Annotated in this window: 63 protein-coding genes, 2 tRNA genes and 4 pseudogenes (2 of these 69 only partly in view); 48 read left to right on the forward strand and 21 right to left on the reverse strand. The window is 67.3% G+C overall.

From position 1 onward, the window contains the following. The 13 genes from GCG21_RS08740 to GCG21_RS08795 all read right to left on the reverse strand — a co-directional run. Positions 1–962, reverse strand: partial view of a hypothetical protein gene (locus GCG21_RS08740; RefSeq protein ID WP_152819137.1) — the 5' portion only. The gene continues 7 nt to the left of window position 1, outside the view; the window shows 962 of its 969 coding nt (coding positions 1–962); it begins with the start codon at positions 960–962; its stop codon lies off the left edge, out of view. Between the two features lie 212 nt (positions 963–1,174). Next, on the reverse strand, positions 1,175–1,684 hold the full coding sequence (locus GCG21_RS08745; protein ID WP_152819139.1) for a hypothetical protein: 510 nt from the start codon (positions 1,682–1,684) through the stop codon (positions 1,175–1,177). A gap of 302 nt (positions 1,685–1,986) precedes the next feature. Next, a complete protein-coding gene (locus tag GCG21_RS08750) occupies positions 1,987–2,451 on the reverse strand; it encodes a hypothetical protein (protein ID WP_152819141.1) in 465 nt (154 codons plus the stop codon). Between the two features lie 131 nt (positions 2,452–2,582). Beyond that, entirely contained in the window at positions 2,583–3,002 is a 420-nt protein-coding gene (locus GCG21_RS08755; RefSeq protein WP_152819143.1) for a hypothetical protein, read from the reverse strand. Positions 3,003–3,072: 70 nt separating this feature from the next. Next, complete coding sequence (locus GCG21_RS08760; RefSeq protein ID WP_152819145.1) at positions 3,073–3,273, reverse strand: hypothetical protein; 201 nt, start codon at positions 3,271–3,273, stop codon at positions 3,073–3,075. Next, positions 3,270–3,713, reverse strand: coding sequence for a hypothetical protein (locus GCG21_RS08765; RefSeq protein WP_152819146.1), 444 nt, complete (start codon positions 3,711–3,713; stop codon positions 3,270–3,272). The genes GCG21_RS08760 and GCG21_RS08765 overlap by 4 nt, the downstream gene beginning before the upstream one ends. 109 nt (positions 3,714–3,822) lie before the next feature. After that, the gene (locus GCG21_RS08770) at positions 3,823–4,149 is read right to left on the reverse strand and encodes a hypothetical protein (RefSeq protein ID WP_152819148.1); all 327 of its coding nucleotides are present in this window, start codon (positions 4,147–4,149) and stop codon (positions 3,823–3,825) included. A 96-nt stretch (positions 4,150–4,245) separates the two neighbouring features. After that, complete coding sequence (locus GCG21_RS08775) at positions 4,246–5,082, reverse strand: hypothetical protein (protein ID WP_152819150.1); 837 nt, start codon at positions 5,080–5,082, stop codon at positions 4,246–4,248. Continuing rightward, positions 5,079–5,684 carry a hypothetical protein gene (locus GCG21_RS08780; RefSeq protein WP_152819152.1) on the reverse strand — a complete coding sequence of 202 codons (606 nt, stop codon included), beginning with the start codon at positions 5,682–5,684 and terminating at the stop codon, positions 5,079–5,081. The genes GCG21_RS08775 and GCG21_RS08780 overlap by 4 nt, the downstream gene beginning before the upstream one ends. Further along, the gene (locus GCG21_RS08785; RefSeq protein ID WP_152819154.1) at positions 5,681–5,905 is read right to left on the reverse strand and encodes a hypothetical protein; all 225 of its coding nucleotides are present in this window, start codon (positions 5,903–5,905) and stop codon (positions 5,681–5,683) included. The genes GCG21_RS08780 and GCG21_RS08785 overlap by 4 nt, the downstream gene beginning before the upstream one ends. 184 nt (positions 5,906–6,089) lie before the next feature. After that, positions 6,090–6,230 (reverse strand): hypothetical protein, encoded by a 141-nt coding sequence (locus GCG21_RS16225; RefSeq protein WP_194165015.1) that lies wholly within the window; start codon positions 6,228–6,230, stop codon positions 6,090–6,092. Continuing rightward, positions 6,227–6,691: a hypothetical protein gene (locus GCG21_RS08790; RefSeq protein ID WP_152819156.1), complete on the reverse strand. Its 465-nt coding sequence runs from the start codon at positions 6,689–6,691 to the stop codon at positions 6,227–6,229. The genes GCG21_RS16225 and GCG21_RS08790 overlap by 4 nt, the downstream gene beginning before the upstream one ends. Continuing rightward, a complete protein-coding gene (locus GCG21_RS08795) occupies positions 6,688–7,053 on the reverse strand; it encodes a hypothetical protein (RefSeq protein ID WP_152819157.1) in 366 nt (121 codons plus the stop codon). Before GCG21_RS08795 ends, GCG21_RS08790 begins: the two co-directional genes overlap by 4 nt. A gap of 272 nt (positions 7,054–7,325) precedes the next feature. On the opposite strand from GCG21_RS08795, the gene GCG21_RS08800 reads away from it, so the two are divergent. Both GCG21_RS08800 and GCG21_RS08805 read left to right on the forward strand, forming a co-directional pair. Then, positions 7,326–8,279 carry a hypothetical protein gene (locus GCG21_RS08800; RefSeq protein ID WP_152819159.1) on the forward strand — a complete coding sequence of 318 codons (954 nt, stop codon included), beginning with the start codon at positions 7,326–7,328 and terminating at the stop codon, positions 8,277–8,279. Next, positions 8,276–9,061: a hypothetical protein gene (locus GCG21_RS08805; protein ID WP_152819161.1), complete on the forward strand. Its 786-nt coding sequence runs from the start codon at positions 8,276–8,278 to the stop codon at positions 9,059–9,061. The genes GCG21_RS08800 and GCG21_RS08805 overlap by 4 nt, the downstream gene beginning before the upstream one ends. Positions 9,062–9,122: 61 nt before the next feature. Here GCG21_RS08805 and GCG21_RS08810 read toward each other — a convergent pair whose 3' ends face one another. Further along, entirely contained in the window at positions 9,123–9,851 is a 729-nt protein-coding gene (locus GCG21_RS08810) for a hypothetical protein (protein WP_152819163.1), read from the reverse strand. 125 nt (positions 9,852–9,976) lie between these two features. On the opposite strand from GCG21_RS08810, the gene GCG21_RS08815 reads away from it, so the two are divergent. The 30 genes and pseudogenes from GCG21_RS08815 to GCG21_RS08955 all read left to right on the forward strand — a co-directional run bounded on the left by GCG21_RS08815 (position 9,977) and on the right by GCG21_RS08955 (position 37,360). Next, a complete protein-coding gene (locus GCG21_RS08815) occupies positions 9,977–10,732 on the forward strand; it encodes a hypothetical protein (protein WP_152819164.1) in 756 nt (251 codons plus the stop codon). Between the two features lie 288 nt (positions 10,733–11,020). Continuing rightward, positions 11,021–11,242 (forward strand): hypothetical protein, encoded by a 222-nt coding sequence (locus GCG21_RS08820; RefSeq protein WP_194165016.1) that lies wholly within the window; start codon positions 11,021–11,023, stop codon positions 11,240–11,242. A 51-nt stretch (positions 11,243–11,293) separates the two neighbouring features. Continuing rightward, on the forward strand, positions 11,294–12,094 hold the full coding sequence (locus tag GCG21_RS08825; RefSeq protein ID WP_152819166.1) for a MucR family transcriptional regulator: 801 nt from the start codon (positions 11,294–11,296) through the stop codon (positions 12,092–12,094). Between the two features lie 155 nt (positions 12,095–12,249). Then, positions 12,250–12,678: a DUF4326 domain-containing protein gene (locus GCG21_RS08830; RefSeq protein ID WP_194165017.1), complete on the forward strand. Its 429-nt coding sequence runs from the start codon at positions 12,250–12,252 to the stop codon at positions 12,676–12,678. 1,143 nt (positions 12,679–13,821) lie between these two features. After that, positions 13,822–14,352 carry a hypothetical protein gene (locus GCG21_RS08835; protein WP_152819168.1) on the forward strand — a complete coding sequence of 177 codons (531 nt, stop codon included), beginning with the start codon at positions 13,822–13,824 and terminating at the stop codon, positions 14,350–14,352. Then, on the forward strand, positions 14,349–14,606 hold the full coding sequence (locus GCG21_RS08840) for a hypothetical protein (protein ID WP_152819169.1): 258 nt from the start codon (positions 14,349–14,351) through the stop codon (positions 14,604–14,606). Before GCG21_RS08835 ends, GCG21_RS08840 begins: the two co-directional genes overlap by 4 nt. Positions 14,607–14,846: 240 nt before the next feature. Continuing rightward, complete coding sequence (gene nrdH, locus GCG21_RS08845; RefSeq protein WP_370517414.1) at positions 14,847–15,179, forward strand: glutaredoxin-like protein NrdH; 333 nt, start codon at positions 14,847–14,849, stop codon at positions 15,177–15,179. 48 nt (positions 15,180–15,227) lie between these two features. Beyond that, positions 15,228–15,626, forward strand: a pseudogene (gene nrdI, locus GCG21_RS08850) (class Ib ribonucleoside-diphosphate reductase assembly flavoprotein NrdI); the annotation flags it as partial. Positions 15,627–15,901: 275 nt separating this feature from the next. Then, positions 15,902–16,444: pseudogene (locus GCG21_RS17240) on the forward strand (ribonucleotide reductase N-terminal alpha domain-containing protein); the annotation flags it as partial. 861 nt (positions 16,445–17,305) lie between these two features. Beyond that, positions 17,306–17,629 (forward strand): annotated as a pseudogene (locus GCG21_RS17245) (hypothetical protein); the annotation flags it as partial. Positions 17,630–17,653: 24 nt separating this feature from the next. Further along, positions 17,654–20,443: pseudogene (locus GCG21_RS17250) on the forward strand (LAGLIDADG family homing endonuclease); the annotation flags it as partial. Positions 20,444–20,677: 234 nt separating this feature from the next. Further along, positions 20,678–21,664 (forward strand): class 1b ribonucleoside-diphosphate reductase subunit beta, encoded by a 987-nt coding sequence (gene nrdF, locus GCG21_RS08865; protein ID WP_152819173.1) that lies wholly within the window; start codon positions 20,678–20,680, stop codon positions 21,662–21,664. Positions 21,665–21,868: 204 nt separating this feature from the next. Then, the gene (locus GCG21_RS08870) at positions 21,869–22,819 is read left to right on the forward strand and encodes a hypothetical protein (RefSeq protein WP_152819175.1); all 951 of its coding nucleotides are present in this window, start codon (positions 21,869–21,871) and stop codon (positions 22,817–22,819) included. A gap of 41 nt (positions 22,820–22,860) precedes the next feature. Next, entirely contained in the window at positions 22,861–24,366 is a 1,506-nt protein-coding gene (locus tag GCG21_RS08875; protein WP_194165019.1) for a hypothetical protein, read from the forward strand. Positions 24,367–24,814: 448 nt separating this feature from the next. Then, on the forward strand, positions 24,815–25,201 hold the full coding sequence (locus GCG21_RS16230; protein WP_194165020.1) for a M23 family metallopeptidase: 387 nt from the start codon (positions 24,815–24,817) through the stop codon (positions 25,199–25,201). Between the two features lie 54 nt (positions 25,202–25,255). Further along, positions 25,256–25,759, forward strand: a complete 504-nt coding sequence (locus GCG21_RS08885; RefSeq protein ID WP_152819181.1) for a hypothetical protein — start codon at positions 25,256–25,258, stop codon at positions 25,757–25,759. Positions 25,760–26,072: 313 nt separating this feature from the next. Next, positions 26,073–26,465 carry a DUF3846 domain-containing protein gene (locus tag GCG21_RS08890; RefSeq protein ID WP_152819183.1) on the forward strand — a complete coding sequence of 131 codons (393 nt, stop codon included), beginning with the start codon at positions 26,073–26,075 and terminating at the stop codon, positions 26,463–26,465. A gap of 158 nt (positions 26,466–26,623) precedes the next feature. Further along, positions 26,624–27,346: a hypothetical protein gene (locus GCG21_RS08895; protein ID WP_152819185.1), complete on the forward strand. Its 723-nt coding sequence runs from the start codon at positions 26,624–26,626 to the stop codon at positions 27,344–27,346. A 191-nt stretch (positions 27,347–27,537) separates the two neighbouring features. After that, positions 27,538–27,849: a hypothetical protein gene (locus GCG21_RS08900; protein ID WP_152819187.1), complete on the forward strand. Its 312-nt coding sequence runs from the start codon at positions 27,538–27,540 to the stop codon at positions 27,847–27,849. Positions 27,850–27,939: 90 nt separating this feature from the next. Further along, a complete protein-coding gene (locus GCG21_RS08905; protein ID WP_152819189.1) occupies positions 27,940–29,697 on the forward strand; it encodes a hypothetical protein in 1,758 nt (585 codons plus the stop codon). A 16-nt stretch (positions 29,698–29,713) separates the two neighbouring features. Continuing rightward, the gene (locus tag GCG21_RS08910; RefSeq protein WP_152819191.1) at positions 29,714–29,965 is read left to right on the forward strand and encodes a hypothetical protein; all 252 of its coding nucleotides are present in this window, start codon (positions 29,714–29,716) and stop codon (positions 29,963–29,965) included. A gap of 194 nt (positions 29,966–30,159) precedes the next feature. Then, on the forward strand, positions 30,160–30,768 hold the full coding sequence (locus GCG21_RS08915) for a hypothetical protein (RefSeq protein ID WP_152819193.1): 609 nt from the start codon (positions 30,160–30,162) through the stop codon (positions 30,766–30,768). 74 nt (positions 30,769–30,842) lie between these two features. Further along, the gene (locus GCG21_RS16235; RefSeq protein WP_194165021.1) at positions 30,843–32,087 is read left to right on the forward strand and encodes a tyrosine-type recombinase/integrase; all 1,245 of its coding nucleotides are present in this window, start codon (positions 30,843–30,845) and stop codon (positions 32,085–32,087) included. 1,096 nt (positions 32,088–33,183) lie between these two features. Beyond that, on the forward strand, positions 33,184–33,909 hold the full coding sequence (locus GCG21_RS08930; protein ID WP_152819198.1) for a ParA family protein: 726 nt from the start codon (positions 33,184–33,186) through the stop codon (positions 33,907–33,909). A gap of 185 nt (positions 33,910–34,094) precedes the next feature. After that, positions 34,095–34,268 (forward strand): hypothetical protein, encoded by a 174-nt coding sequence (locus GCG21_RS16240; RefSeq protein WP_194165022.1) that lies wholly within the window; start codon positions 34,095–34,097, stop codon positions 34,266–34,268. Between the two features lie 111 nt (positions 34,269–34,379). Further along, the gene (locus GCG21_RS08935) at positions 34,380–34,829 is read left to right on the forward strand and encodes a ParB/RepB/Spo0J family partition protein (protein WP_152819200.1); all 450 of its coding nucleotides are present in this window, start codon (positions 34,380–34,382) and stop codon (positions 34,827–34,829) included. A 355-nt stretch (positions 34,830–35,184) separates the two neighbouring features. Further along, a tRNA-Pro gene (locus GCG21_RS08940) sits at positions 35,185–35,248 on the forward strand. A 133-nt stretch (positions 35,249–35,381) separates the two neighbouring features. Continuing rightward, positions 35,382–35,468 (forward strand) — tRNA-Leu (locus GCG21_RS08945). 37 nt (positions 35,469–35,505) lie between these two features. Next, positions 35,506–36,756, forward strand: a complete 1,251-nt coding sequence (locus GCG21_RS08950; RefSeq protein ID WP_152819202.1) for an RtcB family protein — start codon at positions 35,506–35,508, stop codon at positions 36,754–36,756. A gap of 103 nt (positions 36,757–36,859) precedes the next feature. Beyond that, entirely contained in the window at positions 36,860–37,360 is a 501-nt protein-coding gene (locus GCG21_RS08955; protein WP_152819204.1) for a hypothetical protein, read from the forward strand. Between the two features lie 182 nt (positions 37,361–37,542). Here GCG21_RS08955 and GCG21_RS08960 read toward each other — a convergent pair whose 3' ends face one another. The 3 genes from GCG21_RS08960 to GCG21_RS08970 form a co-directional block, all read right to left on the reverse strand. Continuing rightward, positions 37,543–37,920 carry a hypothetical protein gene (locus tag GCG21_RS08960; RefSeq protein ID WP_152819206.1) on the reverse strand — a complete coding sequence of 126 codons (378 nt, stop codon included), beginning with the start codon at positions 37,918–37,920 and terminating at the stop codon, positions 37,543–37,545. An 82-nt stretch (positions 37,921–38,002) separates the two neighbouring features. After that, positions 38,003–38,644 carry an HIRAN domain-containing protein gene (locus GCG21_RS08965; protein ID WP_152819208.1) on the reverse strand — a complete coding sequence of 214 codons (642 nt, stop codon included), beginning with the start codon at positions 38,642–38,644 and terminating at the stop codon, positions 38,003–38,005. A gap of 85 nt (positions 38,645–38,729) precedes the next feature. After that, positions 38,730–38,996, reverse strand: coding sequence for a hypothetical protein (locus GCG21_RS08970; protein WP_152819210.1), 267 nt, complete (start codon positions 38,994–38,996; stop codon positions 38,730–38,732). A 48-nt stretch (positions 38,997–39,044) separates the two neighbouring features. On the opposite strand from GCG21_RS08970, the gene GCG21_RS08975 reads away from it, so the two are divergent. Next, entirely contained in the window at positions 39,045–39,758 is a 714-nt protein-coding gene (locus tag GCG21_RS08975; RefSeq protein WP_152819212.1) for a hypothetical protein, read from the forward strand. Positions 39,759–39,917: 159 nt separating this feature from the next. Here the strand turns inward: GCG21_RS08975 and GCG21_RS08980 are convergent, their stop codons facing one another. After that, positions 39,918–41,582, reverse strand: coding sequence for a hypothetical protein (locus GCG21_RS08980; protein WP_152819214.1), 1,665 nt, complete (start codon positions 41,580–41,582; stop codon positions 39,918–39,920). A gap of 208 nt (positions 41,583–41,790) precedes the next feature. Here GCG21_RS08980 and GCG21_RS08985 point away from each other — a divergent pair, with 208 nt between their 5' ends. From GCG21_RS08985 to GCG21_RS09020, 8 genes are all read left to right on the forward strand, one after another. Continuing rightward, on the forward strand, positions 41,791–42,174 hold the full coding sequence (locus GCG21_RS08985; RefSeq protein ID WP_152819215.1) for a hypothetical protein: 384 nt from the start codon (positions 41,791–41,793) through the stop codon (positions 42,172–42,174). A gap of 2 nt (positions 42,175–42,176) precedes the next feature. Further along, a complete protein-coding gene (locus GCG21_RS08990; RefSeq protein WP_152819217.1) occupies positions 42,177–42,623 on the forward strand; it encodes a hypothetical protein in 447 nt (148 codons plus the stop codon). A gap of 7 nt (positions 42,624–42,630) precedes the next feature. Next, complete coding sequence (locus tag GCG21_RS08995) at positions 42,631–43,260, forward strand: hypothetical protein (protein WP_152819219.1); 630 nt, start codon at positions 42,631–42,633, stop codon at positions 43,258–43,260. A gap of 48 nt (positions 43,261–43,308) precedes the next feature. Continuing rightward, a complete protein-coding gene (locus tag GCG21_RS09000) occupies positions 43,309–43,707 on the forward strand; it encodes a hypothetical protein (protein WP_152819221.1) in 399 nt (132 codons plus the stop codon). After that, a complete protein-coding gene (locus tag GCG21_RS09005; RefSeq protein WP_152819223.1) occupies positions 43,704–44,300 on the forward strand; it encodes a hypothetical protein in 597 nt (198 codons plus the stop codon). The genes GCG21_RS09000 and GCG21_RS09005 overlap by 4 nt, the downstream gene beginning before the upstream one ends. 18 nt (positions 44,301–44,318) lie before the next feature. Further along, entirely contained in the window at positions 44,319–45,116 is a 798-nt protein-coding gene (locus GCG21_RS09010; protein WP_152819225.1) for a thymidylate synthase, read from the forward strand. A 196-nt stretch (positions 45,117–45,312) separates the two neighbouring features. After that, the gene (locus tag GCG21_RS09015; protein ID WP_152819227.1) at positions 45,313–46,941 is read left to right on the forward strand and encodes a hypothetical protein; all 1,629 of its coding nucleotides are present in this window, start codon (positions 45,313–45,315) and stop codon (positions 46,939–46,941) included. Positions 46,942–47,069: 128 nt separating this feature from the next. Continuing rightward, positions 47,070–47,387, forward strand: a complete 318-nt coding sequence (locus tag GCG21_RS09020; RefSeq protein WP_152819229.1) for a hypothetical protein — start codon at positions 47,070–47,072, stop codon at positions 47,385–47,387. 141 nt (positions 47,388–47,528) lie between these two features. Here the strand turns inward: GCG21_RS09020 and GCG21_RS09025 are convergent, their stop codons facing one another. Next, entirely contained in the window at positions 47,529–47,792 is a 264-nt protein-coding gene (locus GCG21_RS09025; RefSeq protein ID WP_152819231.1) for a hypothetical protein, read from the reverse strand. Between the two features lie 826 nt (positions 47,793–48,618). On the opposite strand from GCG21_RS09025, the gene GCG21_RS09035 reads away from it, so the two are divergent. The 7 genes from GCG21_RS09035 (at position 48,619) to GCG21_RS09065 (ending at position 53,689) form a co-directional block, all read left to right on the forward strand. After that, positions 48,619–49,620, forward strand: a complete 1,002-nt coding sequence (locus tag GCG21_RS09035; protein ID WP_194165023.1) for a ParA family protein — start codon at positions 48,619–48,621, stop codon at positions 49,618–49,620. Next, positions 49,620–49,970: a WhiB family transcriptional regulator gene (locus GCG21_RS16715; RefSeq protein ID WP_227993564.1), complete on the forward strand. Its 351-nt coding sequence runs from the start codon at positions 49,620–49,622 to the stop codon at positions 49,968–49,970. The genes GCG21_RS09035 and GCG21_RS16715 overlap by 1 nt, the downstream gene beginning before the upstream one ends. Next, positions 49,967–51,010, forward strand: a complete 1,044-nt coding sequence (locus tag GCG21_RS09045; protein WP_152819234.1) for a hypothetical protein — start codon at positions 49,967–49,969, stop codon at positions 51,008–51,010. Before GCG21_RS16715 ends, GCG21_RS09045 begins: the two co-directional genes overlap by 4 nt. An 82-nt stretch (positions 51,011–51,092) precedes the next feature. After that, positions 51,093–51,542 carry a hypothetical protein gene (locus GCG21_RS09050; RefSeq protein WP_152819236.1) on the forward strand — a complete coding sequence of 150 codons (450 nt, stop codon included), beginning with the start codon at positions 51,093–51,095 and terminating at the stop codon, positions 51,540–51,542. Further along, positions 51,539–52,435: a hypothetical protein gene (locus tag GCG21_RS09055; RefSeq protein WP_152819238.1), complete on the forward strand. Its 897-nt coding sequence runs from the start codon at positions 51,539–51,541 to the stop codon at positions 52,433–52,435. The genes GCG21_RS09050 and GCG21_RS09055 overlap by 4 nt, the downstream gene beginning before the upstream one ends. A 161-nt stretch (positions 52,436–52,596) precedes the next feature. Next, positions 52,597–52,827, forward strand: a complete 231-nt coding sequence (locus GCG21_RS09060; protein WP_152819240.1) for a hypothetical protein — start codon at positions 52,597–52,599, stop codon at positions 52,825–52,827. A gap of 88 nt (positions 52,828–52,915) precedes the next feature. Further along, positions 52,916–53,689, forward strand: coding sequence for a hypothetical protein (locus GCG21_RS09065; RefSeq protein WP_152819242.1), 774 nt, complete (start codon positions 52,916–52,918; stop codon positions 53,687–53,689). 15 nt (positions 53,690–53,704) lie between these two features. Here GCG21_RS09065 and GCG21_RS09070 read toward each other — a convergent pair whose 3' ends face one another. After that, on the reverse strand, positions 53,705–54,109 hold the full coding sequence (locus tag GCG21_RS09070) for a hypothetical protein (protein WP_152819243.1): 405 nt from the start codon (positions 54,107–54,109) through the stop codon (positions 53,705–53,707). Between the two features lie 475 nt (positions 54,110–54,584). Then, positions 54,585–55,246: the 3' end of an RNA-guided endonuclease TnpB family protein gene (locus GCG21_RS09075; RefSeq protein ID WP_194165024.1), read on the reverse strand. 1,078 nt of this gene lie beyond the right edge of the window; only the last 662 of its 1,740 coding nucleotides appear in the window; its start codon lies off the right edge, out of view; it ends in the stop codon at positions 54,585–54,587.

A 55,246-nucleotide genomic window follows, 5' to 3' on the forward strand; every position in this document is an offset into this window, starting at 1 on the left:
GTGACTCTGCGCCGGTTCGCCTCCCACCAAGTGGACACGGCCTGGGCGACGGCGGCGTGCTGGTCGTCGCTCATGAGCCGGTGCAGGTCGGCCAGTGGACGGGCGAGGAAGTCGGCGTCGAGCTCGGGCAGGACCGCTTCGATGGCGGCGGCAACCGTGCCCGGGTTGAGCTTGAAGAGCATCGAGAACTCGAACTCCAGCTGGTTGGCTCGCAGGTAGCTTGTCAGGCGGGCCATGGCGATCTTCTGGGCGAGTCGGCGTGCGCGAAGCTTGATGTTGGGGAGGCCGGCCAGGACGAGCGGATGGACGGGGTCAGATGCGCCGAGGTCGAAGTCGGCACCCGGGTCGCTTCGGAGCGTGAAGGAGAGCATGCGCTGGGCCGGGGTGTCATCCCCGAGCACCCGGTGCCAGGCGTCCCGGCGGGCATCCCATTCTTCGGCGGTGACGTCGTCGGGCTCGTCGGCGTTGTTCCAGTAGCTGTACTCGGACACGCCGTCGAGGGCTCGGAACGCTGCGGTGAGTTCGTCCCGTTCGCAGTAGGTGATGGCGAGCAGGTCCCCAGTTTCTGAATCGCTGGTTTGGCGGTCCCCGGTTTCAGGAAGACGGCCAATGGTGAGCTCGAAGCGGTTGGGGTCGTAGTCGATGCCTCCGGTCTTGCCTTCGTGGCGGAGCTTGGACTGGTCGAACATGTGGCCCATGAGCGCGGCCTGGGCTTCGACGGCGACGGGGATGCGCCGGTGGTGGGCGATGATCGCGGCCTCGCTGGCGCGGCTGGCTGCGTTGTCGCTGTCCTCAGCGGGGAGCCCGAACAGTTGGTTGTCGATGGCGGTGGTCATCTTGTCGGCGATGAGGCGAGCATCCAGCCGGTCCCGAACGGGATCGAGGACGGCGCGGAGCCGGTCGGTGAAGGCGAAGATGTCGTCGGTGGCGATCCGGTGGCCGTTGTAGATCTTGGTGCTCATGTCCCTGCTCTCCCTGCTGGATGTGGTCACCCATGGGGTGTGCGGGCCCGGCCCACCTGTGCCACCTGCCTACCTGTTCCAACGACAGCCTGATCGCGGCAACGGCCTGCCTTTGCCAACGCTGGCCTGATCGTGCCAACAACAGGGGCCTACCACTGGGGAGGCGGTTGGCATGGTCACCGGCGGGGAGCCCAAGGGGTGACCGCGAGCCCCTACACCTGCTTCGAGGCGACGGTGAAAGCGTGGCCGTCCCCGTGGGCCCAGTCCGACATGATCCGTAGGCCGTGTTCCCGTATCAGCGCGCGCATCGCCTCCACCTCCTCGCCGGTGAAGTTCCAGACTCGATGGGTGGCGGCGTACCCGTACGGTGACAAGGCGTAGACGTTGATCCGCCGCATTGCCGAGGAGAACCGCACACCCTTGGGCAGGGCCCGACCGGCCGCCTTATCGACCTCAGTGGGGTAGCCCAGGTGGTTGCCGTAGGCGACGTCGTCGTGCACCCATGTGGCGATACGGGCGAGGCCTTCGATGTGCTCGGGGGTGGGGTACGCGGGGCGCTGGGCAAGCATCAGTTCACCGTACCGAGCGCGCAGTTCCAGGTCGCGCCGGCGGGACAGCAGTAGCTGCTCTCGATGCGCATCGTGATGGGCCCTGATCTCCTGGCGGAGTGCCACGATCTCGTCGGTGTCGTAGGGGGTGTCAGCGCTGGCGATGGGGCTCATGGGGTTCTCCTTGCTGGGTCGGAACTTGTCAGGGTGGCCGTGCGTCACCGACGCGGGTGTGCGGCGGCAGGTCGTACGTGCCACCGCGCGAACCGCAGAGGCCGCGTGCAAGGAAGCGGGTGCAACGGTTGCTGGAACTCAGGGTTGCCGGCTATCAGGGGTTGCCGGAACCCCAGGGGAACGATCGCTCAGGTTCTCGGCTCATTCGGTGACTGGCCAATCCAGTGACTGGGCCAGTTGAGCAGCCGGGCTCGTCGGTGACTGGGCTCGTCGGTAGCTGGGCGAGTCAGCGACTGGGCTCGTCAGCGAATAGGCAGGGGCCCGTGGAGGCTGTGGGAGCAGTGCCGGGACTGCGTCCACTCGTCGTCCAGCTGTCGCAGCATGGAGACCGTCTCGCCGCAGCGCACGCACACGCCCTCACGGATCGGGTCCCGGCGGAGAGAGGCGATGAAGTCGCTCAGGACCCCGATCACCTGAGTGCTGACCACTTGGCTGCTGGCCACCTGGCTGCTGTCCACATGGTTACTGTCTACGGGGTCGTTGGACGGGGGCGGGTTGATGATCGTGGCGAGGTCGCCCAAGTGCTGTCCCAGTTCGTCGGCGATGCTCGCCCGGATTTCGCTGGCGGCCTGCGCGCGCCAGGCGTCGAACTCGGTGACGTACATCTGGTCGTCGCCGGGCTCGTAGCGGTTGCGGGCCTTGTCTCGCGCCGCCTCGCTGCGCACGTAGGCGTCACGGACCTGTCGGGTGCTCGGGGTGTGGGTCACGGTTCGGCTCCTTGCTGTGCTGGTCGGGCCAGAGGGTGTGCGGCCCCATCCTTCCGATGCCACGATGCGGCGTCTACGGCCTATCGTCTGCGGCTTGCGGGGCAGGGTTTGCGGGGCAGGGGTACTCGTGGTCAGGCGTACTCGGAGAAGTCGACGCCCACGGCGGCCTCGACCGCCCGCTGAAGTGGTTCCGGCAGGTCGGTGACGAGCAGGTTGTCGATGACCGGGTTCTCGCCCGACCCGCGGGTCATTCCGTGGGGCAGCCCGAACGTGTAACGCTGCTGGACGCCGTAACTGTTGGGGCCGTCCAGCAAGAGGGCGATCGACGGTCGGGCCATACCTGCCAGGGGAGTCCTGACGCGGATCTGCCCGTGGTTCGGTGTCCACGCGCCGGTGCCGGTGTTGATCGGCGGGGCATCTTCCAGGTCGAAGTCGGCCCACGTGTGCACCTCCTGCAGGCTGTTGGTCACGCGCACGGTCAGGCCATCAGGTTCGGGGCTGGGTGTCTCAGGGCTGGCCATCTCGGGGTGGGGCAGGTCGACGTTCCTCATGCCGTCACGGTGTGCGGACGCGGTGAACCGTCGACACGAGCTCGGGGATGCGGCAGTCGATAGGCACGGTTCATGGCCTGCCGGCAGAGCCGTCGTCATCTTGTGCCTTCACGCACCAGTGGCAGTGGTCGTTGTCGTCTTTCGTCTGGCCGGTGCGCCAACCGGATCGGCGGGCGTTCAACTTCACGATGCCGAGGGAGTAGGGGCTTCCGTCGTCCCATATCTGTCCGCAGCCGTCGCAGGTGAGGGTCCACAGTCGGTAGGCGCTCATCGGGTCTCCTTCGGTGCGGGCTGGGCGGCGCGCATCTCTCGCTGCTCGACCAAGATCGCGGCGAGGACGGCCTTGGTTGAGGGCCCGAGCAGGTCGATCTTCGCGGCCAGGTCGTCGCGTTCGATCCGAAGGTCCACGTTCTCGGCGACCAGTTGACGGTTCAGCTCCAGGGCGCGCTCCCAGGCAGTCTGCATACCCTCCGACATGCGGGTGAGCCGGTCCACCTCCTCATCTAGGCCCACCATCCTGTCGAGCAAGCGGGCGCAGTTCGTGCATGTCGTCTCGAAGCAGATCGCGGTTCGGTAGAGTTCGGCCTCCTCTCGCATCCGTTCCACTTCGGCAAGGAGCGCAAGAGTGTCCTCGGCCAGCTCTTGCAGGTCGCCGCCGGAGGAGGTTGCAGCTTCGGCACGGGCGCGGATCGCCGCGAGGTCGGTGGTCATGAGTCCTCCCGGTCGCAGCATCGGGGATCGCAGAGGCACTCGTCAGCCACGCAGAGGCCGGCGCAGCACGTCTCACCAACCACCTCCGGCGCTTGCAGGTCATCAGTGTTCACCAGTCACCCCTCTCAATCTCTTCGGCACGCTTACGGAGCCAACGTTGCATCTCGTCCATGCCGATGAACGGCCACTCGACTTCGTCCTCGCCCCCCATGGCTGCTGCCGCCTCGCGGAGAGCTTCGGCTTGCGCGGTGCGTCGGGTTGCAGCGATCTCTTCGGGGCTCACGGATATCTCCGCCGCCTCGAACGCACCTGCCACCGCTTCACGAACGGATGACTTGGCAACCCCGACCATCTGGTCCCAAATCTCATCCGCCACTCGATCTCGCTGCCTTACGGTGACGGTCGCGACGGCGGCTCGTTCGATGGGGGTGGTCATTGGTGTCTCCTTGGTTAGGCGCAGGGCGGGGTGGGTGAACCGCCCACATGGTGTGCGGGTACCGGTCACTCGTGCCACGCCCACCCGGCGGGCGGTTCAGCCGTCAGGCTGGCCGGTCCCGGCCTTCGCGCGTGATGGGGCCAGCACATTGGCGATCTGGCACTGCTCGCACTGGCAGTCACCCCCGGTACGACCGAACTTCGCAGCGCGCCGTATCTGCCAGGCGTGGTGCTCGGCGACGATGGCGCGGGCCTGGTCGACCTTCGCGGTCAGGTTGTCGAGCTCGGCCTTCATGAGGTCCTCGGCTGCCCACGCTTTCTCCACGTCGAGCTTCATCTGCTCGTACTCCATGTGCTCGCAGACGTCGCACTGGCCGCTCTTGTGGGTCGTCTCCACGTCGAGCTGGGCCCTCAGTTCGCGGACCTCGTCCTCAGCGGCCTCAGCACGTCGCCGGGCTGCCTCCAATGGTGAGAGTCCCTCCTCCAACGGCGAACCGGTGGGTGCTTCCTGCTGTTCGGGGTGGTCCGCCTGCCAGGCGGTGACCGCGGCGGCGAGTCGGGCTTCGAGGGCCGGGTTGGGCGGTGCTGCATCGCCGGAGTAGTTCGGGTGGAGGACGTCGATGGGCCAGTTCAGGTCGCGGATGGTGAGCCCGAGTCGGGGCAGACTCCCGGTGAGCGATTCGGATTGGCCCATGAGCGAGGTCTTCGCCTCCTGGTGGAAGCGCACGACGATGCCGAAGACTGCCGAACCGAACTCGGCGAGGACATCCCGGAGCACCTGCTGGGAGTCCCGGTATTCGCCCACCGAGTCCACGAGCTCGGCGACACGCTGCCGCTGGCCGGGCGTGGCATCGAGCCCGAGCGCGACAGTGAGCGAGGCGGCGAGGTCCTCACCAAGGTGGGCCGGGTCCCGGCTGTAGATTCGCCTGGTCATGACTCGTCCTCCTTCGGGTCGGCCAGTGCGACGACAGCGTGGGCGCGAAGCTCGTACCCGATGCGCTCCTCGGCCGGCTCGGCCCCACCCATGTCGTCCCAGGCCATCTGCCGCCAGTCCGGGTCCTGGTCGGACATGTCGTGGTCCCACAGGGCACGGGCAACCGTGGCAATGAGGGTGGCGCGATCCCCGTCAACTGCGTCCCCGTCAACTGCGCCCGGGTCAACTCCGCCCTGGTCGGCGGCGGGCTTGCCGGGCTCCCGCAGAAGAGTCGTCGCCGCGTGGATCTGTTCGGCCGTGCGGCGGAATGGGGCCAGGTCGGTTCCGGCGGTATCGGCCAGGGGCGACATGACGAGCAGGTCCACGAGCGCATCGACCGTGGGCAGCGCCGTGGTGGGTAGGACAGCAGTGGGGAGGGCAGCGGTGCGTGCGGCGTTCTCGACTTCTTCGAGGACGTGGTCCTGGTGGTGGCCGATGCGGCCCGTCCACGGGAGCGGGTGACCACAGGAGCAGGATGCCTCGTTCGTGATGAAGTCTCCCTTGGTCTTGCGAGTCTCGCGCAGGACGTGATCACGGGTGACCTGCCGGGTGAGGTCGCTCATCGCTCGTTCATCCGGTCGATCAGGTCGGCGATCGCGCGAAGCTGGTCGGGGTTGATGGGCCGGGACGAGGGCTCGAACTGGTAGTCGCCGTCGTCGTTGGGGACGAGCCAGCCCGCATTAACGCCATCGCCCTTCTGGGGGCGGTTGCCGCCCACGAGCACGACTTGGGTGCCGCGGCGCAGGTAGATCTGACTACGGTCGAAGTGGGGGTGGGGGTTCATGGTGGCTCTTCCTTCGGGGCGGGGGAGGAGGACACCTCTCCGGTGTGCGGCAGGCAGCGATACCCGCCACACATGCCGGCTTGCCCGCCCCCATGCAGCCCGTCGCCCAGTACTGCCCGCCACCCAGTGCGCAAGCTGGCCGAGGGGCCCACCGAATTGCCGACCCAGCCCACGGGGGATCGGGCTACGAGGGGTCGGGATTGGCGATGAGGGCGAGCACGGAGTCAGCGGCATCCAGGTAGGTGCCGCCCTGGCGGTGCCGGGACAGCGCATTGCCGATGGCCCGTGCGACCTCTCGCCGGTCCGGTAGGTCGATGCAGTTCATTGGTTCTCCTTCAGGCCGGTCTCTGCCACCTGCCTGGTGACATCCGCCTGCCCAATCACTCCTGCCGGCCTGGTCACTGTTGCGCGGATGCGGTTCGGCCAGGATTCTTCCGGGGACACGCAGTTCGGGCACCATTCTTGGGCGCGCGCGGGCCGGGCGTCATGGAGCCTCGTGACCTGCACGATCTTCTCGACCAGGTCGTCCCGCTGGGCGGCGAGTGCAGAAGTTGCGGCGCGTTCATGGTCCACCTGCTCGCGCAGCCGATGCACCTCTCGTAGAGCACGGTTGAATGCTTCGCCGCAGTCGTGGGCGTCGAGTACGTCGGTTGCCGCTGTCCGCCAGCGCTCGTTCTCGCGGGTGAGCCGGCCGATTTCGGTGAGGAGCGGGAGAACGTCCGGGGCCATGTCACGGTTGCCGGCTTGGAAGCGGTCACGGATCGCGGAGAGTTCGTCGGGCTTCATGAGATCGTCACCTCGATCAGCGTCTTCCCGGGAACCCTGCAGAGACGCAGGACGTCTCGCCCGACCGCGGTCGCGAACTCACCTGTGGGTCGGATGCAGGAGAACCCGTCCAACCACAACTCACGGTCGGGCTTCACATCGGGGGTCGAGACTTCGGCACTGGCAGTCCCAGTGGCACTGGCAGGCTCATTGGCAGGATCCGGCGAGATAGCCTGCACGACGACTTCAGCGATCCGGGTGAGGTCCTCCCGGGTGAGCGGCCCCTCGTGTCCTTCCCAGGCGTCGCCCAGCAGCGCCCGAACGGTCCGATCAGTGGTGGCTGGGCCAATGGTGGCTGGGCCAATGGTGGCTGGGTCGGTCATCGTGGGCCTCATTCGGGTCGGTCAGGGATCCGTCTGTCGTGGTCACGGAGCCGGTGTGCGGCGACTGGGGTCCTGTGCCCCGCTGGTGAGGCGTCGGTCAGGGACCGTCACGCAGGTTCGGTCCACCCGGCTTCATTCCATTCGCGCCATACCGATTCGTGCGATACCGATGGTCTGATCGATGATCTGGCTCGGGACCGAGAACTGGGCAGTGAGAGCTGGCCGTGATGGATCAAGATGGGTCCATGGGCAGAGCAGAATGCGACGGCTGGGTGGGTTCGCTGCGTGGGCAGCGGGTGTTCTTCACCGGGACGACCCGCGTTGAAGGTGAGTGGGTCCTCCGCCAGAGCCTGGTGAGGCGCGTGGAGCAGGAGGGCGGCCTGCCACTGCTGGGCACCCGGAACCGGCGGATGACGGTCCTGGTCCAGGGCGACCTCGGGAAGAACGTGACTGAGCCCCGCCGTCGCCGGAGTCAGAATGCGCGGTTCGTCCATGATGAGCGGGAATCCGGCAACCACATCTGCATCGTCGATGACGACGGCATCTCACGGCTGCTCCGCGGGGAGCCGGCCCCATGCCTACGGACGGCCCCGGTCGGCCAGGGCGATCAGTTCGAGTTCACGGTGCCGCCGGGCCCCTCAGATTATTGCTCGGCCGCCGCCTCCCGCGCGGGTGCCTTCGACGGGTACGAGCCGCCGCCGTTGGACATGGGCCGCCCCACACTGGTCACACTGGAACTCCGCGCCGCGGCAGAGCGGGCCCCCGTCGATGCTCAAGTGGACATGAGCGGTCTGGACGCCGGCGACCGGGCGCATGAGGAGGCTCTCAGATGCCTCGTCGAACACCTGGCACCGGTGGAGGTGTTCACGCTGTCGGGGTCGCTGGTCGACGCGCCACGGGTCGACGTGCCACTGGTCGACGCAGCGTGGCGCTCGGAGCTGGTGTCAGGCCAGTTGGTCGTCGCGGAGGTGAAGTCGCTGACCGGCGACGCGGAGGACACCCAGATCCGGCTGGGGCTGGGGCAGTTGCTCGACTACCTGCATACGCTCCGCCAGAACCCGCCCGGGGGCATTGCACAGGTGCGCGGGGTGCTCGTGCTCGACCGGAAGCCGAAGAGCCCGCGGTGGGCAGGCGTGTGCTCGTCGGTGGGAGTTGGACTCGCGTGGCCGCCGAACTTTGACGGGCTGGGCGAGATGTCAGAGCGCTACCGCGGGATTCAGTCGTGACGAAGCGCGCGGAAACTCTCCGCCCCTGCTGGTGGTGCGGGGACGTTGCGGACACCGAGGAACACAAATTCAAGCGCTCGGACCTGCGGCGAGTGGCCGGCGCGTCTGGCTCACCCCAAGATGTCTACAAGTCGAGCCCGACCTACACCGGCACATTGAAATCGCTCAGCAAGGGGTCTGAGATTCGGTGGGCGAAGAACCTCTGTGCCCAGTGCAACAACGCACGGAGCCAGCCCTTCGACAGGGCGTATGACGAGTTCGTCAACTACGTCGTGGAGAACATGGACGTGCTCTCAGGGAGGGACGTCCTCGACTGGGCGGACGTCTACGGCGCGGACTGGGCACAGAAAGTGGCGGACATGTCCCGGTATCTAGTCAAGCAGTTTGGCTGCCAACTCGCGACATCAAACCTCCCTGTCCCGGATGGCGCGCTGCGATTCCTGAATGGGGCCGACTGCTTCCCCGACTGCCAGTTTCACCTTTGGCGCGACTGGCGAGCGATCGAACTCCACGAGGAGGCGATGGCCGAGGCTCCCGAAACTGGCGGCATGAGCAACTACATCGGCCTTCCCCCGACGCAGTCACACTCCCGAGATGGATTATTCGTGGGTGCCGAGTACGGCCTCCAACTCGGATACGTATGGCTCACGCTCGGATGGCTCGTTGACGCCCCAACCCTTCCTCTGCACGTGGAGCGAACGACTCCGATGCCGCTACTGGACGCGGATGCACGTTCGCAGGCGGAGTGGCGGAGGCTTCGGCGCGAGGTCGAGAAACCCTGATGTGCTCCGTCCGCATCCACCTGTCCACAGAAAGTGCCGGGCTGGACAAGATAATGGGCGGCTAGGGCGAGCAGGTGACGATCGAGTACTTGCCGTGGGAGGTGTTCTCGGCGATGAGCACCCCGTCACGGTGGATACGGCAGGTGACTGACCCGCCGTTGGCCCGATTCTGCACCGAGATGTAAGGGGAGGCCACGTTGCCGGCCGGGATGCCGATACCGCCGTTCTCGTCGGTGAGTTGCTGGCTGGCGCTGCCTTGGACGGTGCCGGTCGTGGTGCGCATGGTCAGGTCCATGCCGCCGTCACCTTCGGCTTCGTAGAGGATGCCGGCGACCGATTCGCGGCGGTCTTCAGCATTCAATGGCCGCATCGGGGAGAGCTCATCGACGGGGGTGCAGTCCTCACCGACCACTGTCTGGACAACTACCTCGTATGTCGAAAGACGGCCCTCGGGGATCCCAGCGGGGATCTTGTGAGTGCCGGTCTTGCAGTAGTGAAGGATGCCCTCTCTCAACTGGGCATCAGTGGCGCTGCCCAGGTAGCCGTCGTCGTCGATGTTTCTGAGGATCTCTACCCGGCTGTCCAGTTGCACGTCGTTGAGCACCGGCTGCGTCGGGGACGGGGACGGAGTCCGGGCGGCGGTGGTTTCGACAGCGGCAACGCTCGTGGTCTCGATGGCGGTGGGCGCGGAGGTCGTCTCGCCGACACCGGCCGAACAGCCGGCCATGAGCAGTAGCCCGATGGAGGTGGCGGCGATACCTCGCAGGACCGATCGCGGCGTCGCCGTCATGGCTGGGACGTTAGCGCAACAGATCCGCCCCCGTAGGGCCGTCTCGGCACGTGTGGCCATGAAGGGCCTGGGCCGCACACCGGGTAGGTGTCCACAGCTCGCCCGCCACGAACCAGGAGCACGCCATGGGATCGACCATCTTCATCCAGTACGAGCCGGGATCCGAGGCCTCGCAGGCGTTCACCGGGGCCAAGGACGATGCCCGGCACGCGAACGGCGGGGGCGGTTACACCGGCACGCTCGCCGAGAAGACCGACTTCGAGGTCGTGGGTATGGAGCCCGTGACGCTTCCGCAGGCCAGCGCGTTGGCCGAGGACCTGTTCGATGACAAGCGGTTCATCGACAAGCGGGGCCCGGCGGGTGCGATCCCGGTCTGCAGTGACGACCATGAGACCGCCACGGAGACGGTGACGATCATCGTGAAGCCTCCTCGCCCCGGCATGACACTGGCCGAGTTCGAGTCCTATGGGCGTGAGCAGGGCCGGCAGGTCAGCGTGGCCGTTCCCGCCGGGCAGGTGTTCGTGAGTCAGCGGGTGCGCTCGTTCGCGTTGAACGGGAACACGAAGGTCCTCACCAACGGCACCGGGCGGGTCACGAAGTACCGGGTGCATGGGCTGCTGTGTGACGAGCTATTCAACACTCAGGCGCAGGCCCGTGAGTGGGCGGCCGCGAAGCTCGCAGAAATGGCCGGGCAGGGGCGTCCCCTGATGTGGGGAGCCGTGACGATCGATGCGGTCGTGGTCCGGCCGGACGGGAGCCCGCTGGTGTCGTTCGTGCCGGTGGTGAAGTCGGCGACGGTGACGGTGGACGTGGTGACGACGGAAGCTCCGAAGACGCGCGAGTGCATCGGCTGGCTGTTCTTCGGCTGGGCCTCCACGTGAGCGGCGGCGGAGTCACTCGCGGGGTCACTCGCGGGGTCACTCGCGGGGTCACTCGCAACATTGCTCGCCAGGACGCGGACAAGCCGCATCGGTGCCCCGGGTGCCACGCAGTCACCGACCGTGGGCACGCCTCGAACTGGCGGGTGGTGACCTGCTGCACCTGCGGGCAAGAGTTCACCCGTTGGCCCCGATTGGCCTGGGCGCTTCCGAGGACGGGGGTCGCCTGCGACGAGCACCCGGCATCGAGTCCCCCTGCGCCCGACTGGCACCCGGCGACTGGTGATGGCGGTGAAGCGCGCCATGAGTAGGGGAGAGGTTGAGTACCGGATCGAGTATGCGATCCAGCGGCGGCTGCCCGGCGAAGACGATTTCACTGAGGTCGGCTTCGGATCCTCCGGTGCGTGGGGCGGCGTGGACGAGGCGCTGTATGCGGCCGGGTCGGACGTGCAGAACCGGCTCTGGGAGACCGAGCCTGGGATGCCGGACCCAGACGAACTCGAACACGTCTGAGCCAGCCGCATATAGCGCCTCCCGGTTCGCGGGTGGCCCTATGGTGGCGTCATGTCCAGCGATGAGCCTGCGCTGATCACCCGCCGTGAGGCTGCCGAGCTGCTCGGCTATTCTCCGGCGACGCTGGCGACGTACATGTCTCGTGACCCTGATGCGTGGCCGCGGCCGGTTGGCCGGCGTGGTCGGGGTTCGGCGAACCTGTATGACCGGGATGAGTTCATTGCAGCGGCCCAGCCGGCCCATGCCACCGGTGCGGCCACTGGTGAGCCCGCCGCTGAAGCCACGGGTGAGTCCGCTGATCAGTCCGGTCGTGTCAGGATCGGGTCTTCGGCGACCATCTCCGATGAGGACGGTCTCATCACCTGCCTGGACTGTGGGCATCGGGCACGGAACCTGACCCCGCACCTGCGGCACGTCCACGCCGTGACGGCCCGCGAATACCGGGCGGCGCACCGGCTTCCGGCGACGGGCTCGATGCTGGCCGATGGTGTCCGGGAACGAGCCAGCATTCAGCGCCGCGCAGCCTACGAAGCCGACCCGTCCAGCCTGGATCACCTCACCCCGTTCCACGGCGTCGAATGGACTTCGGCGGCAGGCCGGGAAGCAGCCGATTCGATCCGGGAGACGAGCGGGTACGAGACGGTGCGCACCTCCCACGCCCCCGGACGTCGGGCAGGCGTGGAGGCGATGCTCAGCGCCCGCCTGGACAAGCTCACGGCCCAGGTGCGCCAGCATGGCTACGAGACCGTCTGGGAGGCCGTGGAGGCCACCAGAGGGCTCACAGGGGCGGAGGCTGCCCACGCGACGGGGCTGTCGGCATCAACGATCCGGCGCTGGCGCACACGCGACTGAACACTCGCCCGAGCGCAGGGGTCACACGCTGTGCTTCGAGATGACGGTGCTTCGAGATGACGGTGCTTCGAGATGACGATATGCAGTGTCGCCAGCGGGTTGGGGCCGCACACCGCAGTGGTGTCCACGCCACCGTGCCAGCCTGGGAGTTCGTCATGCCTCGCCTCATCCGCCGCCCGTACTTTCTTGGCCGGGCCTGGTTCGTTCCCCGCGATGCCGTGTGGGTGGGACGAGGATCGAAGTGGGCGAACCCGTTCCGGGCCTTCCGCTGGTCGAAGGTGCGTGCGAGCACGCCGCTGGGGGCCGTGACGGTCCGGGTGAGACCGCCGACGGTCTCGGACACGGTGGAGTGGTTTCGTGACTTCATCACCTGCGGGGTGCGCTCCGGCAGGCTCGTGGTGAGGAACCGGGAGGTGTCGCCACAGACCGTTCGGGAGGAGCTCGCCGGGAAGGACCTGGTGTGCTCGTGCCGGTATGGCGGGGCGCTGGGAGGGTTTCCGTACGGCTGCCACGGGGACTACCTGTTGGACCTGGCTGCCGGGGCCGTCAGCGAGTCCGTGAGGTTGACCTTGGCCCGCCGGTAGGGCTTCGCGCACCGCCTGTTGGGGGTGGCCCTGGGGGCAGTGCCTGGAGGGGCCGGCTGGGCGCGTGCAAGCACCTGCTCCATCGTCCTCATCGGAGCACCTCCAGCACCTCACACATGGGTGTTCCGGGTGCATCCCGGGAGCCCGGGACGGACCCCGGATCCCGCCTCGTTCGGGTGCTGAATCGGACCCTCGACCGGTCGCTGGTGGCCCATGGATCACCGCTGGAACGTCCCTGGATCGTCGTTCTGGGGTCCGGTTGGAGGGGGATCGGGCCCAACCCCGAGACACTTTGCTCGTTCTTTACAAAGCCACTTGCTGACGGTTGACCCCGATATCGTCACCAACTGAGCTCCCGAAACTGACCCTTGACGCAACCCTGGTGCCAATGGTAGTCGCGCGGGCGCATGCGCGCACACGCGCGCCCGCTCGCGCCTGGGCGCGCGCCCGACGGGTCTAGAGGGGATGCGATACTGCCAGTACTAGGTACTTTCGCCGGTTCCGGGTGTCATCTTGCCCCGTTTGACACCACTTGTCACCCCCTCAGTGACAACACAAAACCGCATGATACTGCGGAAAGGTCGGTGTTTTGGACCCATTTGTCACCTTGGCACTGTTCCCAGTGCATACGTATAGGAGGATCCTGCTATATATATCGATCCCCACAGAGATAGAGAGTGCATGCGCCCGTGTGTGTGTGTCTGTGTAGGTGTCAAAGTGACAAATATATATATATGGGGCACTCGCACCCGCTCTGACCTGCACCTTTTGCAATCCCTTTACTTGTCACCCGATCCAACCCAGTGGTGCCAACGGTGACAAACCACCCACAGCAGGCCCAGAGCCACCCCCACCTTTCCGCATGAAATCAACGATTCCAAGTTGCCACACCCCCTCCAACCAGAGGTGACAACACCCCAAAACGGTGTGCGAGCACCAACCCGCCAGCCCTGGCCACCGGCAGTCACCACCAGCGCCGGAGAGCGAAGGAGGCAGCGGGCGGATCCCACCCCCGGCCCGAGCACCCGCCCCCAGGGCATCGACCGGCAGGCGTCAATCGGCAGGGCACAGATCGGCTGAGGCGTCATCGGCTGGTCGCCGCACACCGGTGAAGGTGACCACGCACCACCCCAGGAGGAGACCATGAGCGAGCACACGAACTTCGAGGTCGGCGAGAGGATCATCGTCACCCGGCCCACCGCCAGCGGCATCGTTGCGTCCCATGCGACCATCACCCGAGCGACCAAGACGCTGTGGATCGTGGAGCGCGCCGGCCGGGAAGAGAAGTTCTCCAAGTCGACCCTGGCCCAGTACCCGGCCCCGTCCGTGTGGCAGTCGCCCGAGGAGATGCACAAGGCCGACGACCCCGCCGCCATCCGGGCAGTGGAGGCCACCGTCGCCCGCCACTACGCCGGTGAGGCAGTCCGGGCCGCCGAGGAGATGCGCGATGAGGTCGCCCGTGGCCATTACGGGATCGACACCCTCGCGCTGGTCGGGCGCGTCCAACTCGCACTCGCCCGCTGCGCCCGCTCCGTCGGGAACCTCGACGCCGACCAGCGCAGTGGGGAGCCGTCCGGTGCTGGCCAGCCCAGTGCCGAGGAGGCCAGCCCTGAGCAGTCCAGCGCCGAGGAGGTCAGCGCCGCAGACCAGGGCGACGAGGACACCCGGTCATGACCGCCACGCTGCCAGTCCGACCCGTGCCAGCCCGAACCTTGGTTGGCCAGCCCGTGCTGGAGTTCCCCGACGGCCCGGGCGAGCCGTGGGAGTTCACCTCCAGTGACGGCATCGACATCACCCCCGCGGTCCGGGCATCGACGCGGCGGACCAACGGGCTCAACGTCCGCGTGCGCGGCATGGACGTCTTCCTGGATGAGGCGACGTTGCGGGCCATCGACGAACTACGTCAGGCGCTTCCCACCGGCGTGTAGGCGCTTCCAGCACCGGGACCCGTGACTGGGCCCTGTGAGTCAAACCCCGGGGCTCGGAACCCGTGATTCAAACCCTGTGGTTCGGGTGCTCCGGCACGGTGGGCGGAGGGACAAGTTTTTGGCGTGATCATGCGCGACACGCCGAGACGGTTTCGAGGCGGGCTAGAACCGCACACACCATCGTTCCCGGCTTCTGGTGCCGGGACCCGTGGAGCAACCACCTCGAAGGAGTCACCAACCGTGCCTGCAAACACGACTGCCGGAACCCCGATTGTCACCGTCTACACCACCCCGAGCTGCATCCAGTGCGAGACCACGAAGCGCAAACTCGCGCGCAGCCAGATCCCGTACGAGACCGTCGACCTGTCCACCGATGCCGATGCGATGGCGATGATCAAGGCCCAGGGGTTCACCCAGGCCCCGATCGTCGTCGCCCGCGACGCTGATGGCGGCAAGCAGACCTGGTCCGGGTTCCGTCCCGACAAGATCAAGGAACTCACCAAGCAGCTCGCCGTCTCCAGTCCCGCCCTGTCCGACACCGCCATGGGCGTTCCTGCCCTGGCTGCGGCCTGAGCGGGCCTGCGTAGGCCACCCGGGGTGATGAGCATGAGCCAACTGCCTATGAGCCAGGCGAGGATCGTCTACTTCTCGTCGGTGTCGCAGAACACGCACCGGTTCGTGCAGAAGCTGGACCTTCCGGCCCGCCGGATCGGGCTGCGGCGCAGCGACCCGCACGTGCAGGCCGACGTGCCGTACGTGCTCATCACCCCCACCTACGGCCACGGCACCCCTGCCGGCGCGGTCCCCAAGCAGGTCATCAAGTTCCTCAACGACCCGGCCAATCGGGCCCTGTGCCGCGGTGTCATCGCCGCCGGCAACACGAACTTCGGGTCCGGCTACTGCATCGCCGGAGACATCATCGCCGCCAAGGTCGGGGTCCCGTTCCTGTACCGGTTCGAGCTTCTCGGCACGCCCGTGGACGTTGCCCGGGTCCGGGACGGCCTGGCCGAGTTCTGGCGGAATGCCGACAGCCGTGTCACCGAACCGGCCCCACTCTCCGAGCCAGCACCGCTCTGCGAAGCGGCCCCTGTCATGGCCTGCCCCGAGTCAGCACTGCCCCGAAGCTGCACTGGCCTGAGATGACCCGACCCGAGATAGCCAGACCCGCGATGGCGGGCATTCGCACATTCACCGGCGCGCGACGCGCCCAACGCATCAAGGAGCACCACCCCGTGACGACCAGCCCAACGATCACCACCCACCCCGTCGAGGCGGGCCCTGCCGATGGGCCGACCATGGAGCCGACGAGCCGCGAACTTCACCGGATGAACACCGGCGGCCTCGACCACCACGCACTGAACGCGATGCTCAACCTGTACGACTCCGGCGGCGGGATCCAGTTCGACGCCGACCGTCAGGCGGCCCGCCAGTTCTTCCTGACCCACGTGAACCCGAACACGGTCTTCTTCCATTCTCGCCGTGAACGCCTGGACTATCTCGTGGACGGCGGCTACTACCTGGCCGACCTGCTCGATGCCTACGACCCCGAGTTCGTCGATGACCTGCACGGGCGGGCGTACGGTCACCGGTTCCGGTTCCGCACGTTCATGGGGGCGTTGAAGTTCTACACGTCCTATGCGCTGAAGACGTTCGATGGTGAGCGGTACCTGGAACGGTTCGAGGACCGGGTGGTGATGGTGGCGCTGTCGCTGGCGGGCGGGGACGAGGCGCAGGCGGTCTTGCTCGTTGAGGAGATGCTCACGGGCCGGTTCCAGCCGGCGACGCCGACGTTCCTGAATGCGGGTAAGGTCGCCGCCGGCGAGCAGGTGTCCTGTTTCGAGGGGGACACTCTGATCGATACCGCCACCGGACAGCGACCGATTCGTGAGATTCGGGTGGGCGACGAGGTGTTGAGCCATGACGGACGGTTCCACGCGGTGACGAAGACGATGACTCGTACGGATGAGACTGGCATCGTCGAACTCGGCATCGTCGGCTCGCGCCCGCTGCGATGCACACCTGAACATCCCGTGCTGATCTACCGGCCTCGTGGGATGCGCCCCGACGTCATCATCGCCGGAGACGGGTCGTCGGCGAACCTGTTCTGGGCGTCCGCGAAGGATGTCCAGGTCGGTGACGAGATCGTCCAGGCTGGGATCAAGCCAGATCCGGGGGACGACGTGCTCAGCGTGTCCGCGATAGCCGGACTGGGAGACGGCTACGAAATCCGCGCAGGCGACATCGTTGCGACGACGACGGATGCCAAGAACAACCACGCCAAGGGTACGAACACGTCTGCCTCGGTCTCGCCCGTGCACGACCAGGTGAAGCTCGACTACGACTTCGGGCGCTGGCTTGGTTACTACCTCGCCGAAGGGCACGTTGCGAAGAGGACGGAACGGGCAGGGTACAGCGGCGTCGTCTTCACGTTCAACAGCCTGCACACCGACTACCTCGACGACGCGGACGCCCTCACCCGATCGGTCTTCGCTATCACGCCTCGCCAATACGTGCGGGAGGACGGATCCACGACGGTCGTTGCGAACTCGATCGTGCTGGCCCGCTTCGTCGCGTCTCTGGTCGGCACGGGCTCGGGACGGAAGATCCTTCCGAAGGAGCTGCTCACCGCCCCGGATGAGTTCCGTCGAGGGCTACTCGTCGGGCTGTGCCGTGGAGACGGTTGCGTCTCGGGCACGGGGATGATCCTCGATCTTGTGAACCTCCCGCTGATTCAGCAGGTCCGTCAGATCGCCATCGGGCTCGGTGTGCTCGCTCAGACACGGGTGTACACGAACGTCTGCGGCAACCCGACGGGGCAGGTCGTGGTTCGAGGAATCCCGGGAGCCAATGAGGCGCTGATCCGCGAAGTCGGCAAGTCCATCGACAAGTTCGAGCCGACCAGTGGCGAGGCGACCCAGTACCGCTGGGTCGACGGGCAGGCCACGTTCCGGGTCAAGTCGGTCTCCCACGAGGCAGGGGCCCACCAGGTCTACAACCTCGAAGTGGAGGACACCCACACTTACTCGGCCGCCGGCTCCATCGTGCACAACTGTTTTTTGCTTCGCGTTGAGGATTCGATGGAGTCGATTGCCCGGGGCATCAATTCCTCTTTGCAGCTGTCGAAGCGTGGCGGGGGAGTGGCCCTGTGCCTGACGAACCTGCGCGAGTACGGGGCACCCATCAAGCGCATCGAGAACCAGTCTTCCGGGGTCATCCCGGTGATGAAGCTGCTGGAGGACTCGTTCTCCTACGCGAACCAGCTCGGGGCCCGTCAGGGCGCGGGGGCGGCCTACCTGCACGCCCATCATCCCGACATCATGCGGTTCCTGGACACCAAGCGCGAGAACGCGGATGAGAAGATCCGCATCAAGACACTCTCCCTCGGCGTCGTCATCCCCGACATCACGTTCGAGCTCGCCAAGCGAAACGAGGACATGTACCTGTTCTCGCCGTACGACGTGGAGCGGGTCTACGGGGTGGCGATGACCGAGATCTCGGTGAGTGAGAAGTACGAGGAGATGGTGGCCGATGCCCGCATCGCCAAGACGAAGATCTCCGCGCGTCGCCTCTTCCAGACGATTGCCGAGATTCAATTCGAGTCAGGATATCCATATATCCTGTTCGAGGATACCGTGAATCGAGCCAATCCAATTGCGGGAAGAATCTCAATGTCAAACCTGTGTGTGACGGGCGAGACGGAGATCCTCACTGCCGGTGGCTACCGCAAGGTGCGCGACCTGTACGAGACGCAGGAAGACTTCGATGTCGTGGTGGACACCCGTGCCCGTGACGTGGACCTGAACAGGTCTGGCGTCTCAGTGGAGAAGTCGACGCGGATGTTCAAGACCGCCGAATCTGCGGACATCTTCAAGGTCACGACCGCTGAGGGTTTCGAGCTCCGTGCGACGGAGTGGCACAAGATGTACGTCGACCGTGACGGCGAGGTCGTGAAGATCCCGCTGAATGAGGTCGAGCCCGGGGACCGGATCCTTGTCCAGCCCGCTGAGGGCGCGTTCGGCACCGTGCACGAACCGGACCTGGCCTACCTCGCCGGCGCAATCGCGGCCGACGGCACGCTGATCGAGGGGGACACGAGCGCCGGGAACAGGACGGCCACCGCGCGCATCAACATGTACGGGGAGAAGCGAGAGTTCACCGCCGCCGTCGAACAGGCCGCCGCCGCTGCACTGGCGGGCCGAGACGACCTGGTGGAGCGACAGTCGACCCTCACCCCGAAGGCGGTCAACAGCGTCATCTACAAGCGCGAGACCCTCCACTCGGCACCGCTGGCAAAGCTCCTCGCCGAGCGTGGCATGGTCCAGGCGACCAAGACGGTCGTGCCGGAGTTCGTACTCCGGGGTGACCGCGAGACGCAGGTGGCCTACCTCAACGGGTTCTTGCAGTTCGAGGCCACGATCACCGGGTCCAAGAAGTACAACACCCTCTCGGTCGAGGTCGGGTCTATTGATCACGCTCATCTCGTCGCGCTTCAGCGCATACTGCTCAACCTCGGCGTCTACACCCGCATCTACGCCAGCAGGAAGGTGGGCGGGCTCGCGCTGTTGCCCGATGGGCGCGGCGGCTTGAAGGAGTACTACCAGTCGCAGTCGTGGTCTCTGCGGGCTACGAGCAGGCGTGATGTCGATGCGATCGTTCCGCTCGTGGAGTGGCTGCCCAGGCACAGTGCGCGGTACGACGAACTGACTGAACGATCGAGTGGCAAGGCCGGCTATCGCACGCACAAGTATCGGGCAACGGTTGTCTCAATTGAACCGGACGGCGTTGAAGACGTGTATGACGTCACTGTCGACAACGGACATTCAGTGATCTTCAATGGGATATCCACAGGAAACTGCTCTGAAATTACCCAGGTATCTACCCCTTCCTCATTCCGCGATGATCTCGGCTATGAACACATTGGCCGGGACATTTCCTGCAATCTCGGCTCGCTGAATATCGCCAAGGCAATGGACGGTGGCGACCTGGGCCAGACGGTCGAGGTGGCGGTGCGTGCACTGACGGCCGTGTCCGACCAGACCAACATCTCCTCGGTGCCGTCCATCGTCGCCGGGAACAACGCCTCGCACGCCATCGGGCTCGGCCAGATGAACCTGCACGGGTTCCTGGGGCGCGAACGCATCCACTACGGCAGCCCGGAGGCACTGGAGTTCACCAGCGTCTACTTCGCGGCCATCGCCTTCCACGCCCTGCGCGCCTCGAACCGGATCGCCATCGAGCGCGGTGCCACCTTCGAGGGGTTCGCCGATTCGGCCTATGCCGACGGCACCTACTTCGACAAGTACGTGACCCGGGACTGGCTGCCCGAATCCGCCCGGGTCCGGTCCCTGTTCGCCGGCACTGGGATCGCCTTGCCCACGCAGTCCGACTGGCGTGAGCTCCGTGACAGCGTCATGGCCCATGGCATCTACAACGCCTACCTGCAGGCCGTCCCGCCGACCGGGTCGATCTCCTACATCAACGATTCGACGAGTTCGATCCACCCGATCGCCTCCCAGATCGAGATCCGCAAGGAGGGCAAGCTCGGGCGCGTCTACTACCCGGCCCCCTACCTGACGAACGAGAACCGGGAGTTCTTCACCGATGCCTACGAGGTCGGCCCGGAGAAGATCATCGACACCTACGCCGCGGCCACCGAGCACGTCGACCAGTCGCTGAGCCTGACCCTGTTCTTCCCCGACACGGTCACCACCCGTGACCTGAACCGGGCGCAGATCTACGCCTGGCGCAGCGGCATCAAGAGCCTCTACTACATCCGGGTCCGCCAGCAGGCCCTCGCCGGGACGGAAGCCGAAGGGTGCGTCTCGTGCGCCCTGTGAGTCTCGTGCGCCCTGTGAGTCGAACACCGGTAGCCGGCCCCGTATCGACCAATCCGGGCACGACGAACAGCCCAGTCACGATCAGGCCATTGGGTATCGGCGCGGTGGTTCGGGTCCTGCCGGGCTAGAACCAGCAGCATGCCCCTTGTTGGGGCCGGGGCGGTTCGCCGTGTGCATGGCTGCCCCGGCCCCCACATCACATTCTCCCTCGCAGTGAAAGGAGCCAGAGCCATCATGGCTGAAGGCAACACGACCACACCCGACCTGCTCGCGCCCATCGAGGCGATCAACTGGAACCGGATCGTCGACGAGAAGGACGTGGAGGTGTGGAACCGGCTCACCTCGAACTTCTGGTTGCCGGAGAAGGTGCCGTTGAGCAACGACATCTCCTCGTGGGCGACGCTGACGCGGGCCGAGAAGGACATGACGGCGAAGGTGCTCACGGGCCTGACCCTCCTGGACAGCATCCAGGGGATCGTGGGGGCCGTCTCCCTGATTCCCGACGCCATCACCCGTCACGAAGCGGCCGTTTACGCAAACATTACGTTCATGGAAGAAGTCCATTCCAAGTCGTATTCGTCCATCTTTTCGACACTCATGTCGACAGCCGAGATCGACGAGGTGTTCCGCTGGTCGCGCGAGAACCCGCAATTGCAGGCCAAGGCGCGAACAATCATGGACCACTATGACGGCAATGACCCGCTCAAACGCAAGATCGCATCGGTCATGCTCGAATCATTCCTGTTCTATTCGGGCTTCTACGCCCCCATGCACTGGTCGAGCCGAGCGAAACTGACCAACACCGCCGACCTCATCCGCCTCATCATCCGCGACGAGGCAGTGCACGGCTACTACATCGGCTACAAGTACCAGAAGGGCCTAGAACAAGTCGACGATCAGCGCCGCGAGGAGCTGCGGGCGTACACCTACGACTTCCTCGACCACCTCATGGACGTGGAAGAGAAGTACACCCGGGACCTGTACGACCCACTCGGGCTGACCGAAGACGTCCTCGCGTTCGTCCGATACAACGGCAACAAGGCGCTCATGAACCTCGGCTACGACCCGCTGTTCCCGCCCGAGACCACGAACGTGAACCCGGCGATCCTGGCGGCACTAAGCCCGAACGCAGACGAGAACCACGACTTCTTCTCCGGGTCCGGCTCCTCCTACGTCATGGGCAAGGCGGAGGACACCTCCGACGACGACTGGGACTTCTAGCAGCCCGGACTGATCAGCCCGGACTGGGCCAACTGGGACTGGGCCAGGTGGGGCGGGGCATCACGGGAGCGATCCTGGGGCGTCCCGCCCTTCGCATGACCAGGCCCATCCCATCTGACCGACCAGGCTCCGGCCAGTCGGCATCGAGTGCCGTGATGCTGGGGGCCGTGGCGTCGAGTGCTCGTGGACGCACACCGGGAGGGCATGGACACCGCCACAGCCACCACCCAGATCGTCCAGTTCGCGCGTGTGCACGCCCGCCCGCCATCGAAGTCGCTGGCCATCGCCGATGCCCGGGAACGTGAGCTCGCTCAGGCACTGGCCCAGTTGCGCATCCGCCGCCCCGACCCGGTGCTGGCCCGTCGCCTCGATGAGGTGATGCCCGGTTGGTCCGACCCGCAGTCCGCCGGCTGGTTCGAGCGTGCCGAGCAGGTGGGGTTGACGTGGCTGGCGACGGGCCGCTGGCCCTCCCAGGCGTCCTACGACCGCGGCGAATGCCTCCTGGCGTGCTGGCACACCCAGCAGCGGGGCATCCACCACCAGCGCCCCTGGGCGGAACGGTTCCGGCCCCATACGGCCCGCAAGACCACGTTCCTGGACGCCTCCGCACCGGGCTGGTCCGCGATGGTCGACCATGAGGCGACATTTCGCCGGTCCGTGGCCGAAGTGGCCGACTGGACGGGCCGGAACAAGCAGCTGCCCGATGGATCCTCACCAGACGTGACCGAACGGAAGCTGGCCCGCCGCCTATCCCGCTGGAAGTCGGCCGAGAAGGGCCGCAACAGCCGCCACGCGAACCGGTTCACCCCCGAACGCGGGGCCTACCTGGACCGGCTCATCCCCGGCTGGCGGGGAACGAGCCCGACGACCTCGACGAACCGCGGATCGTTCCTGCAGCAGGCCAAGTGGCTGGCCACCGCCGAAGACGCGGCCCGATTCATCCGCCTCAACGGGGGCTTGTTCCCGAACCGGCGCAGCTTCGACCGGGCACAGCGCCGCCTGGGCTGGTGGTGCTACGAGCAACGCCAGGCACTCGATCACGCCACCGACAGGATGACCCCGCACCGGGAGCAGTGGCTGGACGCGCACTTGGCCGGTTGGCGCGACTACATGCGCCGCGGTGCCCCGGGCCGACCCCAGACCACCCACCTGTGACCAGCAGACCCGGGAACAGCCCAGTGGTGAACAGACCAGTGGTGAGCGGGAACCCAGTGATGATCGGGCCCGCACACATGGAGTCCGTGCCCATCCTCGCCACCGCCACCCCGAACCCAGACCTTCCCAGCTTCGACCGACCCAGCTACGGCCTGCCCGGACTCGACTTGCCCAGTTTCGACCGGCCCGGACTCGACCTACCCAGTTTCGAGCTGCCGGCGGCGGGCTCACCCACTGGTGGTGCAGCGGGGGATCGATTGGCCCCTGCCGCACACCGGTCGGGCATGCATGCCTCCGACACTCTGCCCGCTCCCATCCAGGGGCGCGTCCAATACCCCGAGCTCGATGAGTTCATCAACGAGATCGCCTCCCTCGTCACCGATGGGCTCATGCGCGAGTCGCAGGCCCGCGACAAGGTGCTGGAGGCGGTGTGGAACACGGACCTGGTCGAGCAGACCGCTTCGCGGCTGTTGGGTTCATCCAGTTGGCACCTGCGTGACGATGTCGTCTTCGAGGCGCAGTCGTGGGCCGTCCGGGCGATCACGGGCAGGGTGGTGGGGGAGTACATGCAGCCGGGGGAGTCCGCCACGCTCCTGGACTTCGAGCGGGTCGCCGCCGGTGCCTCCGCGGTCGGGTACCTGCGTGAGGGCATCATCCGGGAGCGCAGCAAGTTCTTGCGCACTATCGAGCGCCGCTCCCACTTTGGGACGGGCACGGAGCTCATCGACACGACGATGCTGGGGGCGAGCCTGAATCAGCAGCGTGAACAGCTGGGGGTCGGGCACCGGTCGGCCCTGGCCCAGGTCGTCCGCCGGCAGGCGTTCGAGCAGGCCGAAGTGGACCGGGCAGCCCACGTGCGTGATGCCTACCTGGATGCGTCCCGGCGGGCCGAGAAGGCTGAACGGGTGCTCGCCCAGGCAGCGGCCCTGCAGGCGTACTACGAGGTCCCCCCGGCCGTGCGCCCACTGTCGGCGGCGAGACGGGCCGCGATGTACCGGGTCATCGTCCGGGACCCGCGCAGCGCCTACCACTCGATGAAGAACGCTCTGCGTGGTGCCAAGAACGGTCTGGCCGATATGTGGCGTGACTACGACGAAGAAGACCTGCGCCAGATCCTCCTCTCGCCTCGCTGCGTGGCCGCGGCCGAAGCACTCGCTCTCGTCGCTGTGGCACCCCTGCCGTGGCCGGGACGTGACGGGCTCCGGCGACTGCGTAGCCACCTGAGGAACCTCTACCGGGACCATGGGCTCCCCGGGCGCGACGGCGTGGTCCTGGCGAACGCCTTCGTGGCGGATGAGTGCGCGGCAGGTCCGGCCCGGCTCGCGGTCGTCTCCGGCGACGAGGACTGGGCGGACGTGGCGGGCCAGCACATCGGACCGGGCGGGTTCCTCGGCCCCGACCCGGCCAGTGTTCGGGAGCGGCTCATCGGTGCGATGGCCCACCACCCAATGACCCAGGACTCGATGACCCAGGATCCGATGGCTCAGCACCCGGTGGCCGGCACCGCGTTGACGTCGCGGGCGCGCGAGACCGCTCGGGCTGCATAGTCAGCCAGCCAGTCAGTCAGTCAACACTGGTTGCCGGGTGGGATTGACGGGGGACGGGCATGTGCGCGGGCTAGAACATGCCGTGCCCAGACATACGATCCTTCGAGTCCTTGCAGCCGTCGTGCTCGCCACCGGCAGCGGGGCGATGCTCACCGGCATGGCCGGTCCCCGAGCCGCTGCTGTGTCCCAGCCGTCGCTCACGGCTCAGAACTCATTGACGGCCTCTGCCGTGTCGTCCTCTTCGGAGCGTTCGCCCGCGTGGGCGGTCTTCGAGGATGAGCCAGTGGCCCCTGATGCACTGGAGACGATTCGCCTGCCGGTTGCGACGGGGCCGGTCGAGTTCGACTTCGGGGACGGGCCAACCGCGCAAGGCCCACCTCCTCCGGCGTGTATCGACTCGCCCATGGCGGCGGGGGCGTGGCGGCTGACTTCGATGCCGGGGACGCGCATGGACCCGATCGACGGCTCACGTTCCTTCCATGCGGGGCTGGATATGGCCGCGCCGCTGGGGACACCGGTGCAGGCGGTCGCCGACGGCAAGGTCGTCTACGTCGGTCCCGGGTTCGCTGGCCGGTCCAGCCAGGTCGTCATCGTCGAGCACGCGGTCGCGGGCCGGGTGTTCACGTCCTGGTACGTGCACATGTACGCCTCCGGGGTGTACGTCGGCCTCGGGGAGACGGTCATGGCGGGGCAGGTGATCGCCGGTGTCGGCAGCAACGGGCGCTCTACAGGGCCGCACCTGCACTTGGAGATTCACGACGGCGTCTCGGGTACGGACACCGGGGGTGTGGTCGGTGACCCGCTCGGCTATCTGGCCGGACTCGACTGTGGGTGAGGCCGGCGAAGGACTGCGTGGCATCAGGTGGCGCGGGCCGCACACCTGTAGGTCGTGAGCACCAACACTGACCTTCCCCGCACGCACCAGTCCCGTGTTGACCGTTCCCTGGCGGACCGTCCCCTGGCTGAGCGGGTCGAATGGGCGGCCGACGCCCAGTCCGGTGGTGTCCGTGGCGAGGTCGCCGCGCTCCTGCCGAACATCTCCGCCGACACGTTCGAGGCCGCCTGGTCCTCGATCACCTACCTGAATGTGCGGGAACTGGCGGCCTGGGATGGCGAGGATATCGACGCCGGCGACGACAAGGCGGCACTGGTCGCTGATGACTTGGCCCGGGAGGCGGCTAACGATGTCGGCCGTGAGGACGCCTGGGAGGACGAGTACCTGCTGCGGTTGCGGGAGTTCTACATCGACGAACTGCGGGCGTGGAAGGGCCTGCTGTGCAAGCAGCTCACCGAAGTGAACGACGGGGGCCAGGTCGCCCCGCATGAGCCCGTCTCGGCCGGTCTGCCGGTGGTCCGGTTCGCCCGGGTCTGGGTGCCGGCAATCGCCGCCTGATTGGGCACACAGCGCAGCCCGGGTGGGCGAAGACGACGGGGTTCGAGTCCCCCTGTGCGCGCGACGCGGTCAACGTCACCCCTCGGCTCTCAGGTGAGGCAGCGGGGAACGAAGGACGGTGCCGAGGCCAACGTGCCGCGGCTGGGGGTCCTCGCCTCCTGAATCCGTCCTGCCGCGCACACCAACCACTGCGGCCCGCTCACTCCCCACCACTTGGGGGCTCTGAACCCGGAGCCAGCGGTGGCACCGGTGCCCGCGGGCCGCACACCTGCCGGGTGAATCGCCCACCCACCCATGAAGGAGCCCTGCCGCCATGACCACCTCTGCACGCCAGCCCGCTGAAGCCACCCAGGTCGCCCTCCGGCTCGATGTCGACGGCTCCCTGACCGCGCTCACCCTGCCCGAGACCGGTAGTAGCCTGAAGGTCCTGCAGCGAGGCGTCGGCGGGACCGTGGACGTGGTCGGTGTACGCCGTGGCATGGACATGTGGCTGCACGACGAGGGCCTGTTCATCTACGAGGTCAACAAGTTCGCCACGACCATCGCCCACGAGCTCCTCGACGGGAACATCCACCAGTCGTTCCACGGGCCCGCGGTCTTCACCGGCGTCGACGGCGAGGGCGACACGGTCGGGCTGAGCGTGCCGGACGCGAAGTACCTGGCCTCGATCGTTGCCGATATGGTCTCCCGCCTGGCCCGCGGCTGAGCCCCGCACACCTGTAGGGCATGAACATCAGCCGCAAGCCCGCAGGCACCCCGACCGGTGGACAGTTCGCCGAAGACCCGAAGCAGCCCTCCGGCCTCGCCCTGACCGGCGACCCCGCCCGGAACGCAGATCCCACCCAGAGCACAGAGCCCGCCTCGGTGGACGAGTTCCTTGATTCGCTCAGCGACGACGACCGGCGACTGGCGGAGATCCTCTTTGGCTCCAGCCAGTTCAGTGGCTGGATCGGCGACGGCGAAGAGCCCCTCGAAGACCTGAAAGTCTTTGGAGGGGACTTGGAGGACGCCCAGTCCGTCGCCTCGGCACTGGCGGAGCACTATGACTACGACGCCGGGTTCGACCTCACCCATGAACCGGAAAGCGGATACACGGGATGGGAGGTCTCGGCCCCGTTCGCGAACACGGCCTGGTTGAACGAGTCCTACGACCTGAGCGACATCAGTGACCAGCCGGAGGATTCCACCGGGGTCGACGCCCTCCTCGGGTACGCCCGCCAGATCGACTCGGCCATGCAGCGGCTCCGGGCAGAACGAGACCGGATGCGGCCACCGTCGCTGGACCAGATGCGTTCCATGGTCCGGGTCGATGAACTCCGGGAGGGCGAGGGAAGCGTGCTGTTCCTCGAATCCCTCGACAACGCCAATGACGGCAGTAAGTACGGGCCGGCAGTTCAGCATGGACAAGTCTGCTCAGGCTCCTGGAGCTCTGCCGGGGCCCGGCTCGATGCGCCGCCCACTATGCACGACGATCACGTGAAGGTGGAGCTGACCAGTGGCGAACACCGGTTCGTTCCGCTGACCAGGTTTGCGGCCATGGTCGAGAACAGGACCGTGGCGGGCCCCTACATGAACCAGAGCACGTGACCTCAACCACTGCCCCACCTCAGCTACTGCGTGACATCAACCACAGGCCGCCGCACGCCAGGGTGGCAAGGACCCCGCTGACGGGTGAGAACAGGCCCCGCCGGACGGGGTCCACTCAAGCCCGCTCGCCCATTCGTCCCGGCAATGGTGACGGTGACCGCCCGAAGCATCGTCCCCGGGCTAGACCCACCATGAACAGCCACATCATCACCGTCGACATCGACGGGCACGTCGCCTCCTGGGACGGCCACGACTTCACTGGCGACCCCGAACTGGTCCGTGAAGCGCGGGCCGCGACCATTGAGGGCCGCACCGTCGACATCTTCGGGTTCTTCCCGGTCGAAGCCTCAGCCGGCGACCCCGTGCAGGCCCTGGCTGCCCTGGCCGCATGGAATCCGGGGCGCTTGTTCGTCACCCAGGCCCCCGCAGAGGTGGCCAGCTGGCTCGATGAGGCGTTCTCCAACCGGGCCTGCGTGCCGGGGGAGGCCAACCCAAGCTCATAGGCCAGCGCGCATGAATGTGCCAGCGGGTGAATAGACCAGCGAGCGAATGGGTGAATTGCCGGCGAGGTGAGCCCCGCACACATGGAGGGCATGACCCGCCGCCCCGCACCCGCCCGTCAGCCTGCCGGCCTCCCCATCGGTGGCCAGTTCGCGCAAGCACGCCGAGCACCCGCCGGTATCGCCCTGGCCGACCCGTGGGATGAGGCGGGCGTGGACCTGCTGGACCCGTGGGACGCCAGTGACACAGGATCTGGATTCGACAGTGACTCGGGCATGGAGGGCATGTCCACGGCGGCCCGTGAGCTCGCGGAGGCGGTCCGCACTGCCGACGACATCTCGATGGTGGTCAGCCCCACGCCGAGCGTGTTCGTCTCTTCCCCCGCGGAGGAGAAGGAGGCGGTGCGCGAGTTCGTCGAGGAGATCAACGCTGCGCGCCGAACGCTCATCGCAGAGCACGGCTCGGTCGAGGCAGCGACCCGGCACGTGGGGGAGAAGGTGGCTGCCCGGGCGGAGGAGCTCGCCGGCATCACGGCCCTCGAAGCCCGCGAGAAGTTCCAGGTCCGGCTCGATGAGGCCACCCGTGTCCGCGAGGAGGCCGAAGAGGCGCTCACCAAGGCCAGTGTAGTTCTCGATGAGGTCGGGACACCGTTTCGTGAAATGCTCGTCGACCTCGGCAGGGACCAGGCGGGCAGCGAGGAGTGGAAGGCTGTGCGGGCCGCGAGGGATGAGGCTGTGCGCCCACACAAGGCCACCTACGATGAGGCGCTTCAACGGTTCCGTGATGCGTCTTCGGTAAAGAACAGGCTGAAGGGCGGGTCCGACCCGCAGGCGCAGGAGGACCTGCGACGGCTGGCCGACGGATACCAGGCGGCCATCGGTGAGGTCCGCGGTGTGGGCGGGCAGATGGTGTGGAACGACCGGTCCGCGAAGAAGGCCCGGGAGGCATTCGACGAGGCCGCCGCCGTGTTCCCCTCGGACTGGATCGACGCCTCGAACGAGAAGAACCGGGAGGAGACCCGCCGGTACCGGGGGCATACGGTTAGTGAGGGGTCCGTGGCCCCGTTCGTGAAGCTCTCGGACCGGCGCGCCCACTACATCGACCAGAAGATGCAGAAGAAGACGACCCGCGGGATTGACCGGACCCTCTCCCGCGGATTCGGCGAGAAGGATATGGCTACGTGGGGTCGCTCCACTGACCCGTACCGGGAGTACGTACCCCTCACCCGCGAGGAGCGCGATGAGCGGGGCGGGGTCGAGGGGGCGATGTGGCGGACGCATTACACGGTGGCCCGGTATTGGGAGCACGGCTCATTCGATGAGGACACCCCACCTCGGGGCCGCGGCTGGGAGAAGTGGGTCTCCCCGGAAGACCCGTCCCGCACTGCGTGGCGCAGGCCGAAGACGGTGGTCAACACGACCGGGTACACGAACTCGCCGCAGATCACCACGAACTCCTCAGGAACAGCCGCGTCGGGCCGCACGTCCACATTCGCCACCTCGGCCCACGAGCTCTCCCACAGGTTCGAGCACGCAGTCAGCGGGATCGGCCACCTGGAGGGCGAGTTCGTCAAGCGCCGGACCACCGATCCGGCCACCGGTGAGCGGGAACCGTTGAAGCGGCTCTACTCCCGGTCACGTGAGTACGCCCGCCCGGACAACTTCATCACCTCCTACATGGGCAAGGAGTACGGCGGCGGCACCTACCACGAGGTGTTGTCCATGGGAACGGAGGCGATCTACGGCGGCACATCGGGCGGACTCATCGGAATGAACGGCAAGAAGCCGGACGAGGACATGCGCACCTTCATCCTCGGCGTGCACGCCAGCGCCGGGCGCAAGAGGCGGTAGTCCGCACACCGGGGGAGTGAACGCCCATCCCGCCGAGTGCCTACAGGAGGCCGCCGTGACCGACTTCGCCGTCGAAGAGAGTGACCTGACCCGCGGGTACAAGAAGATCCACAGGGGCGGGTGCGCCAACCTGCGAGACCCGGAGCCGTTCACGAGTGCACCGAACCTGACCGCCGTGTTCGAGGCGACCAGTGGCCTGGCCGTGGCCGACGAGTTCGGAGACCTGCCGAACTGGCTCGCCCCGTGCGCACGCCGCCTCATCCACTGAACCGGCCAGCCTACTGACCCACTGAGCCTGCTGGCCTAGTGGGTTTGCTGACACATCGGGTCTCACATTCTGATACGCTGTGGGTGCTCCTTGAGCGAGGTTCACGGTCCTTGCTCCAACCAGAGCCTCGGCCACCCTCGGTTCCCCTGCCCCGGGTGGCCGAGGCATCTTCCCGTCCCGCACACATCACGGGCATGAGCACACGCCAGCCCGCCCGACAGCCCGCCGGCCGCCCCACCGGGGGCCAGTTCGCGCAGGAGACCCGCCCCGGGGCCGCCATATCACTAGGGGCCGCCAAATCACTGGGGGCGAGCGAGCACGAGGTGCACGAACACGTCACGGCCCAGGCACAGCGCTCCGGCTGGGTGCTCGCCGGAGAACAGATCACCCGCCTGCAGGCCGATGGGCACATCTCGTCCCAGGCGGCCATGTCCACCACGAGCGCCCACATGACGATCCTCGGTGAGGACGTCGTGGCACCCGCCGTCGACGACATCGAAGACACCCTGGCCGAATGGATGAAGGCCGACGACCGGCCCCACGGCGAACACGGCAGGCTCGATGCGGCCCGCCTCACCCGGGCATGCGACGAGGCCGGCATCCCGCGGGACGTGATCGGCTACCTGGAGACCGTCCAAGACCGCGAGAGGGTGCCCACCCAGTTCCTGTCGAACCTGACCGCCAGTGAGCTCGCCGAACTCCATGAACAGTTCGTGGGACCGGCCGGTGAACAGATCGCCGCCGAACTGAACCACCGGAGCTCGCGCACCTGGCAGGAAGCCGCAGCCGCGACAGCCGCCTGACCTACCCGCGCGAATCCCGCTGAAGCCCGCGGGCCCCGTTGGACTATCGGCGGCCCGTCGTAGTGTGCACGGGTGTGAGCGAAGCACTCGAACCCACCCGAACGACCCACCCGGGCCCCGGCACCCCCGAATCGACTGGGACCGCATTGGCCGGGCCTGGGCTGGCCGGACCCGAGTTGGCTGTGTCCGGCCTGGCGGGGATGGGGGAGCAGGCCGTCTCGTACGCTCACGCCTCACTGGCGGCATCGACCCGGGCCGCCTACACCCGCGACTGGGCCGACTTCCTCACCTGGTGTCGTGCCCATGACCGTCACCCGCTGCCCGCGGACCCGGGCACCGTCTGCGACTACCTGGCCGCCTGCGCCGATCTGCGAATCGAAGGCATCCCCGTCTACGCGCCCGCGACCCTCACTCGCCGACTGGCCGCCATCGCGTCACGACACGGCGACGCGGGCCACCCCTCACCGACCGACCACCCCTCCGTGAAGGTTGTGGCCGCCGGGATCCGCCGCACCCTGTCGAGGGAACGTCCACGCCGGGCCATGACGGCGCTACTGCTCGAAGACCTCGCCCGCATCAGCGACCACCTGCCCTCCACCTGGCCGAGGTGCGTGACCGCCCGCCGCGACTGGGCACTGCTCATGCTCGGATGGTCCGGGGCATTCCGCCGATCCGAGCTGTCGAACCTGACCTGGGACGACCTGCGTGCCTCCGGCGACGGCCTGACCGCCCACGTCCGCGGATCCAAGACCGACCAGGAGAACCGCGGCCACCTGAAGGCGATCCCGAAGGCGCACACCGGCCCGGCCCTGTGCCCGTTGTGCGCGCTGGCGACATGGGCCAACGCAATCCGGGCCAGCCGAATCGGGACTGTTGACCGATCCGAGCTCATGGCCGCAACCCTGCGCCCATCAACCCTGAGTCCATCGACTCTGAGTCCGTCGACTCTGAGTCCGTCGACTCTGCGTCCATCAACTCGGCGGCATGCCTGCTCGGGGGATTGGCTCACCGCTGCCCGCGACCTCGGCTCCCTGCCGGTGATCTTGCGGGTGGACCGGCACGGCAACATCACCGGCAATCCTCTGAGCGGGCACGGTATCGCCGCCGTCGTCGCCACTCGGGCAACAGCTGCGGGCCTTGAAGGCACGTGGGGAGGTCATTCGCTGCGGGCTGGGTTCATCACCCAGGCGCTGCGCCGCGGGGCCACGTTCGCGGAGGTCATGGCCCAGTCCGGGCACCGTAACCCGGCCACCGTCGAGGGGTATAACCGGCAGAACAATCCGTTCGCGGCCAACGCGGTCATGCGGCTCGGCCTATGAACACCGGTCCTCCAATGAGCACTGGCGGTCCCGTGAGCACTGCCTCACCCGCGGGATCTGGGGTCGGCCTGTTCGTTGATTGGCTGGCGGCCACCGGCAACCGCACCACCCCGATCACGGGAGTGCTCGTGGCCCGGTTCCTGGCCGATGTACCGCTCGGGCCCCGCCGGCTACGGCAACTGCGCGATCACCTCGCTCTCCCGGTCACTGGCGGCCGCCCGGAGCGCACCCAGGAGTCGTGGGATGAGGCGATCCGGGCATGCCCGAGCCATGCGCCCACCGCCAGTTCGACCCTCGGGGGCCTGTGGGGACGGAGGGACGCCTTCGTGCTCGCGCTGGGGGCGGCCGGGATGACTCGGCGGGAGATATGCGAGCTCGGGCCCCGTGACGTGATGCTCCCCGGGTCCCGGGCAGTGGGTGACCCTGGAGATGAGGCCGGTCCCGGCGAGGTTGATGGCCCTGGGGAACTTGATGACCCCGGGGAGGCGGCCATCCGCGGGCATGTGATGGGCTGGCGAGAAGACCGGCGAACGTGCCGTGCCTGCATCGTCACTCGCTGGGCCCAGATGTGCCGGCTTCTGCCCCCGAATGGTGGACGCCGGACCGCGATGACGTACTTGGCGACGATGCCGGTTCCAGATCGCGGTCACGACTGCGTGGGGGCAGCCGCCGTGAGCGATTCGTGGCGGCAGGTGTACGCCCTCATCCCCGCCATCGACCAGCACGGATGGGCCAGCCATCACACCATCACACCCCGGACCGTGACCGCGATCTGGAACCGGCACCGGGATCCGGCGGGCGTGAAGGACGAGCCGGCGTGGACGCGGGCCCGCCCAGTGGACAGGGCCGAAGTGGTTGCCGAGATCGACGCGCTCTTGGACCGGCTGGAAGCGGGGCTCGAAGCAGCGGGCGAGCTCATGGACGACAGCCAGATGTGGCGGAACCCGCCGCGTGCCGCACACCTGGTCTGCGAGGCCCCGTCGGGAGCCGGTCAGGCAAGTCCGCCATCGAGCGGTGAGCCGCATGAGGACCGTAACCCTCCTCTGCCGGTACCGGCGAGGCCGTGCGGCCCCATCGGAGGGGGCGGGGATGAGCCATGGCCCTCCTCGACTGGTGGTTCGATCCCACCGCCGCACACCATTCTCGCCGACGGCGAGTTCTGTCGGTATTCCCCGAAACCGGTATTGCGGTAAAGCCCGGTTTAGGCGTGCCGGTAAATCCAGTGATACCGTTCTCGGGTGTGCGAATCGTCGTGACGAACACCAAGGGCGGGGTCGGGAAGACCACCACCGTCATCTACCTGGCGACGGCTCTCGCCGCCCGCGGGACTGTCCACGTCTACGACGCCGACCCGCAAGGATCCGCCACCGAATGGGCGCTGCGCGCCGACGAGGCCGGTGAGTCGCTCCCGTTCCCGGTCGAGCCGGTCAACCTCGCCCAGTTGCGCCGCACCCGTGACGTCGCCGACTTCGTGTTCATCGACACCGCCCCCGGCGACCCGCGCCTGATCGACGCCGCCCTCGCCGCCGCGGACGTGGCTATCGTGCCCACCGCGCCGTCCAGCATCGACATGGCCCGGATGTGGGAGACCGTGCAGGTGGCAGGGGCGCATATACCCGCCTACGTCCTCCTCACGCAGGCCGACACCCGCACCCGCGCCATCACGGCCGCACTGGAGGTGCTGCAGGGGGAGGGCACCGGCCACTTCGAGACCGTCATCGCCATGCGGGAAGGGGTGCGCCAGTCGTTCGGGCGCAGGCCCGGCCCCGACCTGTATCGGTATGAGCAGGCGGCAGCAGAACTCCTGGAGGCACACCCGTGAAGAAGCCCGACCCGGCCCTGGCCATGGCACCGCGCCGACCCAGAAGCACCCGCACGTCAGCCATCACAGACAGTTCGGCCAGCATCGGCGGTTCAGTAAACACGGGCAGTTCCGGCCGGTCAGCAGAATCAGTGCAGGCCGAGGCGAACCCCGGTGCTGAGGCGATCCCGGGTCGAGCAGGGAGCATGACGGAGGCGTTCACCCGGGAGGCTACCGGTGGGCCGCTCGTCCACTTGACCGTCCAGATACCCGAGCAGATGCGCCGGCGGTTGAAGGCGGCGGCAGCCAATGACGGGACCTCGGTGCGTGCCATCGTCGAAGCTGCCATTGGACGTGATCTGGAGAACCGGTTGCGGTAGTCCGGGAAACCCCGGAACGCGGCTCCCCGGAGGGGCGCGCCAACTAGGGGTACGAGATGGTCCGGCGGTTGTCGCGGGGGTGAGTCGGGCACCTCCGCACACACCGTCAGTGTGACTCCGACATCGAAGCCAACTGACCACCAGACTCCGCAACTCGGCAATGCCCTCGGCGAGCAGCCGCTGTCGTGCCGGCAATGCTTGACGCGAGCCCATCTGTCGGTCCGCCAAGTGGGTGAGCTGAGATCCCGCGACTACGACCTGCGTCCGGTCAAGGACCTCGCCTTCGATGAGATCGGCTCCCAGAAGGCTGCGGAGCCGCGTAGCTGGTTCCCTCGGGTGATCGCCTCGATTGCGTCTGAAGGCATCATCCAGCCGATCCTGGTCACCACCAACGGGGAGCACCTGGAACTGATCGACGGCAACCACCGCGCCTGGGCCGCCTACCAGCAACAGATGCCGGCCCCGACGTTCATCTTCACCCCGGCGTGCGGGCACTGCACCGAGGCAATGTTCACGGAGTCCGCCATGGCCCAGACGCTGGCACTGGGCTGGAAGTACTAGGTGTCCAGGCAGGCGAACCGCAACGGGAGCAAGCTCCACGCCGCCCTGTCGTCGTGAGCCTGAGGTGCCCGTGAGCACAGGATCCTCAGTTCGCATAAGTGCAATTCTCGTCGCCCAGACGGCACGGGGTGGAAGCGAGACGGGGTGGAGTTGAGGCAGGTTCACGAACTCGACAGCCCCCGCGTGGCGTCGATGGGCTCGCCCCGCACACCTGTGGGGTATCGAAGCCGCCGGGGTCGAATTGCCTCGCGGTAATCGGGCTGTGGCCGAGAGCCTGCCCCGAGCAGGACGAATGGCAACATGGTGCGGCTCAACCCCGGCGGCTTCGATACCACGACGACCACGACCACGACCACGGAATGTAGCTCAGCGCCCGGTTTGGGACCGGGAGGCCGCAGGTTCGAGACCTGCCATTCCGACGCTGGACCAGCACCAGCAACACGGCAACACAGGCAACACGGCAGCAACCGAAACACTGGCTCCGGCCGATGAACGACCGGCGGAACTTGCATGGCTGGCTCGTGACTGGCTGGAACTTGGATGGCCGGGTAGGGCTCTCTGGCGGAACAGGCAGACGCGCTGGCTTCAAACTCCAGCACCCGCAAGGGTGTCCGGGTTCGATTCCCGGGAGGGCCACCATCATCAGCAGGACCAACCACCCGGAAGGGGATTCAAGATGAGCAGGCAGCAGTACCCGGTGACCCTGAGCGGGGCGAAGGCCGACACGCTCATGTGGGCACGCGAGGACGACATCGAGGCCCAGGCGCTCCAGCAGTTGCGCAACATCTCCGAGCTTCCCTGGGTCGCGGGGCTGCGCGTCATGCCCGACGTCCACTACGGCAAGGGGGCAACGGTCGGCTCCGTGATCGCCATGCGCGATGCGGTCTCCCCGAACGCCGTCGGGGTCGATATCGGGTGCGGGATGAACGCCGTGCGCACGTCCCTGACCGCCAGCGACCTGCCCGATGATCTCGCCCCGCTCCGGTCGAAGATCGAGGCGGCTGTCCCGGTCGGATTCCACTCCCACGACGAACCGGTCGACCTGCGGTCCCTGCGTCCCGTTGATGGGTCCGCCGGCAAGGCGCGCCTGCGCGGCAACGACGAGTTCTGGGGGCGGTTCGACGGCCTGCACGACGGGGTCCAGGACCGCCAGGCGCGGGCCCGCAAGCAGATGGGCACCCTCGGCGGAGGGAACCACTTCATCGAGGTGTGCCTGGACGAGTCCGACCGGGTGTGGTTGCAGCTGCACTCCGGCTCGCGCAACATCGGCAAGGAGCTCGCCGAGCGGCACGTGGCCATTGCCAAGGCCCTGACCCACAACCAGGGGCTCGCCGATGCGGACCTGGCCGTCTTCATCGGTGGCACTGCACAGATGACCGCGTACCTGAGCGACCTGCGATGGGCCCAGGAGTATGCGGCCCGCTCCCGTGCGGTGATGATGGCGCTGGTGACCGGTGTCGTCCGGGACCACTTCGACTCTCGCCAGCACGGCGGGGCCACTGGCACCGGAGTCACCTTCACCGAGGGCGTGAACGTGCACCACAACTACGTCGCCGTCGAACAGCTGGACGGTGAAGAGCTCATCGTCACCCGGAAGGGAGCGATCCGGGCCGGGAGCGGTGAGATGGGGCTCATCCCCGGTTCGATGGGCACCGGCTCGTACGTGGTGCGCGGCCTCGGCAACCCGGCCTCGTTCTATTCGGCATCCCACGGTGCCGGTCGTCGCATGTCCCGCGGGGCAGCAAAGCGGACCTTCAGCACCGCCGACCTGGCCGAGCAGACCGCGGGCGTGGAATGCCGCAAGGACGCCGGCGTGCTCGACGAGATCCCGGGCGCGTACAAGAACCTCGATGACGTCATTGCGGCCCAGCACGACCTGGTCGAAGTTGTGGCACGCCTGCGAACCATCGTCTGCGTGAAGGGCTGAACTGGCACGGTAAACCGGGCGGGAGTAGCGGGCGGGGCGTCGAAGCGTGCAGGCCACACACCTGGGGGTCGAGACCTTCTCGACCGACCACCAGGAGCACCCCATGAACGTCACCGCCACGAGCCCGAGCCAGACCGCAGATGCCCATGGCGGCTACCGGTTGACCAAGTTCAAGCAGATGGCCGGCGGGCGAGCCTTCGAGGGGGATATCAGCCGGGATGGCCGCAAGGTCGGCTCCCTGCGTCAGTCCGGCAATGGGGGAGTCACCCACTTCATGTTCGGGGACCCGGCCGAGCGGGCACGGTTCATGAGCGCCGCGGCCGAGAAGTACCCCGATGCCTTCGAGCCGGACGAGGACCTCGCCGGTCGGCTCGCCCAGGTGGCCGACCTGAACCGCAAGCGAAGCTGGCTCATACAACTCGACTCCGGTGAGGACTTCTTCGACCTGGACCCATGCGATGCCTACGTCCACACGATGTCGCCGGAGGTTCCGCGTGAAGCGGTCCTGTGGGAACTGAGCCGGTGGACCTACGATGGCCGTCACGCCCGCCTCTGGGACCGGGACCGGGGTGTCTTCGTGCCCATCGGCGAGGTCGACGACTGAGTCGGGTCGACGTCATGCCCGCGGGTTGTTCGCGGAACTGACCTGCGCCTCGGCGCTCGCCCCTCGGGGATGGTCCCCACGGGTCCGGCTGCAAAATCCCATGGGGGTGGGGCGGATCGGTTGCACATGCAGGTAGGGCCCGGCCCTTCATCGTGCCCACACGGGTGCGAGCGGCGCCAGCGTCAGTCCTGCTCGGGTACGTCGCCGAGTGCGGTGACCGTGATCGTCTTACCAGCCATCCCTTGGCTGCGGAACCGGAAGTCGGCTGAGTGGAGGACCTGCCTCAGGAAGTCCACCGGGTTCACGTCATGGATGAGGAGGTCGGTCGCCTCAATGTGGTCGGCGTCTAGGTTGGTGCCATGGGGCACCGCGATCAAGTGCAGTTCGTGCCAGCCGCTCTCGCCGCCGCCGAACTCCAGGCCGATGATGGTCCACTCATCTCGGTCGATGCCTGCCAGCGAGTACATGTCCACGTCTCCGGTGAGCTTTTCGTCGATCTGCGCTGTGCCCTGCCAATCGGGGTAGGTCACAGCCGCCGGACCCCATTCGTACCTCGTCATGTCATCTCCCTTGTTCGGCGTGGTGCCACCGACGTGGCGCCTCGCAAACACAAGTCTGCATCACAGACACGCGGACACGTGGTCACCTACCCGAGCGGAGCACCGCCAAGGTGTCGGGGCTGGTGACGAGGATGGTGATAGTCACCCCGTCCTCCCCGGCCAGGGCACCGCGCACCGAGATGGCCTCCAGCGTCTGGCCGGCGTCGATCATCTTTACCAGTCGGGCAGCGTTCTGCTTGTTCACGTACCCGGCCGGGCCGGTGCCCCTTGCTGCCCACACGGCGATGGCGTTGGGGTCGTGCTCGTTGTTGGGCTCGTGCACCAGGCGGACTGGCGCCCCAGGCGAGAAGTCCCCTGCGGTGGCGGCGGCGGCGTAGTGGGCGGCCCCACGCAGCTTGAAGACGGTGATCCCTGCGCGTCGTAGGGCCGGGGATGAAGGATTAATCCATTGACCACCGGGGGCCGTGAGGACCCACAGGTCCCGCACCGGTTGCAGGCGGAGGTTGATAGCCCCGTCCTGGTTGAACTGGATGACGTCGGCCTCCTGCTCGCGCGGGAGGTACTCGGATGTGTAGACGGTGCGGCGGCGCTCGGGTGGGGTGGGCCCCGTTCTTGGGCGTTGCTCAATGCGGGTGATCAGGCGCACCTGGGGCGCGGACGGTTCTTCCTCGGGATGTGAGGCGGACCGCTCTGCCTTGAACAGTCCCCGCAATGCCTTGAACATCCCCCGAGCCTAGCAACGGCTCTTGGCCAGAGTGGATACGTTCAGTCGTAATGTGCCCGCCGGTCGCGGGCGGCCGGTCCGCGGCCTAGTTCCGGCCAGCCACCCAGCGGGCGATGCTCTCCACCTCATAAGCGGGGTCTTGGGCGTCGGGGGTCACGCACACTTCGAGGTACCTGTCGTGGTCAATGCCCAGTGGCCCCAGCGGGGTCTCGCGCACGCGGCAGACCTGGTAGCCGGCATCGAGTAGCTCGGTGGTCTTGCGGTGGTCGACGTCGCCGAGATAGCCGTGGAGGCTCTGCCCGCGCCCATCGCGTGTGACTTTTGCCTGTATCGGTGCCAGTTCTGCGAACACACCCGGACCGTATGTCCGAAGAGCCCGCGCCCCGCACACATGGGTGACATGACCACCACACGAGCCACCCCCTCCCGCCAGCCCGCCGGCACCCCGGTCGGTGGCCAGTTCGCCGCACAGGCCAAGCCGGCAGCCGATGTCTGCCTCGATGGCAGCGACCGTCCCGAGTCCTCCCATGAGCAGGTCGCCGGCGCGGCGATAGAGCGGATCATGGCTCTGGAAGCGGCGAGCGCGCCCGGAGTGAAGGCGCAGACGTTCGCGGCCGCACGCGGGATGGCCGCCATTGCTCGCTCGCAGTGGCCCGAAGCCGCCACGATCAAGACCCGCGAATGCGACCAGATCGGGTGCACCCGTCAGCACGCCGAAGAGGTGCTGGATGCCGACGGCAACGAGCTCGGCCAGATGTACGAGCTCGAAGACTACGAGCAGGACCTCATCGACATGGAGTCCGGTCTTTCGCCGGTTCTCGGGCAGGACGTGTTCAGCGCCTCGTACAGCAGGCACGACGGGGAGCACGGCGCGATCGACATCGACGAGGCGTTGAAGCCGTCCCACCAGGAAGACACGCCTGCGGACCGGGCCGGGGAGACGATCAGCGGCTACCGTGCCCGGTTCGATGACCTCGACCTGGATGACCGCACTGTCGCCCGGGACATGCTCACCGACCTGCATCACTGGGCCCGCAGCAAGGGCGTGGACCTGGACGAGGTGATGGCCTCCGCCCGCGAGGTCGCCGACGAGGAGATACGAGGGCAGCAGTAGATGGAATCCACGCTGCCCATCGGTAGCCGGGCCATCCGCACCCTCGCCCACATCGACAACGAGCGTCCAGAATCCACGGTAATTCCCTCGTGGCGTGAGTTGACCGGATGCGAAGGCGGGTGTGGCTGCCCCCATCTCCAGGAGTTCAGCGAGCCAGAACTAATCGACGTAGTCTTGCCCGTCCCACGAGAAGACTCGTTCGGTGGTTGTCCCCCCGGCACATGAGGGGTCGCAATCATTGCCCATTAAGAGGACCTCGAAGACCTCGTCACCATCGACGTCAGCAACCTCCGCGTAATAAAAGCGTTGCTGGTAGTCGCCGTCCCACGGCAGGGTGTCAAAGTCCTCGAAACCGCCCTGTACGGGACGGAGGATCGAGACCCCGTTGTAACGCCCAGGATTCCAGTTGATGAAGATGCTGCCGGTCTTGTCTCGGGGCGGCTCGTTTACACTCATTTCGTACCAATTGTTGTCCGCTTCGAGCTGCCACACCTGGCGATTCCGCGAATCGAACACGGTGATGTAGCCGATCCCGGGCCCGAAATCCGACTCCTTCGCGAAACTTGTAACCAACGTGGCCCTTCCCCAGTCAGGGTGGTCGAACGTTACCCGCCCGGTCTCCTCGCCGGGGTAATCGATCCGCGCCGTACCCGATGCCTCGACCTGAACCTCGAAGGTGCTCGCCCCCGTGAACTCCTGGACCGCACCGATGACCATCGAGCTGAACAGCTGCGGTCCGGCCGTGATGATTGCCATCACAACCCGAATCGCTGGTGAGATCTCCAGCACTTCACCCGCGCAGGAGAAGAGGCTGCTCGCGAACTTGGCCACCGGGCCAACCTGGCTCTCCAGTGCCTGGGCGGTCTCTACGAGGTCGATGAAACAGGCTGCCGTGTCGAGAGCGTCCACGGAGATTCCGATCGTGTCGAGAACGCCTGTGAGGACGAGCAGGAGTGCGATCCCCGGATCCTGTCGGAATCGCAGAGTAAGAGAATCAGGGGCCTCGATGTGAACGTCGGTACCGATCCCCGGGGCGATGATTCCTTCCCCGCGCCCGGCAAACCCGAGGGCACGGGCGACGACCGTGGTCACAGTGGTCGAGGTGCTCAGCCGGGGCCGAGGCATGAACGTAGCGGGGACGGAGGAACTGAACACGTAGGGCACCGGAGAGTTGGACTCAACACCCACCTTGAGCGCTCCGTGGTCTTCTTCCAGGCAGAGCCACGCCTGCGCGGGCTGAATCACGCTAAAGGTCAGGCCGTCGAGTTCTGGTCCGTTGTCGGTGCACGCCGGCTCGGGGGATGTGATCCCTGCGAAGTTCATGAACGAATCGACTGCGGACGAGAGGATCTCTCCGAGGTCGATCTTGACGGGCCAGAACGAACTCAGATGCGTGGTCTCAGCGCTCACCGCACCGCCTGAGTAGCTCGCCTGGATGAGCTCGACGGTCCCGTCCGCACTCATGGCGAGCACACCGACGAATGCCCCATCCTCGCCGAGATCCCCGACGTCGAACTCAAGCGTCAACGGCGCACGAGGCTGCCCCAGCCCTTCGTCGATCTCGATCACGGCCCCCTGGGCCAATGGCGCATACAAGGAGAAGCCCTCGACCTCCGCCGGGATCTGTGAGTCAGTCTCGGCTACGGTGAGGTCGGCCCCATTCGGGAGTGCGCCTTCGGGAATATGGACCCGGACGTGCTCCTGCTCGACCACTCTCGGCGCCTGCCCGGCCGAATCGGTGCACGCCAGGAGCATGGTTGCCACCAACGTGACGACCATCATGAAGGACGCCGCTGTGCGCGGCCTTCGCGAACTCAACTTCATCGTTGCACTCCTGGCCCGGTTATGCCCGACGATACAGCCCTTTCCGCTGACTTCACGGTCAATTGGGATAGATGGCGGGGAGGGGCAACTTTGCCCCGTCAACCCGGGACGGCGCCGACCATCTGGTGCCCCGTCTTGACCCGCGGGACGTCGGACAGTCGATGGTCCACTGGGGCGAGAGTCGGGCCGGGCCACACACCTTGGGGGCATGAACATCCAGCCCGCGACCTATGAGCCCGCCGCCTCCCCGGCCAAGACCCACGAGTCCACCGCCTACGAGCCGGAGGACCTCGATGCCCTGATCTGCTTCGTCGACACCGATGCCCGAATCGACCGCACCAGGGACAGCTACGGCAACACGGTCCTGCGCAGTGGCCTGGATGCGTTCGTCATCGCCGCCGAGGAAGAGGACGGGCAGGTGGTCGGCTACACCTGGGCGCAGTGGTTCGACTACCGGACCGATGACGCGGACTGGCAGACCGACGGCGACCCCAGCTTGGCGCGTGCGCAGGAGGCGCTGACCGCCTGGTACCGGAGCGTCACAGCGGAGCTCGATGCCCGCGGGCGTGGCGACCAGGGCGGGGGCAACTGATCATGGCGTACTGCCGATGGTCCAGCGACGACTACCAGTGCGACCTGTACGTGTACGACAGCGACATAGGCGGGCAGGAGATCCTCTATATCCACGTCGCATCCAAGCGAGTCCAGTACCAGTCGCCGCTTCCGGAGCCAGTCAACCCGGACCAGGACCTCGAAGGCTGGCTGACCCGGCACCGCCGCGTTGGGCAGATGCTCGATGAGGCGACCAGCGTACCGATCGGCGGCCCCTACGACGGCCAGACGTTCGAGTTCGGGCCTGCCGGGAACGGGCACAGTGGGATCGGGCAGGGCGAGCTCGCTGCGGCCATCTCGCTGGTAGAAGAGCTCATCGCCGCCGGGTACCGGGCCCCCGGCCACCTACTGGATGCCCTGCGCGAGGAAGCCGAACAGGCGTCTTGCCGGTCGTCGGACGAGCGGGCTGGTGGTGCCGCGGCGGGCTAGACCCCATATGGCGAATGCGAGCAAGAACAAGGGCGACCGGGCCGAACGGGAAGCCGTCGAATACCTGCGCGACCAGGTACCAGGTCTCCTCGTCGAGAACGCGATGCGGATGCTCGGGGCCGGACGCTCCGACGATATCGGTGACCTGCGGGTCTTCCCCGACGTTGCCGTCCAAGTCCGCAACTACAAGCTCGACTCCATCGGTGCCGCCGTCCGCTCATCCGCCGTCGATGCCCGCACCCAGGCAGCCAACGGGCTCCTCCCGCACGGCCTCGGACTCGTCCCCTACCCGCGGGCCCGCGCCGGCACCGTCCGCTGGATCGCCACCTGGCTCACCCCGCCCGCCCCACTCGAATGCGAACCCGTCGAGTTCAAGACGATCACCAAGGCCCTCGCCTGGCTCCGTGACGACGACGGACCCCACGGCTACCTCACCCACCCGCGCACCCGCCGCGTCGCCGCACTGACCGGCCCCGGCACCGAAGTGTTCGTGGCCCCGGCCGAAGCATGGCTGGCCGCATACGCCCGCGCCAGGGCAGGAGCTGACTCAGTCGATGACCCTGGCGTCGATGGCCCTGCACTCGATGACCCTGCACTTGGGCGCGCTGACGTTGAAGGGCCACTGCTGGCTGCCTGACCCGAACCGGCGAATCGTGGAGGGGGTGAATCCGCACACCTCAAGGCCATGACCCACACGAACCGCTCCCGCCAGCCCGCCGGCACCCCCACCGGTGGCCAGTTCGCGCAGGAGACCAAGGCACCCTCCACACTTGCCCTCCAGCCCTCAGAGCCACCACCGGATCCCCCTGACCTGCGCGCCATGCTCGCCACCAGGGACGAACTCAACTCCGAGGTGGTCAGCCGGGCCCTCGTGCACGTGATGCCGCACCTGGAAGGCAAGGTGAGCGTCCAGGCCCGGTCGACACTGACCCTCACGGGCGATAGCGCGCGACTCAGCACGGTCTACACGCCCAAGTTCGAGCAGGATGTCTCCGCCAATGACCGAGTCGTGGCGGCGATGATGATCGAGAAGCTCGGGGAGATGGCGAACGAGCGGCCGACCCCGCACACATCACGGTCATGACCCACACGAACCGCTCCCGCCAGCCTGCCGGCACCCCGACCGGTGGCCAGTTCGCCCAGGAGGCACGCCCCGCCGCCGGTATCGGCCTCGAAAAGGAGACCACCGAGCCGGTCGAACTCGGTGGCGTGACCACGTCCATGTTCATCGGCGACGACGGTGTCCCCGTCGTCCAGATCGACACGAACGAGCTCAGCACCGGTGAGCCCAGCGCGGGTGAGCTCGGTGCGGGTGGGCTCAGCACAGGCAGTGGGAGGGTGCGCGTCAACCTCAACGACGGCCCGCCCCTGTACGACGGGAACCCCGAGCAGGATGAGGCACCGAGCGTTCTGGGTGCCGGGGACGTGGTGGCACTGGCAGACGTGATCTCCATGCAGCAACAGCAATCCCGAATCCGGTTCCTCTCCGGCGAGAACGAGATTGCGGGGACCGTCCGAACGGGCATGTGGAACGCCGATGGTGACCCTGAACGGTCCGATGACGTGCGCACTGCACATGTTCGCGTCACCACCTCCACCGGCGGGGACCGGTTCGTGCCCATGACCGAGATGACCCGGATGATGCTCGCCGGCGAACTCGCCCGCGACCGGCGCTGAGGTCGGGCTAGAACCACCATGAGCACCCAGCAAACCAGCCGCATCCAGACTACGGATGCCCCTCTCGTCGACACCCAGTACGAGGACCTGCTTCGCCACGTCCTGGCCACCGGAACGCCGAAATCGGACCGCACCGGCACCGGCACCCGCTCGATCTTCGGCCACCAGTTGCGCTATGACCTCGCGGCCGGGTTCCCGCTCGTCACTACGAAGCGGGTGCACCTGAAGTCGATCGTGGGTGAGCTGCTGTGGTTCCTGCGGGGCGAGTCGAACATCGGCTACCTGCAGGCCCACGGGGTGCGGATCTGGAACGAGTGGAGCGACGAGGCGGGCGAGCTTGGACCCGTGTACGGGGTGCAGTGGCGTTCGTGGCCCACCCCGGGCGGCGGGCACATCGACCAGATCTCCCGCGTGCTCGACCAGTTGCGCACGAACCCGGACTCGCGCCGGATGCTCGTCTCCGCCTTGCTCTTCCAGTTCTACGTCGCCGGCGGCAAGCTCTCCTGCCAGCTGTACCAGCGCAGCGCCGACCTCCTCCTTGGGATTCCGTTCAATATCGCCTCCTACGCGCTGCTCACGCACATGGTCGCCGCGCAGGTCGGGCTCGGCGTCGGCGACTTCATCTGGACCGGTGGCGACTGCCACATCTACGACAACCACGACGCCCAGGCGCGCGAACAGCTGAGCCGCGCCCCCTACCCGTTCCCGCGGCTCGAACTCGGCCACGCGCCGTCCCTGTTCGACTACACGTTCGAGGACGTGCACGTGTCCGGCTACGAGCACCACCCGGCGATCAAGGCCCCCGTGGCGGTGTGAACCCCGCTGCCTGAACACCGCTGCCTGAACACCATCTGACCAGGCTGGCCCGGCTCAACCGGTCTGGCTCGACCTGCCCGGCTGGGGCACTGGTTGTTCGTGTCCGCACACCTATTGGGCGCCCGTCTACGCATGGGGCACACCATCACCACCAATCCAGCGAAGGAGACGCGGGAACGGCCCCGCGAATATTGCCATGAGACGACTTCACACGATGGCCACAGCACTGGCTGCCGGGGCTCTGATCGCCGGGGGCACCGCGACCGCCGCAGTGTCCGCATCCCAGACCTGGGGGAACCTCGACGTCGAGGTGAATACCCCATTCGCGGGCACGACCCCGCAAGACCCGTTCGTGATCGTCGGGGGATTCCAGACGGACGACTACCCGGAACTCACGGTCGTCAACGACTCCCCGAAGCGGATGTACAACGTCAACTACGGCTCCCACCTGACCTACACCGGCCCGGCCGGAGACCAGGGAGGGGAGGTGTTCAGCGACCAGTTCGACTTCATCGACGGCGGCGAGGGCGAGACCGTGCCCATCCCGATGCCCCTGGTTGCCGAGGGCGACTACGAGATGACCGTGTGGGCGTACGGGCGCGACAGTTCCCTGCCGGGCTGTGACAGGCCGGCGTTCCGTGCCCCGACCCTCCAAGACCCGAATGCGCTGGCTCTGGGCCTCCAAGACCCGAGTGCGCTGACCCCGAATGTGCTGGCAGCCGCTGACGGGGACCGCCCGAACCTGCCGGGTACGGACACCCCGCTCGGCGCTTGCGAGTCGCTCGTAGTCGACACGTTCTACTACCGGGCCGAGCTCCCCGCCCCGGACATCTCCATCGAGAAGACGGCACTCGGGCAGGACGCCGACACCGCCGATGAGGCCGTGCAGGTCGAGGCGGGCCAGGAGGTCACCTGGACCTATGAGGTCACCAACACCGGCAACACCCCCATCGAGCAGGTTGCCGTGACCGATGACCAGGGCGTGCAGGTGACCTTCCCCGACGACTTCGGCGGCACCCTCACCCCGGGCCAGACCGTGGAAGCCACCGGCACCGGGATCGTTGCTGAGGGCGATTACGTGAACATCGGGACCGTGACCGGCGAGGTGTGCCCGCAGCGCATGGAGGCCCGGGCTGCGCGGGCTGCCGACACCGGTGATGCCCCCGAAGACTGCCCCTGGGGTTCCATCGTCACCGACGTCGACCCGTGGCACGGAACCGGGGTCACCACCCCGGACCCGATCAACCCCGCCATCAGCATCGAGAAGACGGCCCTCGGGCAGGACGCCGACACCACCGATGAGGCCGTGCAGGTCGAGGCGGGCCAGGAGGTCACCTGGACGTATGAGGTCACCAACATCGGTGACGTGGACCTGGACGAGGTTGCCGTGAGCGATGACCAGGGCGTGCAGGTCACCTTCCCCGACGACTTCGGCGGCATCCTCGCCCCGGGCCAGACCGTGGAGGCCACCGGCACCGGGACCGTTGCTGAGGGCGATTACGTGAACATCGGGACCGTGACGGGCGCATACGACTGCGACGGGCGCGAGGACTGCGAAGGCACCGTCACCGATGAGGACCCGTGGCACGGCCAGGGCGTCCCCGCCGAGACGGTGACCCCGGATCCCGAGCCCACTGAGCAGCCCGACCCGACGCCCGACCCGGTTGAGGACCCGGAGCCGACTGAGGACCCAGAGCCCGTCGTAAGCCAGGAGCCGGTCGAGGAGATTCCGCCGCTCGGTGCCCCGGTTCTCGGGTTCGTCCTGCTCGCCGGTGCGGCCGTGGCCGGGGGAGTGGGACTTCGACTGCGAGCACGCAAGCAGTAGCCCCTGTTCGGGGGGCACATGGACGGGCCTGCCGGGGTCTTGGCGCATCACGTCGCCGGGGCACCTGGTGGGCCCGTCCGCACACCGACACGGCACGCCCATGAAACCCCGTCGAGAGGAACGACCGTATGCCACCGAGGACCGTCATCATCGAATCGCCCTACGCCGGGAACGTGCAGGCGAACATCGACTACGCGCGGGAGGCGATGAAGGACAGCCTGGACCGCGGGGAGGCACCGATGCTCTCCCACCTGCTCTACACCCAGGTCCTGGACGACGACGACCCGGCGGAACGCGCACTCGGCATCCAGGCGGGCTTCGCGTGGCGGGCAGCGGCACAGGCGACCATCGTCTACACCGACCTCGGCCTGACCCCAGGGATGCGGGCCGGCGTCACCGATGCACTCCGGCGAGGCCAGAACATCGAGTACCGGAGCCTGCGATGACCCGCCGAGACACCGGCCACCTGACCGCTCCGGTGAAAGTGACCGGCGACGGGTTCCGACCCGGGCTAGAACAACCATGCCTGCACAGACCATCGGAATCGTCGCGCTGCCTCACCTGGCCCGCGCCCTGCAAGCCAACGGCTACAGCGTCGTCACGGGCACCGACTTTCGTGATGCCGCCAGCAACATCCGACTCGCATTCCAGACCGGCCAGACGTTCCCCGTCATCGTCGGAGACGACGCAGACACCCATTCGGCCGCGGCCATCTGGCTGAAGACGACCGCCACCAAGACGCCCATCGTGGTCGTGGCGACCAGCACGGCCACCGGACTGAGCGCCGACGGACTCGCAGGCATGCACACGGCACCGGTCAACGTCGCCGAGCTCCTCGTCACCGTCGACATGCCCCTGCCCAGTGAAGCGGTCCTGGCACTGACCCTCGAAGCCGACGGCAGTATGACCCAAGGGGGAGGACCGGCCGCTGGAAACGCCCCTGCTGGAGGCGACACGGCCGCTGGTCACCCGAATCCCGGCAACCCAGGCCAGCCCGGCGGGACGAACCAGGACACCGATGCAGGCCAGCTGCTCGATGACCCGTGGGCGCAGACCCCCGACCTCGGAGCCAGTTCCAACGAGCCTGGTTCCAGTGAGCCCAGCACCAGTGAGTCCGGTCCCAGTGAGGCTGATGTTCCCCAGTCGTCGCAGGCCCAGTCGCAGTCGCGTGCGCTCGATGCCAGCGACCTCGACCCATTCGCCGACGACACCCCGGCACCCGTGAACCCAACGCCGGCGAACCCAGCACCCGTGAACCCGGCTGCTCCGGCACCAGTGCGGGCAGCGCCAGTACAGCCAGCACCGTCCCAGGCGGCGGGCTCGTTCGGGGGCGATGAGGAGGACGATGAGGAGGACTTCGACTTCGACGACACCCCGACAACGCGACCCGCTCCAGCCCAGGAAGCCCGTGTTCAGGAAGCACCGGTCCAGCCAGTGCACGTTCAGCCGGCTCCTATTCAGAGTGCGTCTATTCAGAGTCGGCCGCCGGACCCTGCTCCCGAAATGTTCGAGCCGGAGCCCGACGAGACAGCTGAGCTCCCGGCCGTCCCTGCCAACGCCCCAGAACCCAACGTCCCGAGTCCGGTCACCGCGATTCCTGCTGCCATTCCGGCGGCGATCCCGGAACCGGTCCAGCCTGCCCATCTGATTCAGCCTGCCCAGCCGATTCAGGATCCTGTGGCTGATGCGGGGCCGCTCGATGAGCTCGACGACCTGTTCTCCGGCCAGCACGGGTCTACGGGTGGGCACGGGTCTGCTGGTGGGCATGGGTCTACGGGCCAGCGGGGGTCTGTGGGTGGTGCGGCGGCTCGCAGTGGCCGTCCCGGTGACGTGCTCATCGTCATGAGCGCCAAGGGCGGGGTGGGGAAGTCGACGACCTCACTGAACCTGGCCCAGTACGCGGCCGAGTACGGCCCGGATGGCTACCGGGTCACCCTCATCGACGCCAACCGTGGGCAGGGGGATGTGCGCACCTACCTGCGCCTGCACAATGCCCGGACCGCGACCATCTACGACGCGGCCAGGACCGGTGACCCGGCCACCGGGCTGCTCACCCCCAGCGACATCGCCCAGTTCCGGGATGCGCGGTGGGGCAGCGTCGATTTCGCTCTCATCCCGGCCCCGCCGTCCTCGCTCGCCGACCCGGAGGTGGTGACGGCCCGCGTGTACGCCGATGCGATCGCCTACGCCCGCGAGGTGTCGGACCTGGTCGTTGTCGACACCCAGATCAGTGAGGAGCACGACACCACGAACCTGTGGGACCGGGCCCTGATCCCGCTGCTGCGCGAAGGTGCCTGGTGCCTGTCGATCACGCAGCCGATCCCGCCTGCGGTGAAGAACCTCATCGAACGGTTGCAGTGGTTCGACCAGATCGGTATCGGCCCGGCCCGGGTCATGTCGTTCGTGAACATGGTCGATGAGGGGGATGCCGAGACCGCGGATGCGCTGGTGACCCGGCTCGGTCAGGTGAGCACCTGCCTGGGATGGATCCCGCAGGACGCCGACGTTGAATCGGCCTCCTCCCTGGGCCGGTTCGTCACCGACAACCCGAACTTCGGGCCCGTCCTGGCGACCGCCCTGTCGAACGTGACCGGGCTGCCGGGGTTCGACCCGTCCCGGCACGACGAAGCACCCGTAGGGCTGCTCGGGCGGCTCCTGGGCCGGCGGAAGGGGCGATGATGGCCATCGAGAAGGCATCCACCGAGACGACTGCTGCTGCTGCCGAAAACCCAGCGAAGAAGCGCGCCGCACGGAAGCCGGCCGGGCGCAGTGCATACAAGGGCTCCTACCCGAAGCTGCCGCTGCGCAACGAGGACTGGATGAGCGAGGGTGCCTGCCACCCGATCCACCCGGAGGCACCGGATGCGGAGTTGTTCTTCGACCCGGAGCGCACGGGTGAGGCTGCCGCGTTCTGTCGCACCCACTGCCCTGTGCTGGCCGACTGTGCGGCGTTCGCTCGGGCTCTCGGTGTCACCGACGGCATCTGGGGTGGGGTCGACATGGGTCAGCGGTCGAGGCGGGGTCGATGATGCGGCACCGGTACATCGACGAACTGTGCAGTCTGCTCGAATCGGTCGTGCTCGGGCGGGAGGCGGAGAAGGTGCTGCGCGACATGCCCAACCTGGGTTCCAACCTGGGCTCCAGTGCAGGTTCTGCTGCAGGTTCTGCGGGCAACGGGGACGTGAGCTTGTTCGTGCTGCCGGTGTGGGGGTGGGCGCATTCGCGGATCGACGTGGGCCGCAAGGACCTCATCCCTTCCACGGGCGGCCGATACCTACTGCCGGTGCGGCTGCGCGCGTACCCCTCGCATGTCATCGTCTCGGCGACGGCCACCGTCGCCCACTTCGTCGGGGTCGGCATGGGACACGGGCTCGCCGGCCACACCACCTGCGACCCTGCCGCCGCCCCGGGCGTGCTGCCGGATGGGACGTTGACCCTGCCTGCAACCTGGGGCCCTGTAGCCAGTGGCGGGGCTGCCAGTAGCGGGGCTGCCAGTGGGGGTGTGCGGGTGCGCCGTGAGCTCGACCGTCTGGTGGCGGCGGGTAAGGAGGCGTATTGGCGGGCGCTGGCGCTCATCGAATCCGACCTGGAGGAGGCGCTTCACAAGGCCACCACGGCTGCGGCCATCGACATGCCGGGGGCTGACCCGTCACGCCGGGCACTCGATGCGATCAGTCTCGACACGATCAGGACGACGATGGTCTACGGGGAGGGGGCGTCGCCTTCTTCTGCTCAGCGGCTCGTTGAACGGTGCGTGCAGACGGCCACGTTCGCCCGGGTGGACCCGCAGCGGTTCGTGCTGACTCATCTGCGCCGGGATGCTCGTGCCGCGGTTCGCAAGGCTCTCGGGGATCCGCACATCGGCTCGAAGGTTCGCCGACTGGCGGGCGAGATGGAGGGCGCGAGCCTGGAGGAGGTCGTGGCTGCCTACCGGCTGCGGTATCCGGCGGACAAGCTCTCGACGGCCCGGGCCGAGGCGGCGTTGAGTGTGGCACCGCACCCGAATGCGTCCACGTTCCCCCTCAACCACGACGATGTGACCAGCCTCACATGGGGGCGCGCGTCATGAACCAGGGCCCTCGTTCATATCTATCTGTGACGCAACGAACAGCGTCGAAGAAGCAAGAGCTCATCACGGTAGGGGAAATGCAATGACAGGACTGACAGCCACACCACCACCAGTGCCACTGGCCGTAGCGAACGCCGCCGCCGGCCAGGCACGCCGAACCCGCGCCGAAGCGCTCCTGTCGGTCGCCACCGAGATGCTCACCACCACCGACGTCATCAAAGAGGCAGCCACCGACCCGACCGGTGCGCTCCTGCAGATCCGGCTCCACCAGCTACTCCAGGCGCAGGACGGTTGGGGACAAGGCCGCGCCCTGCGAGTTATCCACAGGACCCTCGCCGTGCTGGGCGAACCAGTGTCGGAGCGTGCTGAGATATTGGCAATCAAGCTGAGCTGGCTGCTGGACTCACGCACCGGAGGCAACCGACTGGCCGCCTACTGCGACGTCCTCATGGAGCACAAGCAGGAAGCGCCACCATGGCCGGGGTTCCCGCACCTCGCCGCACCAGTGAAGCTGCAAGGGGAGAGGGCATGACCAGCATCGACTACGGTGACATCGACTACGGCGACGGACCCGACATCACCCAGACCACCCTCGACGTGGTCGCAGGCATCGCCGCCATGCCTGCCGGGGTCGCGAGGGACCGAGCCGTCACCGACTTCATCGTCGCCCGTGGCCCACTGTTCGACCGGTGGACGAAGAACCTGTGCCGCATCAACTCCGTCCCGGCCACCACCTACGGTGACGACGTGCGCGCCATCGTGGCCGAAGCCGCATGGGACCTGCTCGCCACCGCCATCGACGACCCGGCCAGCCTGGAGGCCATCGCCACCTGGGAGGCGATCTGCTACCGCTCGGCCCGCTCCCGCGTGCGCACCTTCATCGACAAGGCCGCGGCCCCCGCCTCCGGGATGACCACCGCCCGCCGCCGGCACCGGGAAGCCCAACGGTCCCGTTCGGAACTGCGCGCCGCCCTCGGCCGCGAACCCGGCACCCACGAGGTCATCGAGCACGCCAACGGCCGCCTGTCCCACCTGAGCAACCAGGCCAACCAGGGCATGGTCATCACCAGCGACGACCTGCAACTGCCCGGGCAGGTTCCCGACCCCGACCTGGCGATGGAACACCACAGCCACGTCGACTACGCCGAAGACTATGTCCTGCACCCGCTCGAAGGCCGGGCACTCGTCCAGCGCATCATCGACACCTGCAACGAGCAGGACGAACTCATCGGCCAGGTCGCCCGGCTGTGGGTCCAGGACGTGTACTCCACCGGCAGGCAGGCGGAAGGGGGCGACACGGTCACCCACATCGGCAAGGCCCTGTCCATCGCCCGGCCCCGAGTGCACGAGCTCATCGACGAAATCCGGCTCATCTCCATCGCACTGCTCACTGAGCTCGGCATCGACGGACCCGAGACCGCGTGAAGTCGCCCAACCAGCTGAAGGGTGGCCGGTTGAGGAGCAGCCGGCTGAAGGGTGGAACGACCCGGCGCGCGGGGGCACCAAGTTCGGGCATGTCCGCACACCCAGTAGAACCAGCGCCAGTAGAACCAGTACCAGTAGGGCCGCAACCAGGAGGATTCGCGATGGCAGAACGAGGCATGGAAGGGCAGGTGACGAAGCAGGCCGCGAGGGCCCCGGCTCGCAGGATCGATCTCGGCAGCCTGGCGCTGTTGCTCGTCGGTCTCGCGAGCGGGGCGCTGTCCAGCTGGTTCGTCATCGGTGCCGGGTTCAGTCCGGCCATCATCGTCCCGTCGGCGGCGGCCATCACCATCGGGGCGATGAACCTGGTCACGAAGCAGGCCCCGAAGCCGTAGGGAGCTCAGCCGTAGGGGATCAGGCCGCAAGAAGTGCTGCTCTGCCCTGTGCTCATGGCCGGTGAGATGTCCCGCACACACACCGGTCATGAGCGCCCCGACCCATCGCACCCGTCAGCCCGCAGGCCGCCCCACCGGGGGCCAGTTCGCTGAAGCAGCCCGCCCGCCCGCACCGATCAGCCTGCACGCCGGGAGGGGCACATCGGATCTGCTCCCGGGCGACTACGAGGTCGACGACAGCTTCCCGTACCCGCAGGCCAACGATCTGGACAAGATCGCCTGCACGGTCGATGCGGTCGATGCCGGTGCCAACACGCATGAGGCGATCGCAGAATCGCTCGGTGTCCACGACCGGGAAGGTGCCTACTATGCCGACGCCGCCGGCTACCTGGGTCTGCTCGAACCCGTTCCGGGGGAGGAGGTGCGCACCTACTCCTGCACGAGCCTGGGCCAGCAGATGACCCTGGCCGACAATGAGGACCGTGCACGGCTCATGGCCGGCATGCTCGACCACGTGCCCGCCGTGGCCATCTACGACGAGGGCGGTGAAGAGGCCGTCACCGACCTGTACAACCTCGACGGGCTCTCCGAAACGACCGCCACCCGCCGCGCAGCCACGATCCGATCCTGGGTGGGCCAGATCAACGACCCCCGGCACCTGGCCGGGTCCGTTCGCACCTGCCGCATGCAGACGATCAACCGGGCCGGACCGGCGGCGCTCCAGGCGCAAGAGGCCGCCCGCCGGCGCAGCGAGCAGCGTGCCCGCGCCGAACAGCCACCGGCTATCTGCCCCGAATGCTTCATGCAGATCCCGAGCAGTGGCATGTGCGACTGTGGCCACGAGGTGCCCGCTGCGGCCTGAACCGGCCGCTGCTGCTCATGCCTGACTAAACTCTCGCTCGTCGATGAAGATACCGAGGCGCAGAAGCTCGGCCGGGGTGTGCGCCATGTCGTTGTATGCCTGCGACGCAGAATAGGACACGGGCCACCAGAACTGGCTCAGCGGCTCGCGGTAGGTCCAGTCCGGGGCGCGCTCACCCATCTGATGAAGACGATACCGAATTGCTCCCGAGAGGAGTGCATCCCAGCGTTCACCGCCGATCGATTCAGGCTGTTCGGCCAGTGTCTCGGCCAGGCGTCCCGCATGGCGAGCCTGCGGAAGCCGGTTCACTCCGTCCATCAACATCCGTAGCGCATGGCTCTCGTCGCCGGCGGCAAGGTTCGTGCGCACGTCGTCGGCGATCTCGGCCGGGGTCGGCCAATAGCGCGCCTGTGTCGTCATCTGTCCCTCCCGGTGTGTTCCATAGCTTGCCACAGGGGTGTGCGGCAGTGGCCTCCCTCCGCCACGTGAGGGCTAAGCTCCAGACGTGCCCACCCTCGTCGCTACCATCGCGCCCAATCCCGCCGAACCCGGGCTCGCCCGGCCACCCGAGCGGGACGAGATCACTGCCGAGGCACCCACCTATGAGCAGGCCCGCGTGGCCCTCGACGCCGATGGGATCACCCCCGCGCGTGCGGAGAAGAGAGCGCGTCCTGCACATCGACTTGGCCGAGCAGCGGATCACCCCCGCGCGTGTGGGGGAGAGGCTGAGCTGCTCGCCGGCCTGCCAGCTGGCACGGGATCACCCCCGCGCGTGTGGGGGAGAGTACGTCCCGATTCGTCCGTGGGAGGCGCTGGAGGGATCACCCCCGCGCGTGTGGGGGAGAGACCTCCTGACCTGCGACGACACACCAGACATGCTGGAATCGCCTTCGCTTCAGGCTGTCTCTTCCTGCGTTGCAGGGGGTGAGAGGTCCCTCACGGGCCTCGTTGACTCGCATGGTGCGAGACTTTTCGGCCGACGACGGTGGGACACAGGGTCCCGGTGTCGCTTTTCGGCCGCGCCCACGGGAGCAGGCTGCTCCCTCTCCATAGGCGCTGCACCCTCTAGGGCGAGGGCACGGATGTTCACTGCCGCGTTGTGGTCCCGGTCCATCGCCAGGCCGCATTGCGTGCAGTTGAAGGTCCGCTCGGCCAGGGTGAGCTTGGGTTTTACCCAACCACAGCCTGAGCAGGTCTTGCTCGTTGCCGCGTACCGGTGGACCATCTGCATGGTCGACCCGTACCACTCGGTCTTGTACCCGAGTTGGCGCTTGAACTCGTAGAAACCGACGTCGAGGATGGCCCGGTTCAGTCCGGCCTTGGCCGCGCGCCGGTTCGGCAGGAAATGTCCCGGACGGTCCGGGTCTGGCTTCGGCTTGGACTTGGCGGTCATGCCCGCGACGTTCAGGTCTTCGACCCCGATCAGCTCGAACCGGGTCGCCAGATCTTTGGTGATCTCGTGAAGGACACCAGCACGGCGTCGGGCCGTCAGGTCATGAATCCGGCGCAGCTGACGCTTCGTCGTCTGGGCCGAACGTGACATCGCCGGGCCGTCCT

The organism is Pseudactinotalea sp. HY160 (assembly GCF_009372055.1).
In the GTDB taxonomy this organism is placed as follows: domain Bacteria; phylum Actinomycetota; class Actinomycetes; order Actinomycetales; family Beutenbergiaceae; genus HY158.

Coding starts and splice junctions, on each gene's coding strand:
- GCG21_RS08745 (WP_152819139.1), bottom strand. CDS start 1,684: ATGAGCCCCATCGCCAGCGCTGACACCCCCTACGACACCGACGAGATC.
- GCG21_RS08830 (WP_194165017.1), top strand. CDS start 12,250: ATGCCTCGCCTCATCCGCCGCCCGTACTTTCTTGGCCGGGCCTGGTTC.
- GCG21_RS08870 (WP_152819175.1), top strand. CDS start 21,869: ATGGACACCGCCACAGCCACCACCCAGATCGTCCAGTTCGCGCGTGTG.
- GCG21_RS08835 (WP_152819168.1), top strand. CDS start 13,822: ATGAGCGAGCACACGAACTTCGAGGTCGGCGAGAGGATCATCGTCACC.
- GCG21_RS08990 (WP_152819217.1), top strand. CDS start 42,177: ATGGCGTACTGCCGATGGTCCAGCGACGACTACCAGTGCGACCTGTAC.
- GCG21_RS16225 (WP_194165015.1), bottom strand. CDS start 6,230: ATGAACTGCATCGACCTACCGGACCGGCGAGAGGTCGCACGGGCCATC.
- GCG21_RS16715 (WP_227993564.1), top strand. CDS start 49,620: ATGGCCATCGAGAAGGCATCCACCGAGACGACTGCTGCTGCTGCCGAA.
- GCG21_RS08785 (WP_152819154.1), bottom strand. CDS start 5,905: ATGAACCCCCACCCCCACTTCGACCGTAGTCAGATCTACCTGCGCCGC.
- GCG21_RS08790 (WP_152819156.1), bottom strand. CDS start 6,691: ATGAAGCCCGACGAACTCTCCGCGATCCGTGACCGCTTCCAAGCCGGC.
- GCG21_RS08760 (WP_152819145.1), bottom strand. CDS start 3,273: ATGAGCGCCTACCGACTGTGGACCCTCACCTGCGACGGCTGCGGACAG.
- GCG21_RS09065 (WP_152819242.1), top strand. CDS start 52,916: ATGAGCGCCCCGACCCATCGCACCCGTCAGCCCGCAGGCCGCCCCACC.
- GCG21_RS08755 (WP_152819143.1), bottom strand. CDS start 3,002: ATGAGGAACGTCGACCTGCCCCACCCCGAGATGGCCAGCCCTGAGACA.
- GCG21_RS09025 (WP_152819231.1), bottom strand. CDS start 47,792: ATGTCGACGGTGACGAGGAGCTCGGCGACGTTGACCGGTGCCGTGTGC.
- GCG21_RS09020 (WP_152819229.1), top strand. CDS start 47,070: ATGCCACCGAGGACCGTCATCATCGAATCGCCCTACGCCGGGAACGTG.
- GCG21_RS08930 (WP_152819198.1), top strand. CDS start 33,184: ATGGCCCTCCTCGACTGGTGGTTCGATCCCACCGCCGCACACCATTCT.
- GCG21_RS08840 (WP_152819169.1), top strand. CDS start 14,349: ATGACCGCCACGCTGCCAGTCCGACCCGTGCCAGCCCGAACCTTGGTT.
- GCG21_RS09000 (WP_152819221.1), top strand. CDS start 43,309: ATGACCCACACGAACCGCTCCCGCCAGCCCGCCGGCACCCCCACCGGT.
- GCG21_RS09055 (WP_152819238.1), top strand. CDS start 51,539: ATGACCAGCATCGACTACGGTGACATCGACTACGGCGACGGACCCGAC.
- GCG21_RS09060 (WP_152819240.1), top strand. CDS start 52,597: ATGGCAGAACGAGGCATGGAAGGGCAGGTGACGAAGCAGGCCGCGAGG.
- GCG21_RS16240 (WP_194165022.1), top strand. CDS start 34,095: ATGACGGAGGCGTTCACCCGGGAGGCTACCGGTGGGCCGCTCGTCCAC.
- GCG21_RS08980 (WP_152819214.1), bottom strand. CDS start 41,582: ATGAAGTTGAGTTCGCGAAGGCCGCGCACAGCGGCGTCCTTCATGATG.
- GCG21_RS08915 (WP_152819193.1), top strand. CDS start 30,160: ATGAGCACACGCCAGCCCGCCCGACAGCCCGCCGGCCGCCCCACCGGG.
- GCG21_RS08775 (WP_152819150.1), bottom strand. CDS start 5,082: ATGACCAGGCGAATCTACAGCCGGGACCCGGCCCACCTTGGTGAGGAC.
- GCG21_RS08905 (WP_152819189.1), top strand. CDS start 27,940: ATGACCCGCCGCCCCGCACCCGCCCGTCAGCCTGCCGGCCTCCCCATC.
- GCG21_RS08995 (WP_152819219.1), top strand. CDS start 42,631: ATGGCGAATGCGAGCAAGAACAAGGGCGACCGGGCCGAACGGGAAGCC.
- GCG21_RS08965 (WP_152819208.1), bottom strand. CDS start 38,644: ATGTTCAAGGCATTGCGGGGACTGTTCAAGGCAGAGCGGTCCGCCTCA.
- GCG21_RS08825 (WP_152819166.1), top strand. CDS start 11,294: ATGTCCAGCGATGAGCCTGCGCTGATCACCCGCCGTGAGGCTGCCGAG.
- GCG21_RS08975 (WP_152819212.1), top strand. CDS start 39,045: ATGACCACCACACGAGCCACCCCCTCCCGCCAGCCCGCCGGCACCCCG.
- GCG21_RS08815 (WP_152819164.1), top strand. CDS start 9,977: ATGGGATCGACCATCTTCATCCAGTACGAGCCGGGATCCGAGGCCTCG.
- GCG21_RS09010 (WP_152819225.1), top strand. CDS start 44,319: ATGAGCACCCAGCAAACCAGCCGCATCCAGACTACGGATGCCCCTCTC.
- GCG21_RS09050 (WP_152819236.1), top strand. CDS start 51,093: ATGACAGGACTGACAGCCACACCACCACCAGTGCCACTGGCCGTAGCG.
- GCG21_RS08950 (WP_152819202.1), top strand. CDS start 35,506: ATGAGCAGGCAGCAGTACCCGGTGACCCTGAGCGGGGCGAAGGCCGAC.
- GCG21_RS08810 (WP_152819163.1), bottom strand. CDS start 9,851: ATGACGGCGACGCCGCGATCGGTCCTGCGAGGTATCGCCGCCACCTCC.
- nrdF (WP_152819173.1), top strand. CDS start 20,678: ATGGCTGAAGGCAACACGACCACACCCGACCTGCTCGCGCCCATCGAG.
- GCG21_RS08795 (WP_152819157.1), bottom strand. CDS start 7,053: ATGACCGACCCAGCCACCATTGGCCCAGCCACCATTGGCCCAGCCACC.
- GCG21_RS08900 (WP_152819187.1), top strand. CDS start 27,538: ATGAACAGCCACATCATCACCGTCGACATCGACGGGCACGTCGCCTCC.
- GCG21_RS09070 (WP_152819243.1), bottom strand. CDS start 54,109: ATGACGACACAGGCGCGCTATTGGCCGACCCCGGCCGAGATCGCCGAC.
- GCG21_RS09045 (WP_152819234.1), top strand. CDS start 49,967: ATGATGCGGCACCGGTACATCGACGAACTGTGCAGTCTGCTCGAATCG.
- GCG21_RS09005 (WP_152819223.1), top strand. CDS start 43,704: ATGACCCACACGAACCGCTCCCGCCAGCCTGCCGGCACCCCGACCGGT.
- GCG21_RS09015 (WP_152819227.1), top strand. CDS start 45,313: ATGAGACGACTTCACACGATGGCCACAGCACTGGCTGCCGGGGCTCTG.
- GCG21_RS08890 (WP_152819183.1), top strand. CDS start 26,073: ATGACCACCTCTGCACGCCAGCCCGCTGAAGCCACCCAGGTCGCCCTC.
- GCG21_RS08770 (WP_152819148.1), bottom strand. CDS start 4,149: ATGACCACCCCCATCGAACGAGCCGCCGTCGCGACCGTCACCGTAAGG.
- GCG21_RS08780 (WP_152819152.1), bottom strand. CDS start 5,684: ATGAGCGACCTCACCCGGCAGGTCACCCGTGATCACGTCCTGCGCGAG.
- GCG21_RS16230 (WP_194165020.1), top strand. CDS start 24,815: ATGGACCCGATCGACGGCTCACGTTCCTTCCATGCGGGGCTGGATATG.
- GCG21_RS08955 (WP_152819204.1), top strand. CDS start 36,860: ATGAACGTCACCGCCACGAGCCCGAGCCAGACCGCAGATGCCCATGGC.
- GCG21_RS08765 (WP_152819146.1), bottom strand. CDS start 3,713: ATGACCACCGACCTCGCGGCGATCCGCGCCCGTGCCGAAGCTGCAACC.
- GCG21_RS08985 (WP_152819215.1), top strand. CDS start 41,791: ATGAACATCCAGCCCGCGACCTATGAGCCCGCCGCCTCCCCGGCCAAG.
- GCG21_RS08960 (WP_152819206.1), bottom strand. CDS start 37,920: ATGACGAGGTACGAATGGGGTCCGGCGGCTGTGACCTACCCCGATTGG.